Raw genomic sequence first — 55041 nt, 5'->3', positions numbered from 1 at the left:
GCACCAAAAAGCGTAAGATGAAAATCAAAGACGCCATGAAAGCGCTGACCGAGGAAGAAGCCGCCAAGCTGGTTAACCAAGAAGAAATTAAAGAGCAAGCCATCCACATGGTGGAGAACAACGGCATCGTGTTCGTGGATGAAATCGATAAGATCTGTAAGTCAGGTAACACCAGTGGTGGCGAGGTGTCTCGCGAAGGGGTGCAACGCGATCTCTTGCCATTGGTCGAAGGCAGCACAGTGTCCACCAAACACGGTATGATCAAAACCGATCATATTCTGTTTATCGCCTCAGGCGCTTTCCAAGTATCACGTCCGTCTGATCTGATCCCGGAACTGCAAGGGCGCTTGCCCATCCGTGTTGAGCTTGAAGCGCTATCCACCGATGACTTTAAGCGGATCCTCACTGAGCCAAATGCGTCGCTCACTCAGCAATATACCGCACTGCTAAAAACCGAAGAGATTGATCTGGCGTTTGAGGAAAGTGGTATTGATGAGCTGGCCTCTGCCGCGTGGCGGGTGAACGAGAAAACTGAAAACATCGGCGCCCGTCGCCTGCATACCTTGATGGAACGCTTGATGGAAGAGGTCTCATACGACGCCAGCGAACGCGCCGGTCAAAGTGTCACCGTTGATGCGGATTATGTCCGCCGCCACCTCGAAGAGCTGGTTGATGACGAAGACTTGAGTCGCTTCATCCTCTAAACGAGCTCGAGACCGCAATACTAGGGCAGCAAACGCTGCCCTTTTTTGCATCAAAATTTGAGCTAGCGCAACAGCAAGTCGGATTTCAGCCGACAATGGGTTACTCCTCCCCTGGCTTGCGCAATAATGGTGACATCGTTTTTTCGTCTTGAGGATCGCTATGCGGCCTTCTACTCTCGCGATATGGCTGGATGCGGCGCGACCTAAAACGCTACCGCTGGCCGTTACCTCGATTTTGTCCGGCAGTGCGGTCGCTGCCTCGCAAGGGAGCCTGTCATGGTCAATCAGCTTGATGGCGCTCGTCACTGCCTTATTGCTGCAGATCCTGTCTAACCTCGCGAACGACTATGGTGATGCGATAAAAGGCACGGATAACGCGACGCGTATCGGTCCCATGCGCGCGATCCAATCCGGCCAAGTCAGCCTGACCACCATGCGCCGCGCGCTCATGCTTAATATTGGTTTAACCCTACTCAGTGGTGGGTCACTGATTGCGATTGCCTGCCAACAGCCGACTGACATTATTAGTTTCTTGCTGCTCGGTGTGATGGCGATTGTCGCGGCCATTACCTACACCGTGGGCAACAAGCCGTATGGCTATCGCGGTTTAGGAGATGTGTCGGTGCTAATCTTCTTTGGTTGGCTCGGGGTGGCAGGCACTTATTATTTACAGGTCGGCCACATTGATTCCTTGGTCATTTTACCCGCGACGGCGTGTGGCTTATTAGCGGTCGGCGTGCTCAATATCAATAACTTACGAGATATTGATAACGATCGCGCGTGTGGTAAGCATACCTTAGTGGTGCGTTTAGGGCCGGAGCGCGGACGTCAGTATCATGTGATTTTACTGGCCGGGGCGGTTGCGTGTTATTCCTTATTTGCCGCCCTCACCTTGCAAGCCTGGTTGGGTTGGTTGTTCCTTGCCAGTGTGCCCTTACTGGTGCGCCATGGGCGTGACGTTTACCAAGCCACCAATGCCAACGCCCTGCGTCCCATGATGGGAACCATGGTGCGTTGTGCACTGATCACCAATGGCCTGTTTATGACCGGTATGCTGTTAGTCTAATCAGGCCACAGATTGTCCGCTTTAACATTGCAAACCCTTATGGGCTCGTTATACTTGGACTTGCCATGTTGGCAACACTAGCTTGCCAGCCTTTTTCTGCCTCAACAAGAAGTTAGACTATGGAATATAATACCTCGGAACTATGCGACATGTACCCCGAACACGTGGATGTCGTGGAGCCAATGTTTAGCTCTTATGGGGGCCGCAGCTCGTTTGGTGGCCAAATTACCACAGTAAAATGCTTTGAGGACAATGGGTTAATTCGTGAAATGGCCGAACAAGACGGCGAGCAGCGAATTATGCTGATTGATGGCGGCGGTTCGTTACGTCGCGCCCTTATTGACGGCGAGATTGCGCAGCTTGCCGCTGACAACGACTGGGCTGGCATGATTGTTTATGGGTGTGTCCGTGATGTCGATACCATTGATGAAATCGATATCGGCATTCAAGCACTGGCTTCAATTCCTGTGGGGGCTGACGAGCAAGGTGTCGGTGAAACGGACGTGCCAGTGAACTTTGGCGGCGTTACCTTCTTGCCTGATGATCATGTCTATGCCGACACCACCGGCGTGATCCTTTCACCTGATGCGCTGACCATGGCAGACGCGGACATCGATGAGGCGGAAGACGACGACTGACTCGTCGCCTGACACCGAATAGCAAAACAGAGCCAATTGGCTCTGTTTTTGTTTATTCGACGTTCTCAATCTTACCTAACAAGCTCCGGATGCGATCTTGCCATGCTTGCTGCTCGTCGCGCAGTTTGGCGTTTTCCTGCTCAAGCTGCTCACGGCGCTCTTTTTCCGCGACGGCATCTTGCTCGAGTGACCCGTTCTTTTCTTTGAGTTCTTCGATTTCCATTTGTAGCAGCGAAATGGTATCCACCGCCATTTGTACTTTAGCTTCGAGTTGTTCTAATACTTCCAATGACATCAAGGCCACCTTATTTCTGACGATTGATCCCGTTACTGCCTAATGTGCAGCAACCCGTGCAACTGAACGTGCACCCCGGCTTTATTGTACTCAGGTGATACCAGACTGCCACTGTTCTCGCTACCTGCCCGCGTACAAGTGCGCAAAAATGCAGCGCCTTTTGTCATCACCGTTTCAGATTCGGCAAAAACACCCGACCTGACCCAACGCAAACGTTTTCTCTTTCTGGTAGACTTGCGCGCAAATTGGGCTAAGGCCTGTCTTAATGTGGCTGACATTTCCGGAGTACTGATGAAACGTGATCTCGCATTGGCTTTCTCGCGTGTGACCGAAGGCGCAGCATTGGCTGGGTACAAATGGCTGGGACGAGGAGACAAGAACGCGGCCGATGGCGCGGCTGTTGAAGTAATGCGCACCTTACTTAACCTCACCGATATCGACGGTGAAATCGTGATAGGGGAAGGTGAAATCGATGATGCCCCGATGCTCTACATTGGCGAACACGTCGGGTTGGGTGGCGATGCAGTCGATATTGCCGTTGACCCGATAGAAGGCACACGAATGACGGCCATGGGGCAAGCCAACGCGCTCGCGGTGCTTGCCGCCGGCGAGAAAGGTAGCTTTTTGAAAGCCCCTGATATGTACATGGAAAAACTGGTCGTCGGCCCCGGCGCCAAAGGCGCGATTGACCTCAGTAAACCTTTAATCGATAACCTTGAGCGCATTGCGGTGGCACTGGATAAAACACTCGATACCTTGGTGGTCGCCACCTTGGCTAAACCACGCCATGATGAGATCATTGCCACCATGCAGGCGAAAGGGATCCGCGTCTTTGCGTTCCCCGATGGGGATGTGGCGGCCTCCATTCTGACCTGTATGCCTGAAAGTGAAGTGGATGTGATGGTTGGCATTGGCGGTGCGCCAGAAGGCGTGGTGTCCGCAGCCGTGATCCGGGCGCTGGGCGGCGATATGCAAGGGCGATTGCTACCACGCCACGACGTGAAAGGGGATACCCCAGACAACCGCTTGCTCGGTGAACAAGAAATGACACGATGCACGCAAATGGGGATTGCCGCTCATCAGGTGTTAACGCTATCGGACATGGCCAGCAGTGATAATGTGGTATTTGCGGCGACCGGGATCACTAAAGGCGATCTGCTCGATGGCATTACCCGACACGGGGATTTAGCCACCACTGAAACCTTGGTGGTACGCGGACAGTGCCGCACCATTCGTCGGATCCGCTCGACCCATTATTTAAGCCGTAAAGATGCGGCGATCAAACCGCACATCCTGTAACCTCAGTGGCCGTGAATACGGCCACTGACTGGTCAAGCCCGTCGATTTCGATTACCCTTTTATAAATAGTTTACTTTATTTATTTGCGACGACACGATTGGGGTAATCGAAATCGAATCATGAAGTCCACTGACCGCATTCTACACACCATCAAACGCGAAGGCAGCGTAAGTGCGAAAGCCTTGGCTGATGAGCTTGGCATGACCACCATGGGCGTACGTCAACATTTGCAAAGCTTAGAGCGCGATGGCTTGGTCGACTTTGAGGATATCCGCGCCAAAGTGGGCAGACCTTCTCGTCATTGGTCCCTAACCGCCCATGGTCACCGCCGCTTTGCCGACAGCCACCATGATTTATCGATTACCCTTATCGATTCCGTGCAAGACGTGTTTGGCGAGCAAGGTGTTGCAAAAGTCATTGCTCAACGTGAAGCCGCCACCTTTGCCCAATATCAAGACGCGCTCAAAGATTGCGATAATTTAGAGGCTAAATTGCGAACCTTGGCGTATCTTAGAGAGAGCGAGGGATATATGGCCGAGCTTCATCAAGACGGCACCGACTATATACTGATTGAACATCACTGCCCTATCTGTCATGCAGCGAAGTCCTGTCCGGCATTATGCCGCTCAGAAATCCAGTTATTCCGCCACCTACTCGGTGAGGCCTACCGGGTCGAACGCGAAGAGCATATCGTCTCTGGACAGCGCCGCTGCACATATCGTATTGGAGAGAAGACGTGAGGAGGTAATATGGCCACTTGGATCAAGGCTGAGGTAGTGGAGAACCAACATTGGACAAAGGATCTCTTCAGCCTGGTGTTATCCGCCCCTGTCGAGCCGTTTAAGGCAGGCCAATTCACAAAACTCGGCATGGAGATCGATGGTAAGTTGATCCAGCGTGCCTACTCGTTCGTGAATCCTCCACAAAGTAAATACTTAGAAGTCTATGCCACGCGTGTCGCCGACGGGATAATGTCACCCCGCCTCCATGCACTCGAGCCAGGCGACAGCGTGATGATCACGCAAGATCCGGCCGGCTACTTTACCCTCGATGAAGTGCCACAAGGCCAACACCTTTGGATGTTTGCCACTGGGACGGCAATCGGCCCTTACATCTCACTGATGGAACAAGGCGATCTGTGGTCACGTTTTCGTAAAGTGATACTGGTGCATGCGGTACGCTTCGCGGCCGATTTAACCTACCAAGCACGCATTAACGCGCTGCAAGAGCAATACCCTGACCAACTAGTGGTGCAGCCATTTGTCAGTCGTGAGCCGACCGCGGGTGCGCTCTCTGGGCGTGTGACCCACGCACTAGAGGATGGACTACTCGAACGGGTGGTTGGTCTGCCCCTCACGCCTGAACACAGCCAAGTGATGCTGTGTGGCAACCCCGCCATGGTCAAAGAAGTGAAAACACTCTTGGAAGGTAAAGGACTCAGCAAAAACCTGCGCCGTAAGCCAGGCAACGTCACCACCGAGCACTACTGGTAAGCCGCTCCCCTGCTTTGCTGACACGCATACGGTAAAGCAGGGCATTTTTATCGACGAGAATTAACCACAAAAACCAATTCGGATTCAGTCGATTGCCCCCGCCTCCGTCTGCATCTCCATTCAGGCCGTCAATATAGCCAGACACCGCTTATTTGATCCCCTCCAGCCCCCGGCTCATAGTTAGATTAACGCTTTGGTAACACGATCAGATGATCGGCGGCGTGTAAGGAGTAAGCGATGAAGACCCTACCCTCTTTTGACGAATTGGCGGCACTGGCTGAGTCAGACCCGCATGCATTAGAAGCGCTGAGACTGACAATGAGTGAAGATGTTATCGCTAATGCCTCATATGCCACCCAGCCTCAACTCCACGCGATGTTAAGCCACATCAATCGAATGATTGACCATGGTAAAAACCCGCTTCACGTTAACATGATGTTGTTCCAGGCACTCACGCGCCAGTACTCACGCTTTGCCACCGCCTTTACGGCCCCGGAAGAGTTGCGCAGTCATCAAGCAGACATTATGGACTTTCGCGTCGGCCAAGCCGCCAGAAAAGCGACAGCCGATGCGCCCGAGCGTCCAAGCTAGGTTTACATCGCTTGCTTGTCGCCCACCCACTTACGGTAGCTGCTGGTGTCCATATCACGGACTTCTACCGTAAGACTGCTGACATGGCCGGCGTGCTCACGCAATGGGGCTGTTAGGGCGTCACTGATTGCTTCTTTTTGCTGGGCACTGCGTCCCGCGAGTAACCGAAATTCAACATGAACAAACTCACTACGATCTGCCTGCGCCCCGACACGCCACACACCGCAAGGCACCGCGCGTGATTTTAAAGCCTCGGGATCGAAGCTTCCCGTCGCAATCGCGGCACGATGAAGATCATCCACCAGTTGATCAATATTGACGCGCTCTGCCAGTGCGTCTGTGTATTCCATCACAAGATGGGGCATAAAACCTCCCTCCATTATCATCGTCAGCCTGCATAGTGCCGAAACGTCGCGTATTGCACGAGCGCATGGCTCACACTTTCGTCCGTCTCTCGCCGCCATTATGATGAAAATTTACTACCTTAAGGTTCCCTTTTACGCCTAAAACGGGTAAAAACGAAAGCATTCTCGCCATTCTATGATTTTAAACAGAGAAGGCCGCGCTACAATAGACTACCTTCTTTACATCTTTTGACTTCAAATCAACTAAACCGCGGAGGAATTCCTATGCGCCGTCCATTGGTAATGGGTAACTGGAAACTCAATGGCAGCAAAGCCATGGTCACTGAACTGCTTAACGGCCTGAACGCCGAACTACAAAATGTTGAAGGCGTCGACGTTGCCGTTGCACCACCGGTGATGTATTTGGCACAAGCCGAGCAACTGCTGGCTGACAGCGCCATTAAACTCGGTGCGCAAAACGTAGACATCAATAACAGCGGCGCATTCACCGGTGATATCTCTGCAGACATGCTGAAAGACTTTGGTGCCACGCACATCATTATCGGCCACTCAGAGCGTCGTGAATACCATCAAGAGTCTGACGAGTTTGTGGCAAAGAAATTTGCTTTCTTGAAAGAAAATGGCCTGACGCCTGTATTATGCATTGGTGAGTCAGACGCACAGAATGAAGCGGGTGAAACGCTGGCCGTTTGTGCTCGCCAACTGGATGCAGTGATCCAATCACAAGGTGTTGAAGCCTTGAACGATGCCGTGATCGCTTACGAGCCTATCTGGGCTATCGGTACGGGTAAAGCGGCAACCGCGCAGCAAGCACAAGATATCCATGCTGCAATCCGCAAGCACATTGCATCTTACAGTGAAGATGTCGCAAGCAAAGTGGTGATTCAGTACGGTGGCTCTGTGAAAGCAGGCAACGCGGCTGAGCTATTCGCGATGCCGGATATCGACGGCGCGCTAGTTGGCGGTGCCGCACTTGACGCCGCTGGCTTTGCAGCGATTGCCAAAGCCGCGGCTGAGGCGAAAAACGCGTAAATTACGCGCCGAAGACAAAAAAGATCCACGCCCTCAGCCATCGCTGGGGGCGTTTTTTATTGCGCGCCATTAAAACCAAACTGCCGCCACGCTTCATACCCAATAATCGCCACGGCGTTAGAAAGGTTAAGGCTGCGTGCCTCTGGCTGCATCGGAATGCGTAACCGCTGCGCGTCGGGTAACGCTTGGATCAGCGCATCGGGTAACCCTCGGGTTTCGGGGCCAAATAGCAACACATCACCCGCTTGGAATTGCGCCTGAGTATGAAATTGGGTTGCTTTGGTGGTACACGCAAAGATCCGTCGGCCAGCCATTGCTTTTGCAAACGCCGCATAGTCCTGATGACGCGTCACACGCGCCAGATCGTGATAATCCAACCCCGCGCGACGAACTTTCTTTTCGTCAAGATCAAAGCCTAAGGGCTCAATCAGATGTAAGTGCGCGCCGCAATTAGCACACAGACGAATAATATTGCCCGTATTCGGTGCAATTTCAGGCTCATAGAGCGCAATATCAAACATGGCAGTGACCTGCAAAATCTAGCAAAGGCGGTATTGTCGCAACCGCTTGTCGATTGCGCAATATTAACTACATGGCCAATATAAACACACCGCCAGTCCACCTTGTGGGCGATTGGCCGCGTTAACCTGCCCACCGTGCTGTTGAATGGCTTGTGCGGTAATCGCCAGCCCAAGTCCTGAGCCGCCACTTTGGCGATCACGCGCGGCCGATACCCGATAAAACGGGCGAAAAATGTCTTTTAACATGCTGTCTGGCACCCCAGGTCCATCATCGTCTATGGAGAGGCAGAGCTGTCCCTCGTCTCGTTCCATGGTGATGCGAATTTGTTGGTCGGCATAGTGAATGGCATTGCGTAATACGTTATCTAAAGCACTACGCGCCAGGCGCACATTAACGGTCAGCATGGCATCTGGGAGCCCATTGCTGGTGACCTGCTTACCTTGTTGGCCTGCTTCAAATTGGGCATCCTCTATCACTGTTTGCCACAAGGCATCGGCACTGATTCTTTCTCGCTCGAGATGGCCTTGGGATTGTAAACGTGACAAGGTCAGTAACTCGCTGATCAACGCCTCTAGTTGGCTCGCCTCTTGCTCAATCCGCGCTAACGCCTCGCTGTCCCCCAGCTCACGTACCGCCAAGGCACGCGCCATCTGCAGACGGGTGAGTGGCGAACGTAACTCATGGGAAATATCTGAGACCAATTGCTGCTGTCCGGTCACCATCTGATTAAGCGCGGTGACCATTTGGTTAAACCCCCGCCCTGCGTCGCGAAACTCCCGCGGACCTCGCTCAAGATCAGGATCGGTCACCAATTCACCGAGCGCCACTCGTTGACTTGCCGCCTGAAAGCGCCGAGCAGGGCGCGTTAAAGTATACGCTAACCACAATAATAAAGGCGTGCTCACCAACATGGTCACACCCAATAGATGCTCCGGCTTTTCCAATATTTTGAGGACAAAGGGCAGCCTAGGCTGCCAGCGTCTGGCGTGGTAAAAACGGCCTGCTTCACGTGAAGTCACAATCGGAAATGGCCCTGCCAGCATGTGACGATGATAGAGGCGTTGCAAGGGCTCGGCAGTGTCTGACGTCCGTGACATAAAGTGGCGTAACTCGCGAGGAAGCGAGTCGAGCGGTGCGCTGTCAGGCACCCAGTAGAGCTTGTAGGGAGTGCGACGGTGTCCATGATGTTGATTTTGCCGAGCAACCAACACGGAAAGCGGTATATCGCGACCTTGCGCGACGGCCATCAATTTCTCAATCTGAGCTTGTATGCGCGCCTTTTCTGGGGGTGGGATCGCATGCAGGCTACGCGGATCACCACGCTGCGCCCACATCACTGCGGCTAATACCACCAGCAACGTAAGCCAGAAAATAACAAAAACCCGACCGTATAAGCTGCCGAGAAAAGGCACCCGCGCCCAACGTACTCCGGCTCGTTGTCGCCACGTCGCTAATCGACCCATAAGTAACCCTTACCTCTCAAGGTCTTGATCCTTGGCTTGCCATCAAGGCGCTCAGGCAGTTTTTTGCGCAGATTGGAAATGTGTACATCGACTGCCCGATCAAACGGCATTAAGCGTTTACCGAGCACTTGTTCGCTCAGCAGGGCTTTGCTCACCACTTCGCCTGGGTGATGAAGTAAACAAGCGAGCATTTCGGTTTCCATCCCCGTTAGCTCCACAGGTCTGTCTTGACAGAGGGTTTCCAGCCGGCGTGGGTAGACCCGCACGTCATGATGGGCGAGGACAGGTTCTTCGTCCGATTGCGTCGGCTCGACACCCTCTCCCTGCGTCCGGCGTAAAATCGCTCGCATTCGGGCAAGCAGTTCACGATCACTAAAGGGTTTAGCCAAATAGTCGTCCGCGCCTAATTCTAGCCCCATCACACGATCCACTTCCTCACCTCGCGCAGTGAGCATCAAAATCGCCACGTTTGAGGTCGCGCGTAGCTGACGCAAGGTTTCCATCCCGTTGAGCACAGGCATCATCACATCCAGCAAAATGATATCGGGCGGTGACGCATTCGCCATCTCCAAACCCACTTGGCCGTTATCCGCGCAGCGCACCGAAAACCCCTCCAAGGACAGCAGTTCGCTGAGAAGGTCCGTTAACGCTGTGTCATCATCGATGATTAAAACCTGATACATGCTTTTACACTCACTCCCAAGGTGGCGTGTTTGTGACACCGAACAGGGTGTATTTTTATCATAGCGGCTCACACACATGCGTGACTTTACCCATCTTTACACCCAATAACGTCACTTTACATCCCAACACGTAGGCTAACAGGGTAAACATTCCATTCAGGAGAAAGATGATGAAACGTATCACGATAGGTTTAGCGCTCGCAGCCATTACCCTTCCGACTTTAGCGGCTCCACATGTCGGCGCTGGCATGGATCGCAGTCTGTGGCGCGATCTGGATTTAACCGATGAGCAAAAAGCGCAAATTCAAGCGCTTCGTGATGACTATCGTGCCCAGCGTCAACAGGCACGAGACGATTTCCATGCCAACATGCATGCTTTACTCACCCAACAGACGTTCGATGAAGCGGCAGTGCGCGAGCTCTTGGCGTCTCAACCACAGCCAAATCTTGAGCGTCGCGTTAAGCACGCCCGCCATCAGCATGCGATGTTACAAGTGCTGACCGCTGAGCAACAAAGCGCCTTTTTTGATGCGATGATGGAAAAGTGGGCGCAACGCGGTCACGGTCACCGAGGTAAAGGGGAGCATCGCCAACTGGGTCAAAAAGGTGACTGTTGGCGCTAAACCTGCGCCGTGTCATACGTTTGCCGTCAATGGCATATATACTTGAGGGCAGTGTTGATTAACCGACTGCCCTCTGTATGACAAAAAAGTATGCCTTTTGGGTCGAAGCCGCGGCGTGGGCAGCCACCTGTGTGGCGACCCTCCTCCTATTAGCCAAACTCATCGCGTGGTGGCTCACCGGCTCGGTCAGTGTGCTGGCCTCGTTTGTTGACTCATTGCTCGATTTGCTCGCCTCGCTCACCAACTTACTCGTGGTGCGCTACGCGGTTCAGCCCGCGGACAGTGAACACAGTTTTGGTCATGGTAAAGCGGAATCATTGGCCGCCTTGGCGCAATCCACCTTCATTATTGGCTCCGCCTCCTTCTTGCTGCTCAGTGGACTCGAACGTTTGTTCAAGCCCGTACCGATTGCCGCCCCTGAACTTGGCATTATGGTCAGCGTCGGCGCTACCGTGATCACCTTCGGCTTGGTGCTGTTTCAAAAATGGGTGATCCGCAAAACCGCCAGTCCCGCCATCGCCGCCGATGCCCTTCACTATCAATCTGATTTGTTAATGAATGTCGCGATCATTATTGCCCTTGGACTGAGTTGGTACGGCTGGACACAGGCCGATGCCTGGTTTGCGATTGCCATCAGCCTGTTTATTTTATCGCAAGCACTTAAAATGGCTTACGAGGCCATCCAATCACTGCTCGATAGGCAGTTACCGCTTGAAGAACAAGAAAAAATAGCGGTGCTCTCGAGCTCAGTGGTAGGGGTGCATGGCATTCATCAACTGCGCACTCGTCAGGCGGGCATGACAAAGTTTATCCAATTACACATAGAGCTTGATGACGAGCTACCCTTAGTGGATGCACATACTATTGCCGATGAAGTGGAAGATAGATTGCTCGTCGCCTTTCCCGGGGCAGATGTGATCATCCATCAAGACCCCAAATCCGTGGTGCCAAAGGAGGCAAAAGCGTGAAGGGCGGCATGAACAAAAGCTCATCGGGCTGACATGTATCAACTTTTTTTCTATAGCAATTGTAATACTATTACAGAAGTAGGAAAATTACAGTTTAAGCGATCGTCATTGCGGGTTCACTGGGGCAAGCAGGTTGCCATTACCGCAATCGGAACGAATTAAGTGACGAACAGTTAGAGGGTAACCATGGTTAGAAAAATTGGTGTTTTGACCAGTGGCGGTGATGCGCCAGGTATGAACGCAGCGATTCGCGGTGTGGTTCGCAGCGCGCTCAGCGAAGGCTTAGAAGTATATGGTATTTATGATGGTTTTCTCGGCCTGCATCAAAACCGCATTGAGCGCCTCAATCGCACAAGCGTTTCTGACGTGATTAACCGCGGCGGCACCTTCCTAGGTTCAGCGCGTTTTCCTGAATTTGCCGACGAGAAAGTGCGTGAGCAAGCGATTCAGAACCTGAAAATGCACGGCATCGACGCCTTGGTCGTCATTGGTGGTGACGGCTCATTCATGGGGGCAAAGAAACTGACCGAAATGGGTTACCCCTGTATTGGCCTGCCGGGCACCATTGATAATGATGTTGCGGGGACGGACTACACCATCGGCTATATGACGGCGATGAACACGGTGATTGACGCCATTGACCGCCTGCGCGACACCTCGTCTTCTCACCAGCGTATCTCTATTGTTGAAGTCATGGGCCGTCATTGCGGCGATCTGACCCTGATGGCGTCGATTGCTGGTGGCTGTGAATACATCATCACCCCAGAGATTGGGTTGGATAAAGACAAGCTTCTCGCCAAAGTGAAAGAAGGCATCTACAAAGGTAAGAAGCACGCGATCATCGCGATCACTGAGCTGATGACCGACGCCAATGAACTCGCGAAGTTCATCGAGAGCGAAACCGGCCGCGAAACACGCGCGACCATTCTTGGCCATATTCAACGTGGCGGCCAACCCGGTGCCTTTGACCGCATTCTTGCCTCGCGCATGGGCGCTTACGCCGTTGACCTTCTGCAACAAGGTGAAGGTGGCCGTTGTGTCGGTATTCAGAATGACAAAATGGTGCATCATGACATCGTTGACGCGATTGAAAACATGAAGCGCCCATTCCGCGACGACTTGTACGAAGTTGCCGAAAAGCTGTTCTAACTCGCGGCGAAGCTTTCATCTATTGCTAAAAACGGAGCCCACGGCTCCGTTTTTTATTCTGAGATAGCTTGGGTGCAAGCCGCACTTATGCAAGCCGCGCTTATGCAAGCCGCGCTTGTGCAAGCCGCATTAGATCCCATCTCCCGAGATAAATGTCTTGTGCGAGCCATTAAATTCTTGATCCATATCCAGCGATGGCATGTGCGAGCTGGGGCGACCCACAATCTTGGCCGGCACGCCTGCCACCGTGGTGTGAGGTGGAACGGGGTTAAGCACCACAGAGCAGGAGCCAATTTTCGCGCCTTCACCGATATCAATATTACCCAGTATTTTTGCCCCTGCACCAATCATCACCCCAGTGCGGATCTTCGGATGGCGATCGCCGCCTTCTTTGCCTGTCCCGCCCAAGGTCACATCTTGCAAAATAGACACATTGTCTTCGATAACGGCCGTTTCACCGATCACGATACCCGTTGCATGGTCAAACATAATGCCACGACCTATGCAGGCAGCGGGATGAACATCCACTTGACTGGTCACCGAGATTTGGTTTTGCAGGTAGGTCGCGAGTTCTTTTCGTCCTTGACGCCATAGCCAGTTCGCAACCCGAAAACCTTGTAATGCATGAAAGCCCTTTAGGTACAAAAGTGGCGTTGAATACAGCTCAACGGCAGGATCACGTTCAACGGTAGCACAAATATCGCACGCGGCTGATTCCGCCACGCAAGCATCATTGGCATACACTTCTTCTATCACCTCTCGCACCGCCATTGAGGGCATCGAGGGCGTGGAAAGCTTATTGGCGAGAATATAGCTAAGCGCACTGGCTAAATTGTCGTGCTTAATAATAGTGGCATGGTAAAAACTCGCCAACATCGGCTCACGCTCTGAATGCTCACGCGCTTCTTTTTTCACTGCTTGCCAGACACGATCTTGTTGGCATTGTTTTTTGGCCTGATTCACTGCCTTCATCCTTATCCCAAATGATCTACCACTCAGGCGACAACACCGCCTCACGCCAGTGTATAAAAAAAACGCGCGGTTCTCACCCCGCGCGTTACTCTCTTCGATTTTTGCTGTTATTCGGACTTCTTGTCTCGTGCCAGCAAGTCGCGCGCGGCATGATGGGCCAATTTACCTTGATAGAGCACTTGATAAATCTGCTCCACAATAGGCATCTCGACGCCCGCGCGCTGGGCCAGTGCCCATACTTCTTTGGTGTTGCGATACCCCTCGACCACTTGGCCGATATTGTCTTGGGCACCTTGCACATCCTCACCTTTGCCTAATGCCAGGCCAAAGCGACGGTTACGCGACTGGTTATCGGTGCACGTCAGCACCAAATCTCCTAACCCCGCCATCCCCATAAAGGTATCACGGGACGCACCCAGCGCTTCACCTAACCGGGTCATTTCCGCCAAGCCCCGCGTGATCAAGGCCGTCCGTGCGTTGGCGCCAAAGCCAATGCCATCGGAAATCCCTGCGCCAATGGCAATCACATTTTTCACCGCGCCGCCAAGTTGCATGCCGATAAAATCATGATTGCCATACACACGGAAGCTATGTTGGCAATGAATGGTTTCTTGTAAATCACTCACGAACTCTGCGTCAGGCGAGGCCACCGAAATCGCGGTAGGCATGCCCGCGGCAAGTTCTTTAGCAAACGTAGGCCCCGATAACACCGCGAGCGGTATATCGTCGCTCAATTGTTCACGTGCCACGTCTTGCAATAAACGACCGGTTTCCGGCTCTAGGCCTTTAGTCGCCCAACACACACGAGAGTCGGCCCGTAAATGAGGGCGCACTTGGCTCAGTACATCACCAAATACATGGCTGGGGACGACCACAAGCAAATCGCGACTGGCATTGACCGCAACAGATAGATCCGCACAGAGCACTAATGAGTCTGGAAACGCCACATCGGGAAGAAACGCTTGGTTGGCGCGATCAATTTCCAGCTGTGCGATATGACTCGGATCGTGCCCCCATAACACCACGTTGGCGCCATTTCTGGCCAACGAGATTGCTAGCGCCGTCCCGTAAGAGCCGGCGCCCAGTACCGTAATGGCCGCATCTTGAGTAGGAGCAAGATCTGTCATCATCACACCTTACGCTTGCGCGTCTTCTTCGCTAGCTGTTTCGCCCGCCTGCTGCTGCAGGTAGTTCATGAACAAGGCATCAAAGTTAACCGGTGCCAGGTTCAGTTGCGGGAAGGTTCCTTTAACGACCAAGCTCGAAATCGTTTCACGCGCATAAGGGAAAAGAATGTTAGGACAGAAAGCGCCCAGGCAATGTGCCAATTGAGGCGACTCCATGCCTGACACAGAGAAAATACCACCTTGCTGCACTTCACAAAGGAAGGCATTACTTTCTTGGTTTTTCACCGTCACGGTCAAACGCAAGATCACTTCATAGATGCCTTCACCCAACTCGCGGCTTTGCGTGTCCAAATCAAGGTTAACGTCTGGCGACCAATCTTGTTGGAACACTTCTGGCGAGTTTGGCGCTTCAAAAGACACGTCCTTGAGAAAAACGCGTTGAATGGCAAAATTTTGCTCGGCTTGTTGGTTGTTTTCGGCTTCAGCCATGATGGTTCGTCCTTATTTTAAAAATTGCAAATGCGCCTGGCACATTAAAAAATGCGAGCCACCGCGTCATGCGGTCGCTCGAGAATTGAGTGAAGGATCACTTTTTCTTTTTGTTCTTGCCCTTACCGCTTTTGGCACGGACCAGCGGCATTTTGGCATCGTTCCAAGAGGTCAAACCGTCTTTAAGAATATAAACGGACTCGAAGCCTGCTTTTGCCAGTTGATTGGCACTGTCTGCCGCCATTTGACCGGTTTTGCATACCACAATGATGGGGTCATTTTTGTGTTTTTCAAGCTCACCAAACGACTGTGATTTGATTTCACTCGGCAACACATTAATCGCCCCCGTGATGTGGCCGGCGCGAAAATCATCATGGCCACGAATGTCGACGAACACCCCATTTTCTCGGTTGTTAAGGATCGCCGCGTCATTAGGGCCTACCACTTTATAGGCAGCCGTTTTTTGTTTAATCAGCGACATCAGTAAAGCGGCCGCCAAGCCTACCCAGACAAGGGTGAGAATCATGTTATTGGAGACAAAATCAATATATTCCTGCATAACCTTTGCTCTATACTGCTTGCTTGTCTCGCCGAGGGCGAGAGTCCATCAAGGGGTGAAAATGGTGTCGAGTATAACCTGCTCGCCATGGTTTTACAGCCTGCCGAGACGAAATCGCGCGTTTGCTCACTCATACGCACGTCCCCGCGTTTTCACCTTCCGCTCAATAACTTGAAAAGAAAGAAGGTTTCATCAATCGCAGAAATCGAGCCAAGCCATTCGCGCACAGCGGCGATCTTCGCCATAATGAGGGGAGTCAAGGGTCGAAGGCAAGTGAACCAAGGCTTGCTGGTTAACTTGTCAGCTGGGATAATTGATCTTAGCCTACATATCAGCCCGTAAAATGTTGTAAAATTACGCACACACTGAGCCCTGAAGCTAGCCATGCATCTGGCTCCATGCCTCAGTGGTTGCTCCATGACATCCAATGTCATTGGCATCCAATGTCAGTCTTTTGCTTGAATTAAGAGGACGTAACATGTCTGCGAAAAAACCACTTGCACTGGTGATTCTCGATGGCTGGGGTTATCGCGACCCACAAAGCGATAACGCGATTACCAACGCCAACACCCCTGTGATCGACAGCCTCATGGCCGAGAACAGCACACTGATTTCAGCGTCCGGTTTCGATGTGGGTCTGCCTGATGGGCAAATGGGTAACTCAGAAGTTGGCCATGTCAACATCGGCGCAGGTCGCGTGGTTTACCAAGACTTGACCCGTATTGGCAAATCCATTGCGGACGGTGAGTTTAACCAAACCCCAGCACTGACGGCCGCCGTTGATAAAGCCGTTGATAAGGGCAAAGCCGTGCATATTATGGGTCTGATGTCGCCTGGCGGTGTACACAGCCATGAAGATCATATTGCCGCCATGGTTGAACTGGCCGCAGAGCGCGGTGCCGATCAGATTTATCTACACTGCTTCCTGGATGGCCGTGATACGCCGCCACGCAGTGCAAAAGCATCACTAGAGCGCTTCGATGCCCTATTTGAAAAGCTGGGTAAAGGCCGTACCGCATCACTGGTTGGTCGCTACTACGCCATGGACCGTGACAACAACTGGGACCGTGTCGAGCGCGCTTATGATTTGCTCACCCAAGCGCAAGGCGAATTCACTGCGACCAGCGCTGTAGAAGGCTTGGAAGCGGCTTACGCACGTGAAGAAAATGATGAATTTGTCGCCCCAACAGAAATTTACCGTGACGGTGACAACAAAGCGACCATTAACGATGGCGATGCGGTTGTTTTCATGAATTTCCGTGCCGACCGTGCTCGTCAAATGACGCGCGCTTTTATGCCGGATTTTGATGGCTTTGCGCGTAAAAAATACGCGGAACTGTCTGACTTTGTGATGCTGACGGAATACGCCGCCGACATCGATACCACGGTGGCCTTCCCACCTGAAAGCCTCTCCAACACGCTTGGCGAATGGCTATCAAAAAATGGTAAAACTCAGCTGCGTATCTCTGAAACCGAGAAGTACGCACACGTGACTTTCTTCTTCAACGGCGGTATCGAGACCGTGTTTGAAGGCGAAGAGCGTGCCTTGGTCGCCTCACCAAAAGTGGCTACCTATGATCTGCAACCAGAAATGAGTTCAGAAGAGCTGACCGACAAGCTCGTTGATGCGATTAAGTCTGGTAAGTTCGATATGATCATCTGTAACTATCCAAACGGCGACATGGTTGGCCACACTGGGGTGTATGACGCTGCAGTACAGGCCTGCGAAGCCGTCGATCACTGCATCGGCCGTGTCTTGGAAGCCATCAAAGAAGTGGATGGTCAGATGCTGATCACCGCCGACCACGGTAACGCTGAGATGATGGTCAACGAAGAGACCGGCGGTGCGTATACGGCACACACCAACCTGCCTGTCCCGCTGATGTATGTGGGCAGTCAGCCGGTAAGCTTGAAAGAAGGCGGTAAGCTCTCTGACCTGGCACCGACTATGCTGGCATTAACCGGTATGGAGATTCCTGAAGAGATGACTGGCAAGCCACTGTTCGATCTGAAATAATCCCCCTATGCGGGAGAAACGAACACGCTTAAGCCAAACCCTCCGCGCCAGTGCATTATGCACTGGCGTTTTTCTCTGCCTGTTGATTGGCTCAGCCAATGCCAACTCTGAGCTAGAGGGAGTGAGCGATGAAATTGCCCGCCAGCAATCGCAATTGGCGGCGCACAATAAAAAGCTCAATGCGTTACAAAGCGATCTAAAAGCACAGTCGAAACGCATTGATACCCTGTCTAAAAAAACGCGCCAAGCTCAGCAAACCCTGCAGCAGACTGATGCTCAAATCACGCGCCTAAGCAAAAAGCAAGCGCGACTCAAACAAGAGATGATTGCCCAGCAGGCACAGTTAGCCGAATTGATCGACGCCCAATATCGCCAAGGCGAGCATGATCAGCTCAAACGCCTACTTAGCCAAGAGTCACCCACCAAGCTCGACCGACTCACGAAGTATGCTGAAGTGCTTGCAAGCACCATGCAGGAGGCGATCGAATCATTAGCTGCGACTCGCACCGATTATCAACTCACGGCCCACCAGCTCAAACAACAACGTGATAAGCAGGCTAGCTTGGTGGCAGAGTTAACCGAGAAAAAACAAGCACTGGAGCGGGAGCAAGCCTCGCAAAGCCAGACCGCGAAAAAAATCCGGGCCAAAATTGCCAGCGACAATGCTTATTTAGCTGAGCTCAAGACAAACAAGCAACGGCTGCAAGAGCAAATTGCCGCGGCCGCGCGCCGTGCACAAGTAAAAATGGCGGGCATTGGAAAAGCCAAAGGCAAACTTCACTGGCCCACCCAAGGGAAGCTGCTCCACCGTTTTGGTGAGCGTCAGTCAGGTGAAGTCTCGTGGAATGGTATCGTAATTGGGGCCAAACGCGGTACCGAGGTCAAAGCGGCGCATGCGGGTAAAGTCGTGCTTTCTAGCTGGCTACGCGGCTATGGGTTATTGATTGCCGTTGACCATGGCAAAGGGGACATGACCTTGTATGGCTACAACCAAGCTTTGCTAAAAGACGTAGGCGATACGGTCACTGCCGGGGAAGCTATCGCCTTGGTCGGCGATAGTGGTGGACAATCCACCCCTTCTCTGTATTTCGAAATTCGCCGTAAAGGCAACACTACCAACCCTGTGCCTTGGCTGGATTAAACACGCCCACCTCATCGGCGGGCGCGTTTGTCATCTAACAGAGCCCATCGCCATGGTTCAACATGGGCGCGGCAATCGTGGCATTTAGTTCTGCCAATCGAGGATCACCTTGCCTGATTGGCCTGAGCACATCACATCAAAGCCTTGTTGAAAGTCATCCACGCTGTAGTGATGGGTGATGATCGGGGTTAAATCCAACCCTGATTGGATTAACGACGCCATCTTGTACCAGGTTTCGAACATCTCACGGCCATAGATACCTTTGATCACCAAGCCTTTAAAAATCACTTGGTTCCAATCAATCCCCATATCACTGGGTGGGATCCCAAGCAGCGCTATGTTGCCACCGTGATTCATGGCCGTCAGCATGCTATTAAACGCCGCCGGCACACCAGACATTTCGAGGCCAACATCAAAGCCTTCACTCATCCCCAGCTCTTCCATCACTGATTCCAGCGAGGTATTGGCGACATTGACCGCACGGGTCACCCCCATTTTGCGGGCAAGCTCGAGGCGATACTCGTTCACATCGGTGATCACCACATGACGCGCCCCGACATGGCGCGCCACCGCAGCGGCCATGATCCCAATCGGACCTGCACCGGTGATCAGCACATCCTCGCCCACCAAATCAAACGAGAGCGCGGTGTGGACGGCGTTGCCAAACGGGTCAAAAATCGAGGCTAAGTCATCCGAAATCTCATCGGGGATTTTGAACGCATTATACGCAGGGATCACCAAATACTCGGCAAACGCCCCTTCGCGATTAACCCCCACCCCGACGGTATTACGACATAGGTGGGTACGACCGCCACGGCAGTTCCGGCAGTGCCCACAGGTGATATGGCCCTCACCAGAGACACGGTCCCCCAGTGAAAAGCCACGCACTTCTTGACCAATGCCGACGACTTCACCGACATATTCATGGCCGACCACCATAGGAACAGGGATGGTATTTTGTGACCACTCGTCCCACTTATAAATATGCACATCGGTGCCACAGATGGCCGTTTTACGAATTTTGATCAGCAGATCGTTATGCCCCAGCTCAGGAAGCTCGGCCTCCGTCATCCAAATGCCGGGCTCCGCCTTGAGTTTGGCCAAGGCTTTCATGGTTGTTTGTGTCATGACATTACCCAATCAATTTCATCTCTTTGCCCACTTTGATGAAGGCATCAATAGCACGGTCCAGTTGCTCACGCGTATGCGCGGCTGACATCTGGGTACGAATACGTGCTTGCCCTTTGGGCACCACTGGGTAGGAGAAGCCCACCACATAGACACCCTCTTCCATCATCCGCTCGGCAAACTCACTGGCCACTTTGGCATCACCGAGCATCACAGGAATAATGGCATGATCAGCGCCCGCTAAGGTAAAGCCCGCTTCCGTCATGCGTGCACGGAAGTGTTGGCTGTTGTCCCAAAGCTGCTCACGCAAGTGATCACTTTCGGCCAGCATATCCAGTACGCGAATAGAGGCAGATACAATCGCCGGTGCCAGCGAGTTGGAGAAAAGGTAAGGGCGCGAACGTTGACGCAACCAATCAATCACCTCTTTTTTGCCTGAGGTGTAGCCTCCTGACGCGCCGCCCATGGCTTTGCCCAAGGTACCAGTGATGATGTCGACACGATCCATCACTTGATGATATTCGTGTGTGCCTCGACCGTTCTGGCCCATAAAGCCGACCGCGTGAGAGTCATCCACCATCACCAACGCACCATATTGCTCCGCCAGATCGCACACAGCCGGCAAATTCGCTACCACGCCGTCCATCGAGAAGACACCATCTGTCACAATCAAGATATTCGCCACACCGGCCGCTTTCGCCGCTTTTAGCTGGGCTTCCAACTCGTCCATATCGTTGTTGGCATAACGGAAACGCTTGGCTTTACATAAGCGCACGCCATCGATAATCGACGCATGGTTTAGCGCATCAGAAATAATGGCATCGTCTGGGCCGAGAATGGTTTCGAATAATCCCGCATTGGCGTCAAAGCATGAGGAATACAGGATGGTATCTTCCATCCCGAGAAAGTCAGATAACTTGGCTTCCAGGGTTTTGTGCGCATCTTGCGTCCCACAAATAAACCGTACCGACGCCATACCAAAGCCGTGCTCATCCATACCTGCTTTGGCAGCGTCCACCAACTCAGGATGGTTAGCGAGCCCCAAATAGTTATTGGCGCAAAAGTTCAATACCTGCTGTTCATGATTGACGGCCACACTGGCCGCTTGTGGTGAGGTGATAAGGCGTTCACTTTTGTACAAGCCATCAGCTTTAACTTGCTCAAGCTGATGACGGATTTGCTGGTAGAAGGCAGCCGTCATCGCAATCTCCGTGCTGTGATGATTACTTTGGGAAGGCCGCCGCACACATTGTGTACGACGAATGAATGCTTGCTATCATGGCACGTTCACGCGTTTTGTGCCAATAAGGGGCGCGAGACAGTGATTCATATCGTGTAATCACTGACAAGCTGGGCGAATATCGCGCAATGCGACCATCGCCTAGAGAGATAGCTCAGTTCAATGTGTCCAGCGAGCGTGAGTCTTGGCGAACTAACTGCTGCTCGTAGTGGTCTATTAACGCAGTGATGGCCATTTGTCCCTGTGCCGATGTCAGAGGATGTAACAATGCCAGCATCTGCAAAATACCTTTGTAGATCACCCCTGCATGAATTTGCGTTTGGGGAGCTTGTGCACTTTGATAAAAAATCCAGCTCGACGCCACTTGCTTAAGCGTTTCTCCGACCGCAGACAAAGCGCTGTCATTGAGACTCAGCCAACCGGCTTGACGGTAATGATGCAAAATGGCCATCAAGTTGGTTTGTAGCTGTTGCTGCGCCCCAAGATATTTTTGTTGCAGTGCTTCGTCACGACGCAAAATGTCCGGCAAATTGGCGTAAAAAAACCGATAGCGCCACATCAAGCTAAAGGTCGCGTCCAAGTAATGCTGCAGCAAGGCTTGGGTATCATCACGAGGCTGACTAGGATCAAAGGCAAGGGCAAGATCTTGCGCGTATTGGTCGAATATACTGTGTATAATCGCTTCTTTATTACGGAAGTGATAGTAAAGGTTGCCCGGGCTAATCCCGAGTTCTGCTGCGATATGGTTGGTGGTGATATTCGGTTCACCATGTTGATTGAATAAAGCCAGTGCAGCATGGATAATTCGGTCTCGGGTTTTCATGTATGGTTCAGTCCTCTGCCCGGTTGATGCTTGACCATACTATCACAGTCAACAGTGATGGCGACGGGGTCTGTCGTCAGATAGAGATGAATTAGGTAACGATATGATTTTTGTGACTGGTGGTGCTGGCATGATTGGCAGCAACTTAGTAAAAGCACTGAACGAGCAAGGCTACCGTGACATCGTGGTGGTCGATAACCTCAAAGACGGCACCAAATTCGTTAACCTGGTTGACCTCGACATCGCGGACTATATGGATAAGGAAGATTTTCTTACCCAAATCATGGCCGGAGAGAACTTCGGCCCGATCGAAGCTATTTTCCACCAAGGCGCTTGCTCAGCGACCACAGAGTGGGACGGCAAATACATGATGCTCAACAACTACGAGTACTCGAAAGAACTGTTGCATTATTGTATTGACCGCGATATCCCCTTTCTCTACGCCTCGTCAGCAGCCACCTATGGCGGCCGCGACAGTAACTTCATTGAAGCGCCAGAGTATGAAGGCGCGCTGAATGTCTATGGGTATTCCAAGCAGCAGTTCGACAACTATGTCCGTCGTGTGCAAGAAGATGCCAAGGCCCATGGCGAGACACTGCCACCGATTACTGGCTTCCGTTATTTTAATGTGTATGGTCCGCGCGAACAGCACAAAGGCAGCATGGCGTCAGTGGCTTATCACCTCAATCAACAAATTCTAAAAGGCGAGAACCCCAAACTTTTTGAGGGCAGTGATACCTTCAAGCGTGACTTTGTCTATGTCGGTGATGTCTGCGCAATGAATATTTGGTTCTGGCAGCAACAGATCAGCGGGATCTACAACTGTGGTACCGGCCGCGCCGAGCCTTTTAGTGCGGTTGCCAATGCGGTGATTGATTTCCACGGTCAAGGAGAGATTGAAGAGATCCCCTTCCCCGAACACCTAAAAGGTCGCTACCAAGCGTACACACAAGCCGATCTGACCAAGGTACGTGAAGCGGGATACACCGCCTCCTTTAAGACCGTGGCTGAAGGTGTCGCCGCTTACCTAGCCGAAATCAATCGCTAATAAAAGCAATTCGTCCCCCTTGATAGTGGGACGCGAGAAAGAGCAATGACAAAACAGCGACACGATTACGACGCGCACGCGTATAACCCAGAGTTCTCGCGTGCTTACTTAGCGCCTAAATTCTGGGGCACGTGGCTGATGCTACTCATCGCAATGCCTTTCAGCCTTCTGGTGCCGGCGCGCGGTAAGCATCGCTTCGCACAATGGGTGGCGCGCAAACTGGTTAAAAAGAAAAAAGGCACGATCCTTAATGCCTGGCTTAATTTGGAAGCCTGCTTTCCCGAGAAATCCGCGCAAGCACGCGAAGCCATATTAGTCGACACCTTGACCACCGCAGGGGCTTTTTTGCTGAGCTTTCCGCTGATCACCTTGCGCAGTCGCCAGTGGTTTCAACACCACTGTGATGTGACTGGCATGGAACATATCACTCGGCACACTGATAACGACGAAGCGGTGATCCTCTTTGTGCCCCATACTTGGGCCATCGATGCAGCCGCGATTTTATTTGCCTCGCAAGGGCTCCCCGTGGCGGCATTCTCAAAACGACAAAAAAACCCGCTACTAGACTGGCTGATGCATCGCCAACGCGTACAATATGGCGGTAACTGTTATGAGCGCGAAGCAGGGATTAAGCCCTTTATCCGTGCAGTTAAGCGCGGATTTTTGGGATATTACTTGCCCGACGAAGATATGCGAGATGAGAGCAGCGAGTTCGTGCCGTTTTTTGCCACCACCAAAGCGACCTTGCCGAGTCTAGGCAAGTTAAGCAAAGTCACCCGCTCGCATATTGTCCCTGTGCTGTCAGGCTTTGATGCCCAGACGGGTCGGTTCGTCATCGAGGTTCACCCTGCGTTTAACGACTTCCCAACGGGAGACAGTCGCACCGACGCACGCATGATGAACCAACAAATAGAAACCATGCTCGACGGTCAGCTGGATCAATACATGTGGATCTTGCAGCTACTTCGTACCCGCGAGGACGGCCGTAATATCTACCAAGAAGCAAAGAGGAAACGGGCATCATGACCAGCGTATTAATCATTGGCCCATCATGGGTCGGCGATATGGTGATGTCGCAGTCTTTGTATAAAACCCTCAAGCAACAGCACCCGGATGCCAAGATTGATGTGATGGCGCCCGCTTGGTGCGCGCCGATTCTCGCGCGCATGCCCGAGGTTAATCGCAGCATTGAAATGCCACTCGGCCATGGCGAATTGGCACTTGGTAAACGCTACCAACTGGGGAAACGCTTAGCAAAACACGGTTATGATCGCGCCTACGTGTTACCTAATTCCGCAAAATCCGCACTGATCCCGTGGTTTGCAGGGATCCCGACGCGTACAGGTTGGAAAGGTGAAATGCGTTATGGCTTGCTCAACGACCTGCGTCCCAACAAGAAAGCGTTTCAATACATGGTTGAGCGTTATGTTGCCCTCGCTCACCCGCGCACCGAGATGCAAAGCTCTGCCTCGCTGGGTGGGCTCGACAACCTCCCTAAGCCGGCGCTAGACATCGATCCAGACGCCCAAGCGGCTGTCATCGCCAAACTGGGATTAAACCAAGACAAACCTGTGATTGGTTTATGCCCGGGGGCCGAGTTCGGGCCCGCCAAAAAGTGGCCAGAACAGCACTATGCTGAGGTCGCACGCCAAGCGCATCAACAAGGCTACCAAATTTGGCTTTTTGGCTCGGCGAAAGATGTTGAAACCTGTGAAAAAATTGCCGCTCTCGCAGAGCATGCGCCTAATATTCATGTATTGGCAGGCAAAACCAACTTAATCGAAGCCGTCGACCTTTTAGGCGCGTGTCAAACCGTGGTCAGCAATGACTCGGGGTTGATGCACATCGCCGCGGCAGTCAACTGCCAAGTGATAGCCATCTACGGCTCAACATCCCCCGATTACACCCCGCCGCTGACCAGTAAGGTCGATATTGTGCACACGGATATCGAGTGCCGTCCTTGCTTCCAGCGCGAATGTCCCCTAGGGCACTTAAAATGTTTAAACGATCTCGCCCCGAGCCGAGTTGTAAAAAGGATTCTACCGTGAGCAGTATCAGCATGGCATCATCCAGTTCTCGTTACCTGAGTCATCAGTTGTATTACCAAATCACCCGCTTTTTCCTATTCGGTTATGCCTTGTGTGCGATCGCATTTCCTGACGTGGGTGAAGTCTTCCGTGCCGGCTTTTTATTATTAAGCCTGCCCTTGCTTTATACCCATTGGCCCCAGCTTAAAAAAGACCCCATTGTCTGGGCGTTTTTTGGAGTCATTATCGTCCAGTGCCTGAGCTGGGCAAATAGCTTGATGCATATTCCTGACATTGCCAATGCCTACCCACATGTCGACCGGTTAGCAAAACTGTTTTTGCTCGTCCCCATCGGCCTCGCCTTGCAAGGGCGAAAAGACACCGTGATCGGGCTCGCCGCCTGCTTTGTTCTGGGCGTGTTCATTGCTTGCTATACACAAAGCGACTTCTCAAACCAAATTCATAAACTACTCCACACGCACCGCGTCGACTTTGGTTTAAAGAATGCGCAGTACACCTCGATGCTGGGCGGTGTGATTGCGATTATTTCGGCGTTTAGCTTTTATCTCGTCGACAAAAGTCGCTGGACGCTTCGCGCGTTCTTTGCACTTTCAGCCATCCTAGGCCTCGTATTGACACTGGTCAGCCAGTCGCGACAAGTGTGGCTTGCCCTCGCGATCGTCATCGCATTAACGCCGATACTGCTGTTCTTTGTGGGCGTCATTGAGGGAAAGAAGAAGTTGCTCTTAGGCTACGCGTTTGTCGTAATCACCCTGTTTTCAGTCAGTCAATCTGACTATATTCAAAACCGAGCACTAAAAGAGAGTGCTGTCATCTCTAGTGTTATCCAGGGCAACCTAGACAATATTCCGATGACCAGTGTTGGCGTAAGACTGAATTCTTGGTTAGCGGCTTGGGATGTATTTCAAAAGAGTCCCTTGGTAGGTTTGGGGGAAAATGGTATCGGGCATGTTATCTCTTCATCTGAAAAGCTATCCGCATTAAAGGCAAGTTCTCTTGGCTATAGAAACCTATCTCATTTACATAGCAGCCATATTGAATCGTTAGTCGCCTATGGCTTAGCAGGCTTTGCGTTGATTTTATTTACCTACTTCCAGCTCGCTACGCGTTGCTTTGTCGCTCGCGATACGTCGAAGAGCGGTAAGGTAGTCGCATTCTTCTCTATCGCCTTTTGTATCTACTGGCTAACGGTCAATGCCTTTGAAACCTTTAACAGCCGAAGCCTTGGCGTATTTGCCTTTGTGATTGTGTCAGGCTGTTTTTACTCACTGGCAAACATAAAAAACAACACACAGGATGAGCGCTGATATGCGTGTCGCGATTGTCGTCAATTGTCTGAAACTCGGTGGTATGGAGAGAGTCGCGGTTAATTTATCCGATGCATTCGCCGCCAATGGTGATGATGCCACGTTAATCTATCTCAAAAATCGACCTCAAGATATAAAGCCGACGCCGAATGTTGACGTCCGCCTGTTTGACCTTAAACAATCAGTGTTAAAAACTGGGATAGGTGCGCTTTATTATCTGATTTGTAAACTATTTAATGCGTTAATCAGCAAAACCTTCCCGCTGCTATTTGCTTATCCCAGTGCTTTTTTCTTCAAGCGAAGACTCCGACAGCTCGAAGCGGAAAAAGGACCGTTTGATTTGGTTATTTTTCGTGGTCAAGGCACCTTTGAACAGCTTTGGCCGCTGCATGATGACCGCTTTGTTTATGTCTGTGAAAACATTATCAAGCCACAGCAATATGGTATTTTCTCAGGCGTCATTTACCGAGCATTGTTCGATAAGAAACATATCGTCTGCGTCTCTGATGGTGCCTACAACACGTTCCAATCCCTGACTCAAACACATGCCATCACGCCGTCTCAAGCTAGAGTGATTAGCAACCCTAATAACGAGGTGTATATCCGTGAGCAGGCGGACAAGGTAGAGCCCGATATGCACCCTCGACCTTTTATTCTTGGCCTTGGGCGACTCACCCAAGTAAAGAACTTTACATTACTGGTCGAAGCATACGCGCACCTTGTTAAGACATATGATATCCATCACGATCTGGTTATCGTGGGTGAAGGTAAAGATAGAGACAATATCGAGGCGTCAGTAAAAGCACTCAATATTGAACATCGCGTGTTTTTCAAAGGTGCACGGAAAAACCCATTCCCATGGTTTAAACACGCCGATCTTTTTGTATTGAGCTCAAGATTTGAAGGGCTCGGCATGGTATTACTTGAAGCACTGGCCTGTGGCACGCGTATTGTCTGTACAGATTCTCCTGGCGGTGTGCACCAAATAATGGATGGCGAATTAAAGAAGTATCTGTGTAGTCAAGAGCAGATATCGATGTCAGATTGCATGAAAAAAGCACTCGATACCGGCTGGTCTCCGCAAGAGCAAGCATACGTTCACGATAAACTCGCTGAATTCAACCAAGCCACGATCGTCCAAAAGTACAAAGAGCTAAACCAAGCTGTCTTTCAGAGCACGAATCACAAAGGATAAACTCATGATCACAGGCGTCGTCATTACGCTCAACGAAGAAAAAAACATCAAAGCTTGTATCGAGTCGCTCCAGCAGGTGTGTTCTGACATTGTGGTGGTTGACTCGCAAAGCTCAGATCGCACTATTGCCATTGCTGAGCAGCTTGATGCGACTGTTATCACGCAGCCTTACCTCGGTGATGGCCTGCAAAAAAACGTTGGCTTGGCGCACACTGACAATCAATGGATCCTCAGTATTGATGCTGACGAACGTCTTACCGAAGAGGCAGTGGAGCAAATCCAAGCGCTAGATTTGGCCAATACTGAGCATGACGCCTTTGCCTTTCGCCGTCGTAATCATATTGGTAGCCGCTGGGTGAAACAGTGCGGCTGGTATCCAGATTACTGCATTCGCTTGTATAACAAGTCAAAAACCCGTTTTGCCGAGGTTAAGCAACACGCGGCAGTACAGGCTACAAATCCTAAACAGCTTGATTGCGATCTTATCCACTACTCCTTTGAGAACATCGGACAGCTCTTTGCTAAACCTGGGCGTAACTTTAGCGGCCGTGCCGCGAAAATCATGTATCAAAAGGGCAAGCGCGCCAACGCATTCTCACCGTTTATACACGGACTCAATGCCTTTATTCGCAAATATCTGTTTCAGCGGGGCTTTTTAGGCGGTGTTGACGGTATGACAGTCGCACTGAGCTCAGCCGTTAATAGCTACCTTAAATATGCCAAGCTCTTGGAGTTTCAACGCGATCCGACAGTATTAGAAAACGAAGACTTCAATAAGGTGTGGTGACAATATGCACATTTGTCACGTCAATCTTGCATCAGGTTTTAGCGGTGGTGAACGTCAAACCCTCACCTTGCTCCAGCAACAAGCCCAAATGGGCTATCAGCTCACCGCAGTGGTGAACCCCAAAAGCCCGCTGGTCAACGAACTTCGTGCGATACCTCAATGCCAGATCGTGCTTTGTCCGCACTATACTCGGCGACACGGGCGCTCAATCACCGCAACATGCGATCTGGTCCATGTCCACGAAGGCCGTGCCATTTATTGGGCGTTGCTTCAACACCTATTGCATCGTGTTCCCTACATAGTGACACGCCGTATTGATAACCCTTTAAAGAAAAAGTGGTTAAATCAATTTGCGTACCGCAAAGCCAGTGCGCTGGTCGGCTTGAGCTCGGAGATTCTCCGTCAGCTTGAAAAACATCATCCAGCCGCTCAACGGGTTAAGATCCCAAGCTCACCAGTTAGCTACCCGGTTTCACCCTCTCGGGTTGAGGAGATTAAATCACGATTCCCGAGGCAGTTTTTGGTGATTCATGCGGCGAACATGTATGCCCACAAAGGTTTTGACGTCACTATCGAAGCGGCTCGCAAACTTGCAAACCAAGACACCAACATCCAGTTTTGTTTACTGGGTGATGGCAAAGAACGCGCGTCACTCGAGGCGCAAGCTCAGGGGCTCACGAATGTGCAGTTTATGGGTAAACAAACCAATATGGGAGATTGGTTTTCGGCGGCAAATCTGCTCGTTCACCCGTCCTATACCGAGGGGTTGGGCTCAGTCATCTTAGAAGCGATGGCAGCAGGGCTACCCGTGATAGGCGCTCGAGCCGGCGGGATACCTGATATCATTGAACATGGGGTCACCGGACATCTCATTGAGCCAGGCAACGCCAATCAGTTAGCACAACATATCGCGGACATTGCTCAACAAGACGCGCTGCGAGCTCACCTTATTAAAGGCAGCCGCCAGCAAGCGGCTGCGTGTGATATCTCCCAAACCGCCATCACCTATCAAGATCTCTACCAACAAGTGATCACGCGCTAGCATCAGCCAATAATGCCTGTTTGACCTCAGGATAATGGTCAAGCAGCATGTTAAGTTGCTTATCATTGCCACCTTGGCGAATGTTCGCCTGCGCTAGACCAATCGCACGGTGCCGTTTTAAAGCAAGCGATGGATCGCTATATGGCACTTTCATGCACAGACTGCCTTGGCGGATTGCCATGATTTTTAGCCACAAGTCATCGGCGTTCGGCGCAAGCTGCATGAATAATGACTGATCGAGCACATCAGGATGAAGCGATTGCGGCGGATATAATATCCCCTCGCAGCCAGTGAGCATCAGATGATGACTGGGTGCAGAGAAGCTAGCGCAGTATTGCCAGCGTTTGTAGGGCCGCACTTCGCCACCACGGGTGGTGATTTTGTGTCCTCGATGCCCATAAATATGCCCCGGATGATGGCGGCAAGTGCGAATTAACCCTTCAATCATGCTGTGCGGATACATAACGTCGTCATCGACGGTTAAGATATAGGCCTCTGGTGCTAGTTTCAGTGTGGGAATGATCTTTTTATACGACTTGATATTGTCGCAATACCTCACCTCCAGCCCACGTTCACATTGTCTTTTTAGAGAATGAGGCAGGTTAACGTCACTGTATTCCTTCTCATCCAGCCAAAGAATGATGCGGTTTGGTGGGCACGTCTGCTGCGCCAAGGATTCGATAACCAAGTACACTTCGTGCACCTTCTCGGCGAACGAGGTTAAACTCACCACCAAGGGTGCATCAAAATAGGCTTTAGATGTCACCAGTGAGGCTGAATGAGAAAGCATCTGTTGGTGAAGTTGCTCTTGACGAAGACGCGTGGCAAAAATGCTTTCAATATCCCGTTGGTTCCGATGCCGCTGCTTCCGCTCTCTAATACTTTTCTTTATTTTTTTAAGCATTCCCATGTTATCGCTGTTGTTCTCCGCTAAATGGCGCCAACTTTAGCACAGTTTCATCATCGCTTAGCGCTCACAACATCCAAGGCGTGAGCTATTACCGACAATCAAACATCAACAAATACTCATCAAGGCGCTATCATGGCGAAGTGCCATCAATAGGAGCTAACTTGTGCGCTGGATATATACACTCTTACTCACACTTGCCGCCCCTTTTTTGCTTATTGGGCTGTACCGTAAACGGCCTGGTAAGCCTGCTGTTGGCGAGCGATGGCGTGAGCACTTTGGCGGTACGCCCAACGTAGACGGTCAGCCTATTTGGCTCCATGCGGTGTCGGTGGGGGAAGTTCTCGCGGCAAAGCCGGTGATCAGCGCGCTGCAACAAGCCTATCCAGACGTGCCGATCTTGGTCACCACCACTACCGCCACCGGCGCAGAGCAGGCCAGGCGTCTTGATGGGATCATACACCGCTATATGCCGGTTGATTTTCCTTTTTCGGTAAAACGTTTTCTTCGCGCGGTGTCCCCACGGGTGTGCGTGATCATGGAAACTGAGCTTTGGCCAAATACCTTGCATCATGTGGGTCGAGCGGGTATTCCCATTACGGTTATCAACGCCCGGCTTTCTCAAAAAGCTTGCCAGCGCTATCAGAAAATCGCACCGCTCTTTCAAGCCATGAGTAAACATATCGACTTAATCGTTTGTCAGCATCAAAACGACCAAGCGCGCTTTGCAAGCCTCGGTGTCGCTGACGACAAGCTTGCGGTGGCTGGCTCGGTGAAATTTGATATTAAAGCCGTGGATCCGGCGTTGGGTGCCACACTTCGCCAAGCGCGCGGTGATCGCCCTTGCTGGATAGGTGCCAGTACTCACGCGGGAGAAGACGCCACCTTGCTCGCCGCTCACAGTGTATTACTGCGCGATTACCCAGACGCGCTACTGATACTGGTCCCTCGCCACCCTGAACGTTTTGATGATGTTGCCCAGCAAGTGGCTAGCCAAGGCCTCAGTGTGCAACGACGCACCGAGGGTGAGCCGCTGGCACTCAGTACTCAAGTTTATCTTGGCGACACCATGGGAGAGATGATGACCTACCTTGCTGGCGCAGATGTGGTAGTGATGGCGGGCAGTTTTCTGGGTACCAAAGTGGGTGGGCATAACCTGCTTGAACCCGCGGCGTTAGGCAAGCCCCTTTTAACAGGCCCAAGCTATTATAATTTCCAAGTGATTGGCGATGCGCTGATTGACGCCGGCGCCCTACAGGTGTGTAACGACAGCCAAGATCTCGCTGCCAAAATCGGGGCTTTTTTCAGTGCCCCCGCCCTTGCCGCACAGGCCGGCAACGCTGGGCTCTCTGTGGTAGAGCAAAATCGCGGCGCGGTCGAGCGCACTTTGCAGGCGATCGCGCCCTGGCTTAATCATCCACGCTAGTGCTACTTGCGGATATGGTTGTAGCCTTTTAATACGGCAGCCCAATCCTCGGGTTGCCAACGGATCTGACGCTTCTCTTTTTCTTTTTTAAATGAGCGATGAAGGCGGGCAAGGTTATCCTCTTTCCACTGTTCGCCATCGCGCTGTTGGCACTTATCGAAGTCAATCAGCCACAGCTTTCCTTTTCTATCACGCAGGATGTTGTGGATATTCAGATCGGTATGGCACACGCCAGCGTCGTGAAGGCGGCGAACCAAACGACCAATGGCACGATAATCATGGGCAAGTAAGCTATTTTCACTCAAGATGGCGACCAGATCGCGCGCGCCTGGAATTTTCTCCACCAAGATATCAGCACGATAGGTACGGCCGTTTTTTACCGCGCGTGCAGCGACAGGACGAGGCACAGGCATTTTCTTCTCGCGAAGATAGGCCAGTAAATTGAGCTCAGCACCACAACGGGTCGCCTCCCATCCTTGAAACCAATACTGATCCTTCACGAATTTACCGAACAAACCACCGCGATAGTAATGACGTAACGCCATCTCCATTTTCGGCCCTCGGATAAAGAACGTGGTACCGCGCCCTTTGGCTGAACCGGTGACAGCGGCTTGCTGGTGCCAAAAATGAATATCAAAATACTGGCGAGGGTCGCCCTCCACTAAAGCCGGATCGTACCAAATACACTCGTTTTCGCGTTGCTCTACTTCTATACTCACGGTTTTTCCTGTTTGCGCACTCACGCTAGCGCACATTAGTGTACCTTGCTCGTCAATGGATTCACAGGCGATACCTCACGGGACCGTAAGAACAATGCGTGATGGACAAGGATTTGATAACCTCTTTGCAGATCAACGTTTTTAAGGAAAAGCTCGTGACACACAAACAGCATACACGCGTGATTTACCCAGGCACATTTGATCCCATCACGAATGGTCATTTGGACCTGATTGAGCGGGCAGCAAGGATGTTTGATGATGTGATTGTGGGGATTGCGGCTAGCCCAAGCAAAAAACCATTGTTCGATCTGGATGAGCGAGTAGCACTCACGCAAGCGGTCACCGCGCACCTTCCCAATGTCTCTGTGGTTGGGTTTTCAGGGTTGCTGGTCAATTTTGCCAAACAGTACCAAGCCAATATTCTGGTGCGCGGTTTGCGTGCGGTCTCCGACTTTGAGTATGAATTCCAACTCGCCAATATGAATCGTCGACTGATGCCCGCACTGGAAAGCGTCTTTCTGACTCCGTCAGAGGAGCATTCGTTTATTTCTTCTACCTTGGTCAAAGAAGTCGCGTTGCACGGCGGTGATACCAGTGAGTTTGTCGCGCCTAGCGTGCTAACGGCCTTACAAGAAAAGCTGCAAAGCAAGACGTCGTCATAAGGGCTGGCATTGTGGGCAAAAGACAGTTGCCCGCTGGCCGATGACTATGCGCTCAAGGGTCGTGTCACAGGTTGGACACGGCTCACCCGATTTTCCGTAAACGCGTAGCGCTTGAGCAAAGTAACCGGCCTTCCCGTCTACCTGCGTAAAGTCTTTTAGCGTCGTACCGCCTTGTGTGATCGCCGCGGCCAACACCGTTTTTATCTCATCCACCAGCGCCGTCGCTTCTGTTTGCGTCAGGCTACCGGCAGGACGTTTAGGGTGGATACCAGCACAAAACAGCGATTCGTTGGCGTAAATATTCCCCACGCCCACCACGACGGCATTGTCCATAATAAAGCTTTTCATCGCCATTTTTTTGCCTGCCGCCTTGGCCAGCAAATAATCTGAATTGAACGCATCGGTGAGTGGTTCAGGGCCGAGCTTTCCCAACACGGGATGCGGCAAATCTCCCTCCTGCCACAACCAGGCGCCAAAACGCCGCGGATCGTGGTAACGAATTAAGCGACCATTGCTGAGTGTCACATCAACATGATCATGCTTTTCCGGTGCCAGTGACGTGGGCAGCACCCGCAAACTGCCTGACATCCCCAAATGCACAATCGCAGTACCGACATCCGTCTCCAATAAAAGATACTTGGCGCGACGCGTGACGCGACGTATCACCTGGCCTTTCAACTGTTGTAACGTTTCGGGGATGGGCCAGCGTAACTTGGGCTGACGAATGGTAATCTCGGTGACCGTTTGCCCTTCGACATACGGCATGATACCTAAACGGCTTACTTCTACTTCAGGTAACTCGGGCATAACACAGCTCTTAATATTTACGACTTTGATAGCGGGAAAAGATACCGACTATCCACTGACACGGCTAACCATTGGCCGTGTTCGTTTTGCATCAACCAAAACTGGGGGTGTTGATAATAGGTAATGCGAATGGGCTCTTGGTCGGGGCTGCGAGTAAGCTCCAACGTACGGGGAGAGGTTAATTGGGGTCGCAACGACTGCAAGGTGCTGTCATCGATTTTTGTCCCAGTCAGCCCCAACCAGCGCTGAGCGAGCTCTGTCGGACTAATTACCAGGGGTTTATCCGATTGCCACCCCTCTAACGTACGCGTCAGGGTTAAATGGGAGAACCGCAACGACAGCACTTCACTGCGCGATTCAACCAGCGCGATTACCCCCTCAGGCGTCGCCCTTGCTTGGCGTTGATGGCGCAAATAATCTGGCAGCAGCATTAAGCCAAAAAAAACCACCACTGAGAAAATCAGGATGTTATTCCATGTCTGCCGCTTTAGCTTCATGTCGGTTCACCTGAGGACGTTACGCGTGTCCTCCGCAGTATAACCGCAAATGCGGCCAGATTTTAGTTATAAAAAAACCCAGCCGAAGCTGGGTCTTTCTCAAAGCGTCGATCAATTTACTTGATTTTGGCTTCTTTATACATAACGTGCTTGCGAACTACAGGATCAAATTTTTTGATCTCGAATTTGCTAGGCATGTTACGTTTGTTCTTGTCTGTGGTGTAGAAGTGACCAGTACCTGCAGAGGATACTAGACGAATCTTCTCACGAACGCCGTTTTTAGCCATTCTCTAATTCCTCTTATACGTTCTCACCGCGGGCACGCATTTCTGTAAGTACAGAATCAATGCCTTTTTTGTCGATGATGCGCATACCTTTAGTAGATAGACGCAGTTTAACGAAGCGTTTTTCGCTTTCTACCCAGAAACGATGAGTTTGCAGGTTCGGCAGAAAACGACGCTTGGTGGCGTTATTAGCGTGAGAGCGGTTGTTACCAACTACAGGACGCTTGCCAGTTACTTGGCATACTCGTGACATGAAAGTCTCTCCAAAATCGTTTCGGCTCGATATCAACCTTGTCCGCCAGTCCTGCATCGTTAAGGTCAGGTCGAAGGTCAAGGCTATCAAAGGTGGCGCATTATACTAACTGAATTCACATTGCTCAAGTCCCGAGCAGATCCTTTTATGCGCTTTTTGATCGTTTTTTTCGCCAATGGCGATCCTTAAGGGGATAACAACCAACCTCGCTCGGCGAACGATACCACATCTCCGTCCCCAATCACTAGGTGATCAAGCACGCGAACATCCACTAATGACAAGGCATTGGCAATTCTATCGGTAATATGTCGGTCTGCCTGGCTCGGCTCTGCCACGCCCGATGGGTGGTTATGGGCCAAAATCAGTGCTGCGGCATGCAACTCGAGCGCGCGGCGAACAATTTCTCGTGGGTAAACACTCGCCGCATTGTGCGTGCCTTCAAAAAGTTGCTCATCGGCTATCACGCGATGCTGATTATCGAGAAATAAAACGTAAAAGGCCTCGCGAGGCCGGTCGCGCAGTAACGTCGAGAGATAACGGCGAGTATGGTCCGGGCTGGTCAGTGCGTCGGTTTTGCTTAAGGTTTCTTTTAAATAGCGCCGGCTCAGCTCAAGCACAGCTTGAAGCTGAGCATATTTGGCGCTACCCAGTCCTTTTCGCTGACAAAACGCTCCTTGGTCGGCGCCCATCAGCGCCCGGAGCGAGCCAAAATCCTGCAACAGGTGGTCAGCCAGCGCTACCGCACTCATCCCTGTGACGCCGGTGCGTAGAAAAATCGCCAACAGCTCGGCGTCCGATAAGCTTTCCGCCCCTCGCGCTAATAAACGCTCTCTGGGTCGACAGTCTTGCGGCAAGGTTTTTAGGCTCATGGTGATCCCTCTTCAACGTTGCCGCCAGTTAAAGTAAGCCTCTTTCACGCCGCAATAGCTTTTCCATGTAACTGCGGCGCGCTCGTGGTTTTATCATGTGCCACCGTCAATGCTTTCAGCCACGCGCTAGCCATATCACATCCAACGCACGTCACACCCCATACGGATTCATGCGCTCAAACAAGCTTTTTGCGCTAAGGATTATGGTATGGTTTCGTCATTGTCGTTCAAACACACAGAGCATTATGGCCAATAGTTCACAGCAGCCAGCCCAGACGCTGGCCGGTAAACGTATTCTGCTTGGCATGGGTGGTGGGATTGCCGCATATAAGTGTGCCGATCTCACCCGCCGCCTCATCGAGCGTGGAGCCACCGTCAAGGTGGTGATGACCCATGCCGCAAAAGAGTTTATTACGCCATTGACCATGCAAGCCGTTTCTGGGCATCCCGTGTCTGATAGCTTGCTCGACCCGGCTGCCGAAGCCTCAATGGGACACATTGAACTGGCTAAATGGGCGGATCTCGTGCTGATTGCCCCGGCAACTGCCGATTTGATTGCCCGGATACATGCAGGCATGGGCAATGATTTGCTCACCACCGTATGCTTGGCCACCGATGCGCCTCTGGCGATTGCGCCAGCAATGAACCAGCAAATGTACCGCGCCCAAGCCACTCAGGCGAACTTACGTGGACTGCGTGCCCGCGGCTGCTTGATATGGGGCCCCGACAGTGGCGCGCAAGCTTGCGGCGATGTGGGCCTTGGGCGCATGCTCGAGCCGCTGGCCTTAGTGGCGGAATGCGAACGTTGGGCCGGCCCCAAACCGCTTTCAGGCAAGCGCGTGATGATTACCGCCGGCCCTACCCGCGAAGCCTTGGACCCTGTTCGTTATCTCTCTAACCATAGTTCAGGGAAAATGGGCTATGCCCTCGCCGAGGCGGCAGCCAGTTTAGGGGCCGACGTCACCTTAGTCTCTGGCCCGGTTGCGCTGTCAGCGCCGGCAGGAATCACGCGTATTGATGTCACCAGCGCCCAACAGATGCATGATGCAGTACATGAGCGCATCACCGACCAAGATATTTTTATCGGCTGTGCCGCGGTCGCGGACTACCGTCCACAACACATCGCCGAACAGAAGATGAAAAAGCAAGTGGATAAAGACGCGATGACCGTCACCATGGTAAAAAATCCCGATATTATTGCTTCGGTAGCGGGCTTAACGTCACATCGTCCATTTACGGTCGGCTTTGCCGCCGAAACCCAAGATGTCGCGACCTACGCGCGTGACAAGCTGGCGCGCAAAAAGCTTGATATGATTTGTGCTAACGATGTGTCCCAATCCGATCAAGGCTTTAACAGCGATCGCAATGCCTTACATCTGTTCTGGCCTGGCGGCGATCAGGCGCTGCCCGTCGAGGAAAAACGCTTATTAGCGCGCAATGTCATGGCACACATTCACGCGTGCTATTTACAACAAACCTGTCAGAAGCAACCCTGAACCACACAATACAAACAGCTTATATTGAGCAAAAATACAAGTTCAAAAGCGTGCGCCATGGCCACGCTTTTTGCTTTTAATACAGAGACCTCGTCGCTAAGATAGGAGGAAATACTCACACTGGGCGGCACCTCTCCATGATGCCTCCTTTACTGGTCGCCAGTGTGATAGATAAAAAGACAAAGGAATCGCACCCATGGCAGCCCCAAAAAAAAGTAATCGCCGCGAAGAGATCCTCCAAGCGCTCGCGCAGATGCTGGAGTCAACCCAAGGCAGCCAACGCATCACCACGGCCAAACTCGCCGAACAAGTCGGGGTGTCTGAGGCGGCACTCTATCGCCACTTCCCCAGTAAAGCGCGGATGTTTGAGGGATTAATCGAATTTATTGAAGATTCACTGTTATCCCGCATCAACCTGATCATTGAGGAAGAAAAGGACACCTTGGTGCGCCTCAAACTGATCTTGCAATTATTGCTGGCCTTTGGTGAGCGCAACCCGGGGCTCACGCGCATTATGACAGGTCATGCATTGATGTTTGAGCAAGATAGGTTGCAAGCGCGTATCAACCAGCTGTTTGAGCGCGTCGAGGCACAGCTTAAGCAAGTACTGCGCGAGCGTCGTTTACGTGAAGGGAAGGGGTTTCCATTGGATGAGGCGGTGCTTGCCAGCCAATTGATTAGCCAAGTAGAAGGCGGCTTTTGTCGCTACGTACGCTCGTCATTTAAACAGCTGCCGACCGCCAATTTCGAGCAATACTGGCAACTGCTCACCAATCAACTGCAGTGAATAGCAGTGCAACGAGCGTAGTGCAGCTGGCGCACTCAAGTCAGCCAGCTGCACACCTGTAACTTAAATCCCGTAGCTCGCCTGGTACGCTTTCACCGCCGCTAGATGAGCTGGATCCGCTTGGCTTTGCTCCAAATAGGCGACCAAGTCCGACAAGCTAATGATAGAAACCACCTGACAATCGAAGTCACGCTCCACTTCTTGAATCGCCGACAGCTCACCTTGACCACGCTCTTGGCGGTCAATCGCCACCAACACCCCAGCAAGCTGCGCCCCTTGCGCCTGAATCAGTGTCATTGACTCACGGATAGCGGTACCTGCAGTGATCACATCATCCACCAACATCACACGGCCACTCAGCGCGCTGCCGACCAAGTTGCCGCCCTCACCATGGTCTTTGGCTTCTTTACGGTTGAAGCAATAAGGCGTATCCACATTATGGTGCGCAGCAAGTGCTACCGCGGTGGTGGTAGCAATCGGGATCCCTTTGTACGCAGGACCAAACAAAACATCGTAATCAATCCCTGCATCCATCAACGCGGCCGCATAAAATTCACCCAGTTTTGCCAAGTCACGCCCGGTGTTAAACAAGCCGGCGTTAAAAAAGTACGGACTTTTCCGCCCTGATTTAAGCGTAAACTCGCCAAACTTTAATACCTCTCGCTCAAGGGCAAACTCAATAAACTGGCGCTGATAGGCTTTCATTCGTTCCTCTCTTGGTTGTCTTGGTGACACGCCACATGTCACCCGGGGTCGTATAGATAAAAAAATAGCCCCCGATGTGGGAGCTATTCAATCTGTTATGCGTCGGCGAGTGCCGATTTTTGCGCGACGACAATGTCATCAATGCCCTTACTGGCCAACGCGAGCATCGCGTTTAGCTCATCGGGGGTAAACGGCTCCGCTTCGGCGGTGCCCTGCACCTCAATCATGCGGCCATCTTCGAGCATCACCACATTCATGTCGGTATCGGCCGCCGAGTCCTCCACGTATTCAAGGTCACAAATCGGCGTTTGCTGATAAATACCCACTGATACAGCGGCCACATGCCCACGCATCGGGTTAGCCGCAAGCTTGCCCTCGCGTACCAGCGCGTTAAGCGCGTCCGCCAGTGCTACACTCGCCCCCGAAATGGACGCCGTGCGCGTGCCGCCGTCGGCTTGAATCACGTCACAGTCAACGGTAATGGTGCGCTCACCCAGTGCTTTTAAATCGACCGCGGCGCGCAAACTGCGGCCAATCAAACGTTGAATTTCGACGGTACGGCCACCTTGTTTACCGCTGGACGCTTCACGACGGTTACGGGTGTGGGTTGCACGCGGCAACATGCCATACTCGGCAGTCACCCAACCTTGGCCCTTGCCTTTTAAAAAGCGCGGCACGCCCTCTTCAATCGTGGCGTTACAAATCACCTTGGTATCACCAAAGCACACCAACACAGAGCCTTCTGCGTGGGCCGTAAAACCGCGGGTAAAGCTAACGGGACGAATTTGGTCGAGTGCTCTTCCACTTGGGCGCATGCAAGTTACCTTATTGACTGACAGAATGTGGGCGCGATTATACGTGTTTCTCCGCCCGCTTGCGATCCCTGTCCGCCCCACAGACCAAGACAGCTGACGACGGGGGCGAGGATGCGTATAATCTTTGCCATTCACCTTCAGCACACAAGAGCAGGTACACATGATCCACAGTATGACCGCCTACGCCCGACAAGAACTCAAGGGCGATTGGGGCAACGCGGTTTGGGAAATCCGCTCCGTTAACCAGCGCTATCTCGAAACCTACATTCGCATGCCTGAGCAGCTACGTAGCCTTGAGCCTGTGGTACGCGAGCGTTTTCGCAAGCGCCTAGCCCGCGGCAAAGTGGAATGCAACCTGCGCTTTGATACCTCACAAGCCAGCCAATATAAGCTCACCATCAATGAAGCCTTGGCCAAGCAAGTGATTCACGCCGCCAAATGGGTGAAAGAGACCGCAGGTGAAGGCAACATCAATCCGTTTCAAGTCCTGAACTGGCCAGGCGTGATGGAAGCGCCGGAGCAAGACACCGACGAGCTACACCGCGCCTTATTAGCTGGTCTTGATGAAGCACTTGATGCCTTTATCGCCGCACGTGCCAGCGAAGGCGAGAACATGAAAGCCCTGATTGAGCAGCGACTCGATGCCATTAGCGCCGAAGTGATCAAAGTGCGTGAAAAGATGCCCACCGTGATTGAGTGGCAGCGTGAACGTTTAACCACGCGCTTAGAAGAAGCACAAGTGGAACTCGACCCAGCCCGCGTTGAACAAGAAATGGTGATGCTAGCGCAAAAAGTGGATGTTGCAGAAGAGCTTGACCGCTTGGACTCACACGTTTCAGAAGCACATAAAATCCTCAAAAAAGGCGGCGCCTGCGGCCGACGCTTGGACTTTATGATGCAAGAGTTCAACCGCGAAGCTAACACCCTCGCTTCCAAATCAATCAGCACCGAGATCACCGCCTCCGGCGTCGAGCTCAAAGTGCTTATCGAGCAAATGCGCGAGCAGATCCAGAATATTGAGTGATGTTTATTAGTGTTCATCGATGTCATTAACAGCAATATAATCAAATATTTATTCTTTTTTTGACGGTCATGGTGTTCGTGTAAGCTCTGCCAAGTTTGGGTAGTAGGTTGGGGAGTATTTTCTCGCTATATTGTATCGGCGAATTGTACTCCCCAATTTTTAAGGCAGAAAAATGAGCACGCTACACGACAAAACCGTCAAGAAACTTATCCGAGAAAAGCTATCCGTTCGGCATGCCGACAGCAATGGCCTCTACCTTATGACCCCGAAACGCGACGACTCCTATTGGATGCTTCGCTACCCCAGCGATCAAGCGTAGAGGTGCTGACCCGGTTCATGGACGACAAAAGGTCAACCAAAACCCCTTTCAAGCGCTCAATGATCTGTACGCGGACTACTGCGAACTTCGTCGACGAGAAATCGCATCTCACCAGAAAGAAAAGAGCCTATACGAGCGCGAGGTGGCTGGCGCATCGGAAAAGTGGAATTGGACAAAGTCCATCCCGTCGATATTAACGAGATCCTACGCGACGTCACCAATGGATATGACGACAATAAGTCTCGCTCGGCCAGCAAGCACTGCAAACCCAAACCGCACAACACGACCCGATCATGAGTGCGGTGCTCGATGCAATAAACAACATGCTGATTGACTTGATGGCCGCCATGGCCAGAAAGGATTACGAAACTCGCCGCGCCAGACAGCACCAAGGCATTGCCGCCGCCAAACAAGCCGGCAAATACAAAGGGCGCCAACCCGACAGCGAACGCCACCAAAAAGTGCACCGATACCGAGAAATGGGGATGAGCTTAACTGAAGTGGCCGGCGCGACCGGATACAGCCGATCGCAAGTGTGTCGAATTTTGGCGAAAAAATAGGGCGCCTTGGCGCCCTTAGTATTTATCAGTTGGGTAGGGAACGGTAATGGGAAATTACGTGCTCCCAGCGACCGAAACGAAAGCGTGGATAAGCCACTACAGGCACCACTTTTTGCTTTCTTGCTTTCGGAAAGCGAACGCCATTTTTCATGAGATACTCCTCATTTTTATGAGAGAGGGATCCCCATGAGTTGAGATAGGCCGAGTTTGTGCGTATTATTGAGTCGTATTGAAATAGTACACACCTCAGAGCGTGGGACCTCTCAGTAGTAGAGCTATTTTGCTTGTTGGCGCAAGCAAAACCCCATCTCAACGGTAAATAGGCATATCTATTGGCGTAGATATGCCTTTTTATTTCTCTTTTCTTACCCCCTTAAACGGGCTTCCGTCCTGCTTTACATTCATAAAGCGGCCAGTGTTCGCATCTCGCTTCACCCAATGCCCTGAAGCCGTTTGAGTTTGAGAACGCTCTCGTACTGCACCGTGTCGGCGGTTGTCACCAGAAACACCATTTGTAGCCATACTCTTCCTCCTATTTCATCTTCAGCATGGATAGAGTAAACCTTAACCAAATCTCTTTTAAGATTCAAGGCATAGATCTAATTTTTATTTAAAAATGATCTTGCCACATATACTTTTAATACGTGCTTTGAGTTTTCTGTTACAATGGAGGAAAGAAGAGGGCTATATCATGACCACATATCGAGACTTAAAAGCAGAGGACGTCTCCCTAGCTGAGCGCATGGCTTATATCGATTTTAAGCTGCAGTTCACGGGGACGATTAACCGCTCTGACTTAAAAAATATGTTTGGCTTAGCAGAAGCGGCATCATCCAAAATGATGAAAACGTATGCCAGCATTTGTCCTGGAAATATGGATTACGTCCGGAAGAAGCGAGCCAACGCCATACTGGTAGACACCTTTAAACCTTTGCTAGATCTGTCTGCTGATACCGCATTAGGCATGCTAGCCAATGGGTTCAATAAAAACAAAATACTCACTGAGCCTATGCTTCCCTACGCACGAATAGGTATCCCCAACAGCCACCTTGATGTAAACAACGTCGCTTGCATTACGCGAGCTATCGCCGGTGGCTACTCGGTTAAAGCAAACTACTTCTCTGCACACAGCAAAGGCGAATCTTGGCGTGAAATCTTCCCATTAGCCATTTTCTTTAACGGTAAAACATGGAGCTTTCGAGGGTGTTGTAAAAAAGACAGCCCTGAAGGCGTGTTTAAAAACTTCGACTTTGCGAGGGTTAAAGAAGTAAAAGCTAATGAAGACAACAGGATATCGAATGAAGAAAGCTTGAGTAACGATAAGATGTGGAGCACTCAAGTTCCGCTACTACTTATTCCACATCCGAACCTGCCGGAAGATCAACAAAACATCATTAAGATGGATTTTGGCTTTATGCACGACACGAAGCTGATCGTTTATGAACGAGCAGCACTGGTCTATGTAATGACGAAACTTTGGCAAATTGATGCTCGAACCGAGGGCGAAATCGATGAAGGGCCTCAGTGCGATCCGTTGCAATATCAGTTTAAACTCACCAACCAAGATATGGTTGATGTCGTCATTAAAGACTTAGAGTCTCGCTCGCAGGACTAGTTAAAAACAACGGAACCGCTGCGGGATTGAGCGCGACCGATAGCCAAAACTAAAAAAGCCCGCAGAAACGGGCTTTATCCTCAAGCGACCACTAAATGCGTGGATCATTATCCGCCATCTGTACGGGTAGCGTCTGTATAGGCGCTTCACATAGATACCAATAATGAAAATCACCATTTGGTGGCACACCAATTGGCTCTTCGCGCATAATCATAAGGCCATGATTCATCAACTTTTTGTTGATAGCCCGTATCGCATCAGAGGGGTTTGAAATATCAGTCACCATCCTGATTTGATGGGTATTGATAAGAGGAGTGTCGGCGACGGCTACGAAGACCTTAGCCATTTTGGTTTGTCGCGATCCTTGGTAGAAGAGCCAAGATAAGCGTGCTATTTCAGCGCTACCTAAGGACACGGGAGCCGTGTGTAACGACCGAAGTCGCGGTTTCGAATAATTCATAATTTAAGATTTCCGTATTAAATACAAATTTATACCCAAAAAAGCGACATTTTGGCATAAAGCCGCTATTTCAGTATCTAACGTGACTTTTAGGTCACAAAAAGCATAGTAACAAAAAATAAACAAAACACAAATACCCCGCCCAAAAAAAATGGGCGGGGTGTCTGCTGTGTTTCTTCAAGTTATGCCTGCTCGAAGAACACTTTTTAATACGGAAAACGTAAAGTAACTTTACAAGGTCGAATGTAAGACCTGTCGACAGGGGTGTCAAACTGTCACCTCCTTGTACTTTTATTGACCACCTCTCGCAGTAAAACCATTGGTTTTCTACCACAGAAAGCACCCTAAAAGACGCTCTGAGACGATTTCTACCTTCTGAGCAAGGAACATCCCCGCCATAATGACCGATAAGCACTGTGTCCCGATCCGGGGCAATAAAACATTTATATTATAAATGATTTTTTTGTGATTTACCGCACAGGATACTTATATCCGATTCGAAAACCGGCCATACACTATATCGTTTGTCCTATCAAAAACCTCCCAACCCACCAACACGGAAAAACCAACACCGCGAAGGAAAATAAAGGCATACGGCCAATTCACCCACCGCGCCCGACAGCAACAAGGCATTGTCGCCGCCAAACAAGCCGGCAAATACAAAGGGCGCCAACCCGACAGCGAACGCCACCAAAAAGTGCACCGATACCGAGAAATGGGGATGAACTTAAAAGAAGTGGCCACCGTTGAAATCAAGATCTTCTGAAAGTCGACTGCTGTTGTAGCACATGCGTAGTGAGGTGCCGCCAATAAAGGTTAATCGCTGCAGAACGCCTTGCTTGATCAGCACATCCATAATGTCATGATGCAAGATCTCTTTTTCGATCACGGGCGTGATTGATGCATAGTCAGGGTTTGACTGTACGATTTGGCGAATTTGTTGCTTCAGCATACGCTCTCTCCTACACGCTCCCCCATACTTAGCTCTCCAGCATATGTAAATTGCGGCGGCAGTGCTTTAGATCTGCAATCGCTTGTTCTTTGAATGCGCGATACATTTGGATATCGGGGTCATAGTATAAATTAGGGGCGATTTGCTCGACTGGCCTTTTAGTATGGGTAAATTCGATCACGCCATAAGGCGTATCAAAACAACCACTTCGACCTTTAGTCACTACCGTGGTCCTGCCCATCACAATTTGCGAAATATCACCGGTATGACTGAGCTGGCTTTCCAAGCTGATGTAATTCAATACCCCACTACGTAACTTTTTGATGATTTTATAAATAGCCGTCTCAGGCTCAGGAGGGGTAATCATGCTTTCATAGAACCCTTTTACCACCCGTCTTAGCAAGCCCTTTTTTACGCTATCTGCGAGGAGTTTTCTAAAAGCAGGATCACAGGGCACACCCAACATAAAAGCAAGCTCAGCTGCACTGTGAACGCCTCCGCCAGCGCGAACTGCTTTTGCGAATACGTTTAGTAGCTCATCAGACTTTGCCATAGGTCTACACTAAATTACCAAATAACTCACTTAGCGTAGACCCATTATTAAACCAGCGCAAGAAAATGGTCTACACAAAGTTACTTTATAGGTAACAATCTGTAGACCAATAGGCGCACATAAAGGCTTTTAACCAATCAAAACTCAACGATATTTTTTGCGAACAACGCTTCACGACGGCTGTTAGCTGCTACAAAGCGCTTAAACCGCAATTAAAAGAACGCAGAATAATCGTGAAGCTGATGCAAATAGCGTAATGCCGGATCGTAGCCACTGGGGCAAGTGCGATTTGCTTGCTCGTGCGCTTGCTGGCAACCAGGCTCACGCTGGCGATAAATAGCGGTTAACGCGTTCGCAGAAAACGCCCTAGCACTGTGCCATGACCCCTGCCTCAAATACTCTCCCCGTGTTCAATGCGGTAGCCGAGATCGATGTGGCTCGGCCAGGTGTCGACGCCGCGGAGTCGGGCGATAAGCTCGGTGGCGGCGACGCGGCCGATTTCTTCTCGAGGGGTGATCACTGTCGCCAGTTTGGGGAGCATGGCTTGGCTGATGTCGTGGCCGTGAAAACCGGCAATCGCAATGTGTTCCGGCACCTTGATCCCGCGTCGTTGGCACTCATATAAAGCGCCAATCGCCAAATCATCGTTGGTGCAAACAATGCCATCCACCTCGGGATGTAATTCAAGGAGCTGGCCGAGTAACTTGGCCCCTAAGGTAAATGACGAGGCGTCTTCAGTTTGTAGGCTGATCGGCGTTTGCTGGGTTTGATCAATCGCTTGATGATAGCCCTCAAGCTTTAACCGCGTGCGCTCATCCATACGGGCGGCAAAATACGCAATGCATCGGCGCCCTTTTTCAATCAGGGCGTTGGTCATATCGCGCGAGGCTTTGGTGTTGTCAAACCCAACCGCTTGCTCGAGGCGTGGCGACACGCTGTCCATGATTTCAATCACCGGAATCGAGGCGGTTTGCAGCATTTTACGCGCTCTATCGGTATGGACATTTTCGGACAAAATGATCGCATCGACGTTATACGAGAGCAAAGACTCAATGCTCTGCTCTTCAAGCGCGGCGCTGTAGCTGTAGTGGGCAATCATGGTTTGATAGCCCTCTGGTGAAGTGACGGATTCAATCCCGCGGATCACTTCGGCAAAGACTTGGTTGGTCAGGGAAGGCACCAGTACGCCAATTGCATGGGATTTTGCATTGGAGAGAATATCGGGGGCGCGGTTGGGAATGTAACCCAGCTCCTCTACCGCCAATTGGATTTTTTCACGGGCGGCGTCCGAGACCATCGCCGGGTCGCGTAAACAGCGGCTTACTGTCATTTTGGTGACGCCGACTCGATCGGCAATGTCTTGTAATGTCGGTCGCTTTTTCTTATTCGCCATCTGGGTCTTTCATTGATGCAGTCTTGTTTTGGCTCCATCATACCCACTCTTTGGCCCTTTTTGTTGTTACGTGTAACAAAAAGGCGCGCCCATCACAGCGCGCGTTGGCTTATCGTGTTTGTTGTCGCTTTGGCTGCTCACTCCAGGTCAAATGGTACTGGCGTGACCCATCATCATCGACACGTGCATAACCATGGGCGCCAAAATAGTCGCGCTGAGCCTGAAGCAAGTTAGCGGGTAACACCTCGCTATGAAGAGCATCAAAATAGCTCAATGACGCCGCCATCGCGGGAATAGGCACCGCCGCTTGCGCGGCACTGGCAACGGTCGCACGCCAGCCGGAAGCTTGGCGGCTCATCGCCTCGGCAAAGGGCGCGACAAGAAGTAAGTTAGCGACATCTGGCGTCTGTTGATACGCGCTGGCAATCTCGCTTAAACATTGTGCGCGGATAATGCACCCTGCCCGCCAGATCTTGGCAATTTGCGCAAAATCCAGTGTCCAGCCTTGTTGCTGCGCGGTGGTGTTGATCAGATCAAACCCTTGGGCATACACCGATAATTTGGCGCAATACAGGGCGTCGTGGAGGTTTTCAAGCTGCGTATCAATATCATCATACGCAACAGCCGCTGAGTTGGTACGGGTTTTCGCTGCCGCCACTCGCACCGCTTTTAAGCCACTTTGGGCGCGTGCAAACACCGCCTGGGCAATGGTCGGGGCCGCGACACCAGTTTGCAGCGCATTCACTGCCGTCCACATGCCTGTCCCCTTTTGGCCGGCTTTATCCAGTACCACCTCGACGAACGGCTTACCTGTGATAGGGTCTGGGGTTTGTAGGATCTCGGCGCTGATTGCCATCAAGTAGCTATTGAGCGGCCCTTGGTTCCAACGAGCAAAACAGTGGCCAATTTCCACCGCCGACAGTCCTAGTGCTTGCGACATAAAATGGTACGCTTCCGCGATTAACTGCATGTCCGCATATTCAATGCCGTTATGTACCATCTTGACATAATGACCCACACCCGCCCCGCCTAAATAAGCGGCACACGGCTCCCCCTGCTCAAACTGGCCCACAGGCTGACCGGCGTGATCCACTTTTGCCGCAATCGCCAACCACATGGGTTTAACCTGCGCCCACGCTGACGCATCGCCACTGGCCATCAGCGAGGGGCCGGTACGCGCGCCCACTTCCCCACCGGAGATGGCGGTGTTAAAAAAGCGCAACTGCCCTTGGTAGTCGCGGGCGCGCCGCTCACTATCTGTCCACAGGCTGTTGCCGGTATCGATAACAATATCGTCAGGTGCCAGGCCCGCCGCCAACAACTCATCGATCACCTGATCAACAACTTCGCCGGCGGGCACCGACAAGGCGATAACACGCGGCGTTTGCAAACTGGCCAGCAGCTGAGATAGCGAATCGACCACCGTTAGCTGGCCTTTTCCCGAGACCTGATTGAGGGGCAGCGCGGCCTCGCGCGCCGCTTGCCGGTGATGCGGATCAATATCAAAGCCTGCGACGTTAAAGCCATGATCGACAAGGTTTAAAGCCAGGCTTTTCCCCATCACACCTAATCCAACCAGACTTATCTGTGATGGCATCATGACTCCACCTCCTTTATTTGTTGCAACGCGTGCGCGACCACGGTGTCGACGGGGTAAGAGATATCGACAAACAAGGCCTCTTCGGCGCTGGGCTCAACCAAGGCGTCAAATTGGCTACGCAGCATGGCTTCACCATGAAAATAGTGGTTAGCCCGTTTTTGTAGCCGTGACCAAATCGTGGCGTAATCCCCTTGCAGGTAGACAATCACTAACTCTGGGTTGTTTTGTCGCAGAACGTCACGGTACTCCGGTTTTAATGCTGAGCAGGCAATCACCGCCGCTTCGTTGTCGGTGTACAGACGGTTCAAGGTGCGCAACCAGCCACTACGGTCAGCATCAGTCAGTGGGATCCCTTGCCGCATTTTTTCAACATTGTCAGCGGGATGATAATCGTCACCGTCATAAAAAGGCAGGTCGAGTGCACGGGCAATTTCACTGCCAATCAGGCTTTTTCCGCACCCTGAAACCCCCATGATTAATAGTTTTTTTACTTTCATTACACACCACAACCCTTAGCCAGGCCACACGCCAGCGATAACATCTTGAGAACTCGATATTGCTGTTTTAATACCATGATCATTGCCACCACATTGCCAACTCAGGGAAGATAATCACCAATGACAGCACGAACACTTGCAGGGCGATAAAAGGCAGGAGTGAGGTAAAAATCTCACCAAGACTAATGTCTTTCGGGGCCACCGATTTAAGGTAAAAAGCAGCGGGTCCAAATGGTGGCGAAAGGAACGACACCTGCATGTTGAGGCAGAACACCACCCCGAACCAAATGGGGTCAAAACCAAGCCCGGTGATGATGGGCACAAAAATCGGCATGGTTAACAGCGCCACCCCGACCCAGTCTAGAAACATCCCTAAGACGAGTAAGATCACCATCATGATAAGCAAGGTACCTATCGCACTGCCGCCACTTAGGCTCAGGATCACTTGTTCAACAAAATCAATCCCGCCCATCAGGTTGTAGATTCCCACCAGGGCGCTGGCACCAATGCCAATCCACATGATCATCCCGCAAGTGCGCATGGTGGCAATCGCGCTCTCTTTGAGCATCGAACGGTTCATCTCACCACGGACAATCGCAGACAGCATGATCCCCACCACGCCAAGCGCCGAGGCTTCAGTGACCGAGGCCACCCCGGTGTAAATACTACCAAGCACCACCGCTACCGAGAAAAGCGGGAAAAAAAGCGCCTTAAAGTAGCTCACTTGCGGCTCCTCTTCTTCGCCGCTGTCGCTTGGGATCGGTGCCAGAGATGGGTTTAACTTACAGCGAATCAACACATAAGCGATGTAACAGGCGGCGAGAATAAAGGCGGGGAGAAAGGATGCCTTGAACAAATCGCCAATCGATACACTGGCGGTCATGCCGTAAATAATCAGTACGATACTGGGCGGCAGCATGGTCCCGAGCGCGCCCCCGGCACAGGTGGTCCCGATCGCCAGTTTGCGATCATAACCAAGGCGGAGCATTTGCGGTAATGCCAAGATCCCCAATAACACGGTTTCACCGCCAATCACGCCAGACATAGAAGCCAGCAACACCGCGACTAAAATGGTTTGTACCGCGACTCCGCCTCTCACCTTGCGTCCTAGGGACTTCATGGCATCGAAAAGATCTTTGGCAATGCCTGAACGGTCAAGCAGTGCTGCCATCAACACGAACATCGGCACGGCTAAAAAGACGTAACCAGAGGCAAAACTGTAGGTACGGCTGGCAATTAATGGCATCGCCTCGGGGCCAAACCAAAAGAGGGTAAAAAAGATCGCCACAAACCCAGACACAAACGCCAATTGCATCCCAGTGAGCAGCAGTCCAATCAGCATCACCAGCATGAGCAGGCTTCCCCATGCCAGTCCAATCGAAGATAAATCAAACATCGTCTTTGTTCCTCAGTCCCATCAGCTCTTGGATGAGATGCAATACAAACTGGATCACGAGAATACACAGCGCGATAAAAATCAGCCCTTTAAGCAGCGCCGGATAGGGCGCATTAAGCACAGACCCCGAGGTCTCAAGCCGTAATTCGCCCCAAGGTGCAAACCAGGCTTCCTTGGCAAGCGAGTAGGATGAATAAGCCAGCATACTGGCAAACGCGAGCCCCACGAGGTGATGAACCAGGTTGAGGTATTTGCGCGTTTGTGACGACACCGCGTCGTAAACCAGGACGACACGCACATGGCGATTGGCCGCGAAGGCATAAATCCCACCGATAATGAACAAAGAGCCGCCGATAAATGAGGCCGTTTCATGCACCCAGGTGGTGGGCGAATCAAACAGGTAGCGCATCACCACTTCATAAAAAGAGATAAAGACGGTGGCGATAAACAACCAACTTAATAGGTGGCTCACCTTAATGATCGCTCTATCGAGTACGTTTCTTGGGTGCTCGTCGGGCTCGGGCGGGGTATGAGGTGTTTGTTCAGTCATAAAATAGGTCCACAATCAGGAGGGCGATGCCCTCCTATCACTGACAAGACAAGGATGAATGCTTACAACAAGCCATTGGTTTCTAAGAACTCGGTCACTGAGTCATACACTTTTTGTGCATTCGGTGAGCGCTCGGCAAACACTTTCCATTGGGTTTTGGCAATTTCACGAAACTTCTTGCGCTCTTCGTCAGACCAATCGTGGATAGTGATCTCTGGGTTGGCTTTGGCCTCTTTCACAGCTGCCATATCTGCCATTTTCAGTTGGGTGGTCATGTCGTAAGAAAAGTCACGAACAGAGGTTTTCAAAATGGTCTGCAAGTCTTCCGGCATCTTGTCCCATTTTTTCTGCGCAATAGAGATATCAATCAGTGGCAGCGAGTGGAAGCCTGGTTGCACTGGGTGCGGTGCAATATCATTCATGCCCGCTTTTTGGTTGGTGGAAAACACGGTGTAATCGGCCGCATCAATCACCCCTTTACTCAGACCGGTAAAGACTTCCGAGCCCGGCAAGTTAACCGGTGTGGCGCCAGCGGCGGCAAACACTTGCTGCACCAAGCCTTCCGGGGCACGCAGTTTGAGCCCTTTCAGATCAGCCACGCCATCAATCGGTTTTTTGGAAATAAACGACTCAACGCCTGTGGTCGATGCGCCTACAAACTGCACGCCGTACGGAGCGTAAAGCTCAGTCATCAGCTCATTCCCGCCACCGTAATTCATGTATTGCAGCAGCTGGGTGGTATCGGACCAGGCACCGACCATATTACCAATCAAGCCAAAGGCCGGATCTTTGCCCGAAAAGTAGCCCGTGGCGGTAACATGGCCGTCCAGGATCCCCATTTTTATCGCCCCAAGGGTCTCGGTGTGTTTCACCACAGAGCCGACAGGCAATAAATCGATATTGATTTGGCCATCAGACATGGTCTCAACACGATCCGCCCAGCGCTGCTGAACCTTAAAGTTGAGATCACCTGAGGGATCAGAGGATTGGATTTTCAGATTAAAATCCGCCGCCATCGCTGACACAGAGAACAAGCCAGAGATAGAGGCAGCGAGCAGGGTTTTCGTTATTGCTTTCATAGTAGGATGTCCTTGTTTTATTTCCACTTATTCCAAAGTCCTGGAATGCGATTGGTCGAAACACTGGATGTAATAGTTATGTTACCAACGTTCTACGCCGTAAAGTTACCGGTAACACTAATGCATGAACAGAGATCGCACTCACAGTTATTGATTAATTTGTCACAAGGATAAAGCAAAGAGGAAGAAGTGTGAGGCACACCACATTGGCGGTTGTCGGGCTAGCGTCCGCGGTAAAAAGCGTAAGCATGAGCCGATGCCCACCCTGAAACAGGGTGGGAAACGGTGCTAGCGGGTGGTTTCAGGCTTTTTTTCGCCCACCGACTCGTGCTGAACGTCCGCGTCAGCGGCCGGCTGCTCAGCGCGGCGTTTGTGTTTGCGGTATTTGGGATGGGTGATTGGGATCGCGGAGAGTAGCTTTTGGGTGTACTCATGCTGGGGATGATGGTAGACGGTTTCAGTCGGCCCCTCTTCTACCACATGACCAAAGTACATCACTGCCACCTTATCGGAGATATGGCGAACCACCGATAAGTCGTGGGAGATAAAAATCATCGCCAAGTTCATCTCTTGCTGGAGTTTCAGCAACAGATTAAGAATCTGCGCCTGCACCGACACATCCAAGGCGGAGACGGATTCGTCACAAATAAGCAGTTTCGGTTTAAGGGCGATCGCTCGTGCAATACCAATTCGCTGGCGCTGACCGCCCGAAAACTCATGCGGATAGCGGTTAACCGCATCATGGGGTAAACCGACTTTGTCTAATAGCTCAAGTACCCACTGACGACGCTCTTTCGCGGTGCCAATATTGTGAATAATAAAGGGCTCTTCTAAGATCCCGCCGATGGTATGGCGCTGGTTTAGCGACTCGAGCGGGTCTTGAAAGACAATCTGCATGTCTTTGCGCAGTGGCCGCATCTGACGTGGCGATAAATGCGTGATGTCTTTACCTTCAAAGAAAATTTTCCCTTCAGTCGGCTCAAACAGCTTAAGCATGGTACGGCCAAGGGTGCTTTTGCCACATCCCGACTCACCGACCAGCCCCAGCGTTTCGCCTTGTGACACCGAGAGCGATACGCCATCGACGGCTTTAATGGTGTAGCCTTGACGAAGCAGGCCTTTGCCCGAGACAAAATACTGCTTCAGATTTTCTACTCTGAGGACTTCCTTGCTCATCTCGTTCTCCTGCAACTACGTGGATGATGGCGCAGCATCAAAGTCTTCCAACGGACGAATATCAATCATCTGCTTGGGTTGATGGTGACGCCCTGGCATTAATCCCAACAAACGCTTGGTATACGGATGGGCTGGGTGATCAAAGAGTGTGAAAATATCGGCCCGTTCGCGAATTTGGCCATCGTACATCACGGCAACATCGTCACATACCTCGGCGACTACCCCCAGATCATGGGTGATAAAAATTACCGCCATGCCGGTTTCTTCTTGCAGCTCGTTAATCAGATCCAAAATCGAGGCCTGCACCGTTACATCCAAGGCGGTGGTTGGCTCATCACAAATCAAGATATCGGGCTTGCAGGCCAGTGCCATCGCGATCATTACCCGCTGACGCATCCCGCCAGACAGGTTATGCGGATACTCGTTCAGCCGCTTTTCTGGCATCGGGATTTTCACCTTAGCCAGCATGTCGAGCGCACACGCCGCGCGGGCTTTTTTGTCGAGCTCTGGGCGGTGTAGCGTCAAGACTTCATTGATTTGCCGGCCAATGGTGTGCACAGGGTTCAGCGCCGTCATCGGGTCTTGGAAGATAATCGAGATCCGATTGCCGCGCATCGCATAGCGCTCTTTGGCGGGCAAGGTCACCAAGTCGGTCCCGCGGTACAAGATTTCACCACCCGTCACCTGCCCGTAAGGCTTAGGCAGTAAGCCCATGATCGACATCGCTGTAACACTTTTGCCGCTGCCCGACTCGCCCACTAAGCCGAGCGTGCGCCCGGCTTTCACCTCAAAGCTTACCCCGTGAAGTACCTCACGGGGGCCATCGTCAGTGGTAAAATTAACGGTCAAATCCTTAACCGAAAGAATGACATCCTGGGTCATAACCGCCTCTACAGCTTGTATCTGTCATCAATGATGGTCACCGGCTCAAAGGCTTTGTCCTCGTCCATGGCCTCTTCGGTGGCGTCTTTCATCTCTTCATCAATCCAGAAGGTGCCAAAGCCCATCACGCGGCCGCTGGTCACCATCTTCTCGGTGCGCTTGGTCATTGCGTTATCTGGGATTTGCACATAACGCCAAAAGCCTTGACGCACATAGGGCACCATGTACCCGGGCACAATCACACTGGCTTCTGAGATCTTAGCGCGGATCTGGTGCGACAGCTGGTATTTCTTCGCCATGTCGAACTCGGTCTTGTACGCCATGATCAGCTTATCCAGCGCCGGGGAGCTGTAATTGGTGTGGTTATTGGTTTGCTTTTTATTGGCGTTATCCGAGTGGAAGTACTGCCAATAGGCCGGGATTTCTGAGGTACCCATATCAAGAAACGCCAGCTGATGCTTTTTCTCCCGCACGTATTTAAACGCCGATGAGCCATCAACCAGGTGGATAGTAAAGTCCAACCCCGCTTGCTTCGCTTGCTCTTTCAAATAGGCAATACGCGGCGTGTGATGCTGATACCCATAAGTGATGGCAAAGCTTAAGCGCTCACCTTTGTCATTAACACGAATACCATCGGGCCCCACTTGGTCAAAGCCGGCTTTTTCGAAATAGCTGATCGCTTTTTTAGGATCAAATGGTGGTGGCGTCGCACCATCATTGTCGTACTCACCATGACCATGTCCCATTGCATGTGGCTTGCGTGAGTAGTCACCACGGGTAATGTTTTCAATCATGCCATCAAAGTCGGTGGCATAGATGATGCCTTTGCGCACATTGATATCATCGAGTAGCGGCATGGCGGTATTCATCCATAACCCCCCCGCGCCAACCGGCACCTCGTTGTGGCCCCAGAATTTGATGATATAACCTTTTTTATAAGGTTC

At 51.6% G+C, this 55041-nt stretch carries 64 protein-coding genes (2 of these 64 cut by a window edge); 28 read left to right on the top strand and 36 right to left on the bottom strand.

Features of this window, described 5'->3' with window-relative positions; translation table 11 throughout:
* The 3 genes from hslU to rraA form a co-directional block, all read left to right on the top strand.
* Window positions 1–704, top strand: the 3' portion of a protein-coding gene (gene hslU / locus BZG72_RS06795) for an HslU--HslV peptidase ATPase subunit (RefSeq protein WP_077606822.1). The gene continues 628 nt to the left of window position 1, outside the view; the window shows 704 of its 1332 coding nt (coding positions 629–1332); its start codon lies off the left edge, out of view; its stop codon occupies window positions 702–704.
* Window positions 705–864: 160 nt separating this feature from the next.
* On the top strand, window positions 865–1770 hold the full coding sequence (locus BZG72_RS06790; protein WP_077606821.1) for a 1,4-dihydroxy-2-naphthoate polyprenyltransferase: 906 nt from the start codon (window positions 865–867) through the stop codon (window positions 1768–1770).
* Between the two features lie 119 nt (window positions 1771–1889).
* Window positions 1890–2408, top strand: a complete 519-nt coding sequence (gene rraA, locus BZG72_RS06785; RefSeq protein ID WP_046074729.1) for a ribonuclease E activity regulator RraA — start codon at window positions 1890–1892, stop codon at window positions 2406–2408.
* Window positions 2409–2460: 52 nt separating this feature from the next.
* On the opposite strand, the gene zapB is transcribed toward rraA, so the two are convergent.
* The gene (gene zapB, locus BZG72_RS06780; RefSeq protein ID WP_046074728.1) at window positions 2461–2703 is read right to left on the bottom strand and encodes a cell division protein ZapB; all 243 of its coding nucleotides are present in this window, start codon (window positions 2701–2703) and stop codon (window positions 2461–2463) included.
* Window positions 2704–2994: 291 nt separating this feature from the next.
* On the opposite strand from zapB, the gene glpX reads away from it, so the two are divergent.
* The 4 genes from glpX (at window position 2995) to BZG72_RS06760 (ending at window position 6086) form a co-directional block, all read left to right on the top strand.
* The gene (glpX, locus tag BZG72_RS06775; protein ID WP_077578345.1) at window positions 2995–4002 is read left to right on the top strand and encodes a class II fructose-bisphosphatase; all 1008 of its coding nucleotides are present in this window, start codon (window positions 2995–2997) and stop codon (window positions 4000–4002) included.
* A 119-nt stretch (window positions 4003–4121) separates the two neighbouring features.
* Window positions 4122–4742, top strand: coding sequence for a helix-turn-helix transcriptional regulator (locus BZG72_RS06770; RefSeq protein WP_046074727.1), 621 nt, complete (start codon window positions 4122–4124; stop codon window positions 4740–4742).
* 9 nt (window positions 4743–4751) lie between these two features.
* On the top strand, window positions 4752–5495 hold the full coding sequence (locus BZG72_RS06765; protein WP_046074726.1) for a ferredoxin--NADP reductase: 744 nt from the start codon (window positions 4752–4754) through the stop codon (window positions 5493–5495).
* 237 nt (window positions 5496–5732) lie between these two features.
* On the top strand, window positions 5733–6086 hold the full coding sequence (locus tag BZG72_RS06760; protein ID WP_077578243.1) for a DUF3135 domain-containing protein: 354 nt from the start codon (window positions 5733–5735) through the stop codon (window positions 6084–6086).
* Window positions 6087–6088: 2 nt separating this feature from the next.
* On the opposite strand, the gene BZG72_RS06755 is transcribed toward BZG72_RS06760, so the two are convergent.
* Complete coding sequence (locus tag BZG72_RS06755; RefSeq protein WP_077578242.1) at window positions 6089–6451, bottom strand: 5-carboxymethyl-2-hydroxymuconate Delta-isomerase; 363 nt, start codon at window positions 6449–6451, stop codon at window positions 6089–6091.
* Window positions 6452–6715: 264 nt separating this feature from the next.
* Between BZG72_RS06755 and tpiA the strand changes: the two genes are divergently transcribed.
* Window positions 6716–7483: a triose-phosphate isomerase gene (tpiA, locus tag BZG72_RS06750; protein ID WP_046074723.1), complete on the top strand. Its 768-nt coding sequence runs from the start codon at window positions 6716–6718 to the stop codon at window positions 7481–7483.
* Window positions 7484–7539: 56 nt separating this feature from the next.
* Here tpiA and BZG72_RS06745 read toward each other — a convergent pair whose 3' ends face one another.
* The 3 genes from BZG72_RS06745 to BZG72_RS06735 all read right to left on the bottom strand — a co-directional run bounded on the left by BZG72_RS06745 (window position 7540) and on the right by BZG72_RS06735 (window position 10151).
* A complete protein-coding gene (locus BZG72_RS06745; RefSeq protein WP_046074722.1) occupies window positions 7540–8004 on the bottom strand; it encodes a tRNA (cytidine(34)-2'-O)-methyltransferase in 465 nt (154 codons plus the stop codon).
* Between the two features lie 63 nt (window positions 8005–8067).
* Window positions 8068–9468, bottom strand: coding sequence for an envelope stress sensor histidine kinase CpxA (gene cpxA, locus BZG72_RS06740; RefSeq protein WP_077666424.1), 1401 nt, complete (start codon window positions 9466–9468; stop codon window positions 8068–8070).
* On the bottom strand, window positions 9456–10151 hold the full coding sequence (locus tag BZG72_RS06735) for a response regulator (RefSeq protein ID WP_046074720.1): 696 nt from the start codon (window positions 10149–10151) through the stop codon (window positions 9456–9458). Before BZG72_RS06735 ends, cpxA begins: the two co-directional genes overlap by 13 nt.
* A 167-nt stretch (window positions 10152–10318) precedes the next feature.
* Here BZG72_RS06735 and BZG72_RS06730 point away from each other — a divergent pair, with 167 nt between their 5' ends.
* The 3 genes from BZG72_RS06730 to pfkA all read left to right on the top strand — a co-directional run bounded on the left by BZG72_RS06730 (window position 10319) and on the right by pfkA (window position 12891).
* Window positions 10319–10774: a Spy/CpxP family protein refolding chaperone gene (locus BZG72_RS06730; protein WP_077666423.1), complete on the top strand. Its 456-nt coding sequence runs from the start codon at window positions 10319–10321 to the stop codon at window positions 10772–10774.
* A 77-nt stretch (window positions 10775–10851) separates the two neighbouring features.
* Entirely contained in the window at window positions 10852–11742 is an 891-nt protein-coding gene (fieF, locus tag BZG72_RS06725) for a CDF family cation-efflux transporter FieF (protein ID WP_046074719.1), read from the top strand.
* A 186-nt stretch (window positions 11743–11928) separates the two neighbouring features.
* On the top strand, window positions 11929–12891 hold the full coding sequence (gene pfkA, locus BZG72_RS06720) for a 6-phosphofructokinase (protein WP_046074718.1): 963 nt from the start codon (window positions 11929–11931) through the stop codon (window positions 12889–12891).
* A 129-nt stretch (window positions 12892–13020) separates the two neighbouring features.
* Here pfkA and cysE read toward each other — a convergent pair whose 3' ends face one another.
* From cysE to BZG72_RS06700, 4 genes are all read right to left on the bottom strand, one after another.
* Entirely contained in the window at window positions 13021–13854 is an 834-nt protein-coding gene (gene cysE / locus BZG72_RS06715) for a serine O-acetyltransferase (protein WP_231637427.1), read from the bottom strand.
* Window positions 13855–13970: 116 nt separating this feature from the next.
* Window positions 13971–14990 (bottom strand): NAD(P)H-dependent glycerol-3-phosphate dehydrogenase, encoded by a 1020-nt coding sequence (gene gpsA, locus BZG72_RS06710; protein WP_077666422.1) that lies wholly within the window; start codon window positions 14988–14990, stop codon window positions 13971–13973.
* A gap of 9 nt (window positions 14991–14999) precedes the next feature.
* Window positions 15000–15479, bottom strand: coding sequence for a protein-export chaperone SecB (secB, locus tag BZG72_RS06705; RefSeq protein WP_077666421.1), 480 nt, complete (start codon window positions 15477–15479; stop codon window positions 15000–15002).
* Window positions 15480–15576: 97 nt separating this feature from the next.
* Entirely contained in the window at window positions 15577–16038 is a 462-nt protein-coding gene (locus BZG72_RS06700) for a rhodanese-like domain-containing protein (RefSeq protein ID WP_077666420.1), read from the bottom strand.
* A gap of 478 nt (window positions 16039–16516) precedes the next feature.
* Here BZG72_RS06700 and gpmM point away from each other — a divergent pair, with 478 nt between their 5' ends.
* Window positions 16517–18055, top strand: a complete 1539-nt coding sequence (gpmM, locus tag BZG72_RS06690) for a 2,3-bisphosphoglycerate-independent phosphoglycerate mutase (protein ID WP_046074712.1) — start codon at window positions 16517–16519, stop codon at window positions 18053–18055.
* A gap of 7 nt (window positions 18056–18062) precedes the next feature.
* Window positions 18063–19196 carry a peptidoglycan DD-metalloendopeptidase family protein gene (locus BZG72_RS06685; RefSeq protein WP_046074711.1) on the top strand — a complete coding sequence of 378 codons (1134 nt, stop codon included), beginning with the start codon at window positions 18063–18065 and terminating at the stop codon, window positions 19194–19196.
* A gap of 84 nt (window positions 19197–19280) precedes the next feature.
* Here the strand turns inward: BZG72_RS06685 and tdh are convergent, their stop codons facing one another.
* The 3 genes from tdh to BZG72_RS06670 all read right to left on the bottom strand — a co-directional run bounded on the left by tdh (window position 19281) and on the right by BZG72_RS06670 (window position 22387).
* Window positions 19281–20309 carry an L-threonine 3-dehydrogenase gene (gene tdh, locus BZG72_RS06680; RefSeq protein WP_100297960.1) on the bottom strand — a complete coding sequence of 343 codons (1029 nt, stop codon included), beginning with the start codon at window positions 20307–20309 and terminating at the stop codon, window positions 19281–19283.
* A gap of 19 nt (window positions 20310–20328) precedes the next feature.
* Complete coding sequence (locus BZG72_RS06675) at window positions 20329–21525, bottom strand: glycine C-acetyltransferase (RefSeq protein ID WP_046074709.1); 1197 nt, start codon at window positions 21523–21525, stop codon at window positions 20329–20331.
* Between the two features lie 193 nt (window positions 21526–21718).
* Window positions 21719–22387: a TetR/AcrR family transcriptional regulator gene (locus BZG72_RS06670; protein WP_077666419.1), complete on the bottom strand. Its 669-nt coding sequence runs from the start codon at window positions 22385–22387 to the stop codon at window positions 21719–21721.
* A 103-nt stretch (window positions 22388–22490) separates the two neighbouring features.
* Here BZG72_RS06670 and rfaD point away from each other — a divergent pair, with 103 nt between their 5' ends.
* From rfaD to BZG72_RS06635, 7 genes are read left to right on the top strand one after another with little or no spacing between them, the layout of a single operon-like run.
* Window positions 22491–23435, top strand: a complete 945-nt coding sequence (rfaD, locus tag BZG72_RS06665; RefSeq protein ID WP_077606814.1) for an ADP-glyceromanno-heptose 6-epimerase — start codon at window positions 22491–22493, stop codon at window positions 23433–23435.
* 45 nt (window positions 23436–23480) lie between these two features.
* Window positions 23481–24461 (top strand): lauroyl-Kdo(2)-lipid IV(A) myristoyltransferase, encoded by a 981-nt coding sequence (lpxM, locus tag BZG72_RS06660; RefSeq protein ID WP_077606813.1) that lies wholly within the window; start codon window positions 23481–23483, stop codon window positions 24459–24461.
* Window positions 24458–25483, top strand: a complete 1026-nt coding sequence (gene waaF, locus BZG72_RS06655) for a lipopolysaccharide heptosyltransferase II (RefSeq protein WP_077606812.1) — start codon at window positions 24458–24460, stop codon at window positions 25481–25483. Before lpxM ends, waaF begins: the two co-directional genes overlap by 4 nt.
* Entirely contained in the window at window positions 25480–26790 is a 1311-nt protein-coding gene (locus BZG72_RS06650; RefSeq protein WP_158075452.1) for an O-antigen ligase family protein, read from the top strand. Before waaF ends, BZG72_RS06650 begins: the two co-directional genes overlap by 4 nt.
* Window position 26791: 1 nt before the next feature.
* Window positions 26792–27985: a glycosyltransferase gene (locus BZG72_RS06645; RefSeq protein ID WP_077666417.1), complete on the top strand. Its 1194-nt coding sequence runs from the start codon at window positions 26792–26794 to the stop codon at window positions 27983–27985.
* Window positions 27986–27989: 4 nt separating this feature from the next.
* Window positions 27990–28772, top strand: a complete 783-nt coding sequence (locus BZG72_RS06640; protein WP_077666416.1) for a glycosyltransferase family 2 protein — start codon at window positions 27990–27992, stop codon at window positions 28770–28772.
* 4 nt (window positions 28773–28776) lie between these two features.
* Window positions 28777–29814 carry a glycosyltransferase family 4 protein gene (locus BZG72_RS06635; protein ID WP_077666415.1) on the top strand — a complete coding sequence of 346 codons (1038 nt, stop codon included), beginning with the start codon at window positions 28777–28779 and terminating at the stop codon, window positions 29812–29814.
* Here BZG72_RS06635 and BZG72_RS06630 read toward each other — a convergent pair.
* Window positions 29804–30718: a hypothetical protein gene (locus BZG72_RS06630; protein ID WP_077666414.1), complete on the bottom strand. Its 915-nt coding sequence runs from the start codon at window positions 30716–30718 to the stop codon at window positions 29804–29806. The genes BZG72_RS06635 and BZG72_RS06630 overlap by 11 nt on opposite strands.
* A 169-nt stretch (window positions 30719–30887) precedes the next feature.
* Between BZG72_RS06630 and waaA the strand changes: the two genes are divergently transcribed.
* Complete coding sequence (gene waaA, locus BZG72_RS06625; protein WP_077666413.1) at window positions 30888–32147, top strand: lipid IV(A) 3-deoxy-D-manno-octulosonic acid transferase; 1260 nt, start codon at window positions 30888–30890, stop codon at window positions 32145–32147.
* 2 nt (window positions 32148–32149) lie between these two features.
* Here waaA and BZG72_RS06620 read toward each other — a convergent pair whose 3' ends face one another.
* A complete protein-coding gene (locus BZG72_RS06620; protein ID WP_241828666.1) occupies window positions 32150–32860 on the bottom strand; it encodes a 3-deoxy-D-manno-octulosonic acid kinase in 711 nt (236 codons plus the stop codon).
* Between the two features lie 119 nt (window positions 32861–32979).
* On the opposite strand from BZG72_RS06620, the gene coaD reads away from it, so the two are divergent.
* Entirely contained in the window at window positions 32980–33528 is a 549-nt protein-coding gene (coaD, locus tag BZG72_RS06615) for a pantetheine-phosphate adenylyltransferase (protein ID WP_443508079.1), read from the top strand.
* Here the strand turns inward: coaD and mutM are convergent.
* The 5 genes from mutM to radC form a co-directional block, all read right to left on the bottom strand.
* Window positions 33523–34335 (bottom strand): bifunctional DNA-formamidopyrimidine glycosylase/DNA-(apurinic or apyrimidinic site) lyase, encoded by an 813-nt coding sequence (gene mutM, locus BZG72_RS06610; protein WP_069361920.1) that lies wholly within the window; start codon window positions 34333–34335, stop codon window positions 33523–33525. The two genes, coaD and mutM, sit on opposite strands and share 6 nt — an antisense overlap.
* 17 nt (window positions 34336–34352) lie before the next feature.
* Window positions 34353–34832 carry a hypothetical protein gene (locus tag BZG72_RS06605; protein ID WP_077666411.1) on the bottom strand — a complete coding sequence of 160 codons (480 nt, stop codon included), beginning with the start codon at window positions 34830–34832 and terminating at the stop codon, window positions 34353–34355.
* 116 nt (window positions 34833–34948) lie between these two features.
* Window positions 34949–35119, bottom strand: a complete 171-nt coding sequence (rpmG, locus tag BZG72_RS06600) for a 50S ribosomal protein L33 (RefSeq protein ID WP_046074696.1) — start codon at window positions 35117–35119, stop codon at window positions 34949–34951.
* A 13-nt stretch (window positions 35120–35132) separates the two neighbouring features.
* A complete protein-coding gene (gene rpmB / locus BZG72_RS06595; RefSeq protein WP_046074695.1) occupies window positions 35133–35369 on the bottom strand; it encodes a 50S ribosomal protein L28 in 237 nt (78 codons plus the stop codon).
* A 185-nt stretch (window positions 35370–35554) separates the two neighbouring features.
* Entirely contained in the window at window positions 35555–36238 is a 684-nt protein-coding gene (gene radC / locus BZG72_RS06590; RefSeq protein ID WP_046074694.1) for a RadC family protein, read from the bottom strand.
* Window positions 36239–36483: 245 nt separating this feature from the next.
* On the opposite strand from radC, the gene coaBC reads away from it, so the two are divergent.
* The gene (gene coaBC, locus BZG72_RS06585) at window positions 36484–37734 is read left to right on the top strand and encodes a bifunctional phosphopantothenoylcysteine decarboxylase/phosphopantothenate--cysteine ligase CoaBC (protein ID WP_077666410.1); all 1251 of its coding nucleotides are present in this window, start codon (window positions 36484–36486) and stop codon (window positions 37732–37734) included.
* A 196-nt stretch (window positions 37735–37930) separates the two neighbouring features.
* Entirely contained in the window at window positions 37931–38521 is a 591-nt protein-coding gene (gene slmA, locus BZG72_RS06580) for a nucleoid occlusion factor SlmA (RefSeq protein ID WP_077578225.1), read from the top strand.
* A 63-nt stretch (window positions 38522–38584) separates the two neighbouring features.
* On the opposite strand, the gene pyrE is transcribed toward slmA, so the two are convergent.
* Window positions 38585–39226, bottom strand: coding sequence for an orotate phosphoribosyltransferase (pyrE, locus tag BZG72_RS06575; RefSeq protein ID WP_046074691.1), 642 nt, complete (start codon window positions 39224–39226; stop codon window positions 38585–38587).
* A 95-nt stretch (window positions 39227–39321) separates the two neighbouring features.
* Entirely contained in the window at window positions 39322–40041 is a 720-nt protein-coding gene (gene rph / locus BZG72_RS06570; protein ID WP_069361927.1) for a ribonuclease PH, read from the bottom strand.
* Window positions 40042–40201: 160 nt separating this feature from the next.
* Here rph and BZG72_RS06565 point away from each other — a divergent pair, with 160 nt between their 5' ends.
* From BZG72_RS06565 to BZG72_RS06555, 3 genes are all read left to right on the top strand, one after another.
* Entirely contained in the window at window positions 40202–41065 is an 864-nt protein-coding gene (locus tag BZG72_RS06565) for a YicC/YloC family endoribonuclease (RefSeq protein WP_077666409.1), read from the top strand.
* Window positions 41066–41237: 172 nt separating this feature from the next.
* A complete protein-coding gene (locus tag BZG72_RS16410; RefSeq protein ID WP_241832530.1) occupies window positions 41238–41384 on the top strand; it encodes a hypothetical protein in 147 nt (48 codons plus the stop codon).
* Window positions 41385–41677: 293 nt separating this feature from the next.
* The gene (locus BZG72_RS06555) at window positions 41678–41944 is read left to right on the top strand and encodes a helix-turn-helix domain-containing protein (protein WP_108743028.1); all 267 of its coding nucleotides are present in this window, start codon (window positions 41678–41680) and stop codon (window positions 41942–41944) included.
* Window positions 41945–41969: 25 nt separating this feature from the next.
* On the opposite strand, the gene BZG72_RS16515 is transcribed toward BZG72_RS06555, so the two are convergent.
* Together BZG72_RS16515 and BZG72_RS16310 are read right to left on the bottom strand one after the other, a co-directional pair.
* Window positions 41970–42095, bottom strand: a complete 126-nt coding sequence (locus BZG72_RS16515; RefSeq protein WP_256365723.1) for a hypothetical protein — start codon at window positions 42093–42095, stop codon at window positions 41970–41972.
* A 200-nt stretch (window positions 42096–42295) separates the two neighbouring features.
* Window positions 42296–42466 carry a hypothetical protein gene (locus BZG72_RS16310; protein ID WP_172971700.1) on the bottom strand — a complete coding sequence of 57 codons (171 nt, stop codon included), beginning with the start codon at window positions 42464–42466 and terminating at the stop codon, window positions 42296–42298.
* 169 nt (window positions 42467–42635) lie between these two features.
* On the opposite strand from BZG72_RS16310, the gene BZG72_RS06550 reads away from it, so the two are divergent.
* A complete protein-coding gene (locus BZG72_RS06550) occupies window positions 42636–43559 on the top strand; it encodes a WYL domain-containing protein (protein WP_077666407.1) in 924 nt (307 codons plus the stop codon).
* A gap of 91 nt (window positions 43560–43650) precedes the next feature.
* Here the strand turns inward: BZG72_RS06550 and BZG72_RS06545 are convergent, their stop codons facing one another.
* The 13 genes from BZG72_RS06545 to BZG72_RS06490 form a co-directional block, all read right to left on the bottom strand.
* Entirely contained in the window at window positions 43651–43905 is a 255-nt protein-coding gene (locus tag BZG72_RS06545; protein ID WP_077666406.1) for a hypothetical protein, read from the bottom strand.
* 841 nt (window positions 43906–44746) lie between these two features.
* Window positions 44747–44971, bottom strand: a complete 225-nt coding sequence (locus BZG72_RS06540; RefSeq protein WP_198930057.1) for a nucleotidyl transferase AbiEii/AbiGii toxin family protein — start codon at window positions 44969–44971, stop codon at window positions 44747–44749.
* Between the two features lie 28 nt (window positions 44972–44999).
* On the bottom strand, window positions 45000–45524 hold the full coding sequence (gene abiEi / locus BZG72_RS06535) for a type IV toxin-antitoxin system AbiEi family antitoxin (protein ID WP_077666405.1): 525 nt from the start codon (window positions 45522–45524) through the stop codon (window positions 45000–45002).
* Window positions 45525–45736: 212 nt separating this feature from the next.
* Window positions 45737–45919: a hypothetical protein gene (locus BZG72_RS16195; protein ID WP_131828027.1), complete on the bottom strand. Its 183-nt coding sequence runs from the start codon at window positions 45917–45919 to the stop codon at window positions 45737–45739.
* Window positions 45916–46917, bottom strand: a complete 1002-nt coding sequence (gntR, locus tag BZG72_RS06530; RefSeq protein WP_077666404.1) for a gluconate operon transcriptional repressor GntR — start codon at window positions 46915–46917, stop codon at window positions 45916–45918. Before gntR ends, BZG72_RS16195 begins: the two co-directional genes overlap by 4 nt.
* 109 nt (window positions 46918–47026) lie before the next feature.
* Complete coding sequence (gene gndA / locus BZG72_RS06525) at window positions 47027–48517, bottom strand: NADP-dependent phosphogluconate dehydrogenase (RefSeq protein WP_077666403.1); 1491 nt, start codon at window positions 48515–48517, stop codon at window positions 47027–47029.
* Window positions 48514–49014: a gluconokinase gene (locus BZG72_RS06520; RefSeq protein WP_077606752.1), complete on the bottom strand. Its 501-nt coding sequence runs from the start codon at window positions 49012–49014 to the stop codon at window positions 48514–48516. Before BZG72_RS06520 ends, gndA begins: the two co-directional genes overlap by 4 nt.
* A 79-nt stretch (window positions 49015–49093) precedes the next feature.
* Entirely contained in the window at window positions 49094–50410 is a 1317-nt protein-coding gene (locus tag BZG72_RS06515) for a TRAP transporter large permease (protein ID WP_077666402.1), read from the bottom strand.
* Complete coding sequence (locus BZG72_RS06510) at window positions 50403–50960, bottom strand: TRAP transporter small permease subunit (RefSeq protein WP_077606753.1); 558 nt, start codon at window positions 50958–50960, stop codon at window positions 50403–50405. The genes BZG72_RS06515 and BZG72_RS06510 overlap by 8 nt, the downstream gene beginning before the upstream one ends.
* Window positions 50961–51022: 62 nt before the next feature.
* Complete coding sequence (locus BZG72_RS06505) at window positions 51023–52039, bottom strand: TRAP transporter substrate-binding protein (protein ID WP_046074670.1); 1017 nt, start codon at window positions 52037–52039, stop codon at window positions 51023–51025.
* A 288-nt stretch (window positions 52040–52327) separates the two neighbouring features.
* The gene (locus tag BZG72_RS06500; RefSeq protein ID WP_077666401.1) at window positions 52328–53215 is read right to left on the bottom strand and encodes an ABC transporter ATP-binding protein; all 888 of its coding nucleotides are present in this window, start codon (window positions 53213–53215) and stop codon (window positions 52328–52330) included.
* 15 nt (window positions 53216–53230) lie between these two features.
* Window positions 53231–54097 carry an ABC transporter ATP-binding protein gene (locus BZG72_RS06495; protein ID WP_077666400.1) on the bottom strand — a complete coding sequence of 289 codons (867 nt, stop codon included), beginning with the start codon at window positions 54095–54097 and terminating at the stop codon, window positions 53231–53233.
* Window positions 54098–54105: 8 nt separating this feature from the next.
* A protein-coding gene (locus tag BZG72_RS06490; protein WP_077666399.1) for an extracellular solute-binding protein crosses the window boundary here: on the bottom strand, window positions 54106–55041 show its 3' portion. 891 nt of this gene lie beyond the right edge of the window; 936 of the gene's 1827 nt are visible here — the last part of the coding sequence; its start codon lies beyond the right edge, outside the window — the gene reads right to left on this strand; its stop codon occupies window positions 54106–54108.

Source organism: Salinivibrio sp. PR6 (genome assembly GCF_001995955.1).
GTDB lineage: Bacteria > Pseudomonadota > Gammaproteobacteria > Enterobacterales > Vibrionaceae > Salinivibrio > Salinivibrio siamensis.
This window is presented reverse-complemented; position numbering and strand designations above follow the sequence as displayed.

What these genes read in the sequence shown, in the direction of transcription:
- BZG72_RS06790 (WP_077606821.1), top strand. Translation starts at nt 865, where the DNA reads ATGCGGCCTTCTACTCTCGCGATATGGCTGGATGCGGCGCGACCTAAA.
- rraA (WP_046074729.1), top strand. Translation starts at nt 1,890, where the DNA reads ATGGAATATAATACCTCGGAACTATGCGACATGTACCCCGAACACGTG.
- zapB (WP_046074728.1), bottom strand. Translation starts at nt 2,703, where the DNA reads ATGTCATTGGAAGTATTAGAACAACTCGAAGCTAAAGTACAAATGGCG.
- glpX (WP_077578345.1), top strand. Translation starts at nt 2,995, where the DNA reads ATGAAACGTGATCTCGCATTGGCTTTCTCGCGTGTGACCGAAGGCGCA.
- BZG72_RS06770 (WP_046074727.1), top strand. Translation starts at nt 4,122, where the DNA reads ATGAAGTCCACTGACCGCATTCTACACACCATCAAACGCGAAGGCAGC.
- BZG72_RS06765 (WP_046074726.1), top strand. Translation starts at nt 4,752, where the DNA reads ATGGCCACTTGGATCAAGGCTGAGGTAGTGGAGAACCAACATTGGACA.
- BZG72_RS06760 (WP_077578243.1), top strand. Translation starts at nt 5,733, where the DNA reads ATGAAGACCCTACCCTCTTTTGACGAATTGGCGGCACTGGCTGAGTCA.
- BZG72_RS06755 (WP_077578242.1), bottom strand. Translation starts at nt 6,451, where the DNA reads ATGCCCCATCTTGTGATGGAATACACAGACGCACTGGCAGAGCGCGTC.
- tpiA (WP_046074723.1), top strand. Translation starts at nt 6,716, where the DNA reads ATGCGCCGTCCATTGGTAATGGGTAACTGGAAACTCAATGGCAGCAAA.
- BZG72_RS06745 (WP_046074722.1), bottom strand. Translation starts at nt 8,004, where the DNA reads ATGTTTGATATTGCGCTCTATGAGCCTGAAATTGCACCGAATACGGGC.
- cpxA (WP_077666424.1), bottom strand. Translation starts at nt 9,468, where the DNA reads ATGGGTCGATTAGCGACGTGGCGACAACGAGCCGGAGTACGTTGGGCG.
- BZG72_RS06735 (WP_046074720.1), bottom strand. Translation starts at nt 10,151, where the DNA reads ATGTATCAGGTTTTAATCATCGATGATGACACAGCGTTAACGGACCTT.
- BZG72_RS06730 (WP_077666423.1), top strand. Translation starts at nt 10,319, where the DNA reads ATGATGAAACGTATCACGATAGGTTTAGCGCTCGCAGCCATTACCCTT.
- fieF (WP_046074719.1), top strand. Translation starts at nt 10,852, where the DNA reads ATGACAAAAAAGTATGCCTTTTGGGTCGAAGCCGCGGCGTGGGCAGCC.
- pfkA (WP_046074718.1), top strand. Translation starts at nt 11,929, where the DNA reads ATGGTTAGAAAAATTGGTGTTTTGACCAGTGGCGGTGATGCGCCAGGT.
- gpsA (WP_077666422.1), bottom strand. Translation starts at nt 14,990, where the DNA reads ATGACAGATCTTGCTCCTACTCAAGATGCGGCCATTACGGTACTGGGC.
- secB (WP_077666421.1), bottom strand. Translation starts at nt 15,479, where the DNA reads ATGGCTGAAGCCGAAAACAACCAACAAGCCGAGCAAAATTTTGCCATT.
- BZG72_RS06700 (WP_077666420.1), bottom strand. Translation starts at nt 16,038, where the DNA reads ATGCAGGAATATATTGATTTTGTCTCCAATAACATGATTCTCACCCTT.
- gpmM (WP_046074712.1), top strand. Translation starts at nt 16,517, where the DNA reads ATGTCTGCGAAAAAACCACTTGCACTGGTGATTCTCGATGGCTGGGGT.
- BZG72_RS06685 (WP_046074711.1), top strand. Translation starts at nt 18,063, where the DNA reads ATGCGGGAGAAACGAACACGCTTAAGCCAAACCCTCCGCGCCAGTGCA.
- tdh (WP_100297960.1), bottom strand. Translation starts at nt 20,309, where the DNA reads ATGAAAGCCTTGGCCAAACTCAAGGCGGAGCCCGGCATTTGGATGACG.
- BZG72_RS06675 (WP_046074709.1), bottom strand. Translation starts at nt 21,525, where the DNA reads ATGACGGCTGCCTTCTACCAGCAAATCCGTCATCAGCTTGAGCAAGTT.
- BZG72_RS06670 (WP_077666419.1), bottom strand. Translation starts at nt 22,387, where the DNA reads ATGAAAACCCGAGACCGAATTATCCATGCTGCACTGGCTTTATTCAAT.
- rfaD (WP_077606814.1), top strand. Translation starts at nt 22,491, where the DNA reads ATGATTTTTGTGACTGGTGGTGCTGGCATGATTGGCAGCAACTTAGTA.
- lpxM (WP_077606813.1), top strand. Translation starts at nt 23,481, where the DNA reads ATGACAAAACAGCGACACGATTACGACGCGCACGCGTATAACCCAGAG.
- waaF (WP_077606812.1), top strand. Translation starts at nt 24,458, where the DNA reads ATGACCAGCGTATTAATCATTGGCCCATCATGGGTCGGCGATATGGTG.
- BZG72_RS06645 (WP_077666417.1), top strand. Translation starts at nt 26,792, where the DNA reads ATGCGTGTCGCGATTGTCGTCAATTGTCTGAAACTCGGTGGTATGGAG.
- BZG72_RS06640 (WP_077666416.1), top strand. Translation starts at nt 27,990, where the DNA reads ATGATCACAGGCGTCGTCATTACGCTCAACGAAGAAAAAAACATCAAA.
- BZG72_RS06635 (WP_077666415.1), top strand. Translation starts at nt 28,777, where the DNA reads ATGCACATTTGTCACGTCAATCTTGCATCAGGTTTTAGCGGTGGTGAA.
- BZG72_RS06630 (WP_077666414.1), bottom strand. Translation starts at nt 30,718, where the DNA reads ATGCTTAAAAAAATAAAGAAAAGTATTAGAGAGCGGAAGCAGCGGCAT.
- mutM (WP_069361920.1), bottom strand. Translation starts at nt 34,335, where the DNA reads ATGCCCGAGTTACCTGAAGTAGAAGTAAGCCGTTTAGGTATCATGCCG.
- BZG72_RS06605 (WP_077666411.1), bottom strand. Translation starts at nt 34,832, where the DNA reads ATGAAGCTAAAGCGGCAGACATGGAATAACATCCTGATTTTCTCAGTG.
- rpmG (WP_046074696.1), bottom strand. Translation starts at nt 35,119, where the DNA reads ATGGCTAAAAACGGCGTTCGTGAGAAGATTCGTCTAGTATCCTCTGCA.
- rpmB (WP_046074695.1), bottom strand. Translation starts at nt 35,369, where the DNA reads ATGTCACGAGTATGCCAAGTAACTGGCAAGCGTCCTGTAGTTGGTAAC.
- radC (WP_046074694.1), bottom strand. Translation starts at nt 36,238, where the DNA reads ATGAGCCTAAAAACCTTGCCGCAAGACTGTCGACCCAGAGAGCGTTTA.
- coaBC (WP_077666410.1), top strand. Translation starts at nt 36,484, where the DNA reads ATGGCCAATAGTTCACAGCAGCCAGCCCAGACGCTGGCCGGTAAACGT.
- slmA (WP_077578225.1), top strand. Translation starts at nt 37,931, where the DNA reads ATGGCAGCCCCAAAAAAAAGTAATCGCCGCGAAGAGATCCTCCAAGCG.
- pyrE (WP_046074691.1), bottom strand. Translation starts at nt 39,226, where the DNA reads ATGAAAGCCTATCAGCGCCAGTTTATTGAGTTTGCCCTTGAGCGAGAG.
- rph (WP_069361927.1), bottom strand. Translation starts at nt 40,041, where the DNA reads ATGCGCCCAAGTGGAAGAGCACTCGACCAAATTCGTCCCGTTAGCTTT.
- BZG72_RS06565 (WP_077666409.1), top strand. Translation starts at nt 40,202, where the DNA reads ATGATCCACAGTATGACCGCCTACGCCCGACAAGAACTCAAGGGCGAT.
- BZG72_RS16410 (WP_241832530.1), top strand. Translation starts at nt 41,238, where the DNA reads ATGAGCACGCTACACGACAAAACCGTCAAGAAACTTATCCGAGAAAAG.
- BZG72_RS06555 (WP_108743028.1), top strand. Translation starts at nt 41,678, where the DNA reads ATGAGTGCGGTGCTCGATGCAATAAACAACATGCTGATTGACTTGATG.
- BZG72_RS16515 (WP_256365723.1), bottom strand. Translation starts at nt 42,095, where the DNA reads ATGAAAAATGGCGTTCGCTTTCCGAAAGCAAGAAAGCAAAAAGTGGTG.
- BZG72_RS16310 (WP_172971700.1), bottom strand. Translation starts at nt 42,466, where the DNA reads ATGGCTACAAATGGTGTTTCTGGTGACAACCGCCGACACGGTGCAGTA.
- BZG72_RS06550 (WP_077666407.1), top strand. Translation starts at nt 42,636, where the DNA reads ATGACCACATATCGAGACTTAAAAGCAGAGGACGTCTCCCTAGCTGAG.
- BZG72_RS06545 (WP_077666406.1), bottom strand. Translation starts at nt 43,905, where the DNA reads ATGGCTAAGGTCTTCGTAGCCGTCGCCGACACTCCTCTTATCAATACC.
- BZG72_RS06540 (WP_198930057.1), bottom strand. Translation starts at nt 44,971, where the DNA reads ATGCTGAAGCAACAAATTCGCCAAATCGTACAGTCAAACCCTGACTAT.
- abiEi (WP_077666405.1), bottom strand. Translation starts at nt 45,524, where the DNA reads ATGGCAAAGTCTGATGAGCTACTAAACGTATTCGCAAAAGCAGTTCGC.
- gntR (WP_077666404.1), bottom strand. Translation starts at nt 46,917, where the DNA reads ATGGCGAATAAGAAAAAGCGACCGACATTACAAGACATTGCCGATCGA.
- gndA (WP_077666403.1), bottom strand. Translation starts at nt 48,517, where the DNA reads ATGATGCCATCACAGATAAGTCTGGTTGGATTAGGTGTGATGGGGAAA.
- BZG72_RS06520 (WP_077606752.1), bottom strand. Translation starts at nt 49,014, where the DNA reads ATGAAAGTAAAAAAACTATTAATCATGGGGGTTTCAGGGTGCGGAAAA.
- BZG72_RS06515 (WP_077666402.1), bottom strand. Translation starts at nt 50,410, where the DNA reads ATGTTTGATTTATCTTCGATTGGACTGGCATGGGGAAGCCTGCTCATG.
- BZG72_RS06510 (WP_077606753.1), bottom strand. Translation starts at nt 50,960, where the DNA reads ATGACTGAACAAACACCTCATACCCCGCCCGAGCCCGACGAGCACCCA.
- BZG72_RS06505 (WP_046074670.1), bottom strand. Translation starts at nt 52,039, where the DNA reads ATGAAAGCAATAACGAAAACCCTGCTCGCTGCCTCTATCTCTGGCTTG.
- BZG72_RS06500 (WP_077666401.1), bottom strand. Translation starts at nt 53,215, where the DNA reads ATGAGCAAGGAAGTCCTCAGAGTAGAAAATCTGAAGCAGTATTTTGTC.
- BZG72_RS06495 (WP_077666400.1), bottom strand. Translation starts at nt 54,097, where the DNA reads ATGACCCAGGATGTCATTCTTTCGGTTAAGGATTTGACCGTTAATTTT.